The organism is Thermococcus sp. 4557, from assembly GCF_000221185.1.
In the GTDB taxonomy this organism is placed as follows: domain Archaea; phylum Methanobacteriota_B; class Thermococci; order Thermococcales; family Thermococcaceae; genus Thermococcus.
Map to the genome: position 1 here is coordinate 446,133 of NC_015865.1, position 54,743 is coordinate 500,875.

Consider the following 54,743-nt stretch of genomic DNA (forward strand, 5'->3'; position numbering starts at 1 on the left):
GAGCTTTTCGGCGTATTTCCTGTACTCGGCCATTAAGACGTCGTTTGCTACCAGAACATAACGTTTGTTGGTGAGAAAATGGAGCAAAAGCTCAGTCGTGTCAGTCCAGCCCCGCTTAACGGCCGCTATGAAGACGTTTGTGTCGAGCAGGAATTTAGAGCCCGTAGAGTTCCTTCGCAACCCGGTTCCCCTCTTCTTCGGTTTCGGCTTCAAGTTTTTCGAGGTTGATTCCCCTTGAGTTCTTGACGAGCTTTTCGAGCATCTTCTTGACGTTGAACCGCCTTAGAACTATAGTATCGCCGTCTATCTCAGTGACGAGGAACTCCTCACCGGGTTTGATGTTTAGCTTTCTCCGAACATCCTTTGGAATTACGACCCTGCCCTTGGAGTCCATCTTCGTTATTCCCACTTTTCCCACCATTCCCACGTTGAGCCCTGAGTATTTAAAGGTTTACCACTCGAAAGCAATCGCCTCTATGAGCTTTACCAGTGCCTCGAAGTCTTCCTTCGTGCCGCCCAACGGAAGGCCTATCCCCTCACCATCGGCCCTGTGGAAGGGGATCCTGTTCTTCTCCGCTATCTCCAGCACTCTCATGGGAACTGCTCCGATTGTCGCCCCGGTTCCGGGCTCGACCTCGAAGAGACCCAGTTTTATCACGGTGCCCTCAAACTCCGGCTCGAAACCGAAGGCAAAGACGTTTCTGCCCGGAAGGTCGTGGTCGGTTAGGTCCGCTATCGCGGCCACAGACGCCTCCATGAGTATCCCCTGGCTCTCGGGGTCAGGAACGACGAATGCCAGCCTGTCCTCCGTTCCACTCTCCTCATCAACCATCTCAAAGAGCAGTCCCCTCTCATCCTCAACCACTGGGCCGTATGGGGCCAGTCTGTCCTTCAGGTATTCATTCCAATCCATTCCAACCACCTCAGAGCATTTTTACCTCCCCGGGCGGGCGAACCTTCAGCACCCCCCTGTTGACGAGCGTTTCAGGAACCTCACCGCGCAGAACGGTGAGGAGGTTTTTAACGGCCTGGAAGCCCATGTCCTCCATCGCTTCCTTTGAGAGGCCCGCGTAGTGGGGCGTTAAGACGGTCTCCCACTCGTGCTTGAACAGTTCGTGCTCCTGGACGGGCTCCTTCTCGAAGACATCACTCGCATAGCCCTTTAGTTTGCCCTCTTCAATGGCCCTGACAATAGCTTTCTCGTCAACCAGTGTCCCACGCCCTATGTTCACCAGGTACTTCCCCTCGAGGAGCTTTACCATCTCTTCGTTAATTATGTGGTAGGTTTCCGGCGTTGCTGGGAGTGCGAGTATAACTATATCGCTCTCCCTCAGGACGTCTTCGAGCGGCAGGTACCTGGCCCCGACTTCTTTTTCAATATCATGCTTCCGTGAGCGGGACCAGTAGAGTATCTCAGTGCCCATCGCCTTCATTCTCCTCGCTATGGCCTTTCCAATGGCGCCCATCCCGAGGATTCCAACTTTCTTCCCATAGACCGTCTCTATACCCTTGAAGCCGCCCCATATCGTTCTGTGGGAGTCCCACTTGCCGGCGCGGATGAACCTGTCGGTGTAGGCTATCTTCCTGAGGAGTGCGATGGTCAGCCCAACGGCGAACTCCGCAACGGCCTCGCTCAGGACACCGGAAACCTTGGTGACGTAAATCCCCCTCTCCGTCGCGGCCTTAACGTCAACGTGGTCGTAGCCGGCGGAATGACAGCTGATGACCTTCAGCCTCTCGGCCCTCTCAATGACTTCGCGCGGAAACCTGTTCAGCGGGGAGAGTATGACGCCGTCAAACTCCCCTATCCTCTCTTTGAGTTCATCTACGCTTGGATACAGGATGAATTCGACGTCCGCGTATTTCCTGAGCTCCTCAACAGGCTTACTTTTCATTTTAAAGAGAACGGCCACCCTCGGCCTCATAGTATCACCTTAAGATGCTTATCGAAACGACCCTAATAAGGCTTTTGCACAGTCGGCGGAGGTGCCGCCCCGTCCGGGAAAGCTTAAAAACTTTCTTCGGTTCTCCCTTTAGGTGGTGCAGATGAGTAAGGTTGAGCGAAAGAAATGGAGCGAGAATTTCAGCGAGTGGTACAACGAGCTTATCGAGACCGCTGGAATTCAGGACAAGCGTTATCCTGTCAAGGGAATGAACATCTGGCTGCCCTACGGCCTCAAGATAATGAGAAACATCGAGCGCTTCGTCCATTCCGAGATGGAGAGAACCGGCCATGATGAGGTTCTCTTCCCGGCGCTCATCCCTGAAACCGAGTTCCAGAAGGAGGCCGAGCACATAGCAGGCTTCGAGGGTGAGGTGTTCTGGGTCACCCACGCCGGCCACGACCCGCTCGACATAAGGCTCATTCTCAGACCCACGAGCGAGACGGCCATGTACTCGATGTTCTCGCTCTGGATACGCTCTCATGCCGACCTGCCCTTCAAGGTTTACCAGATAGTCAACACGTACCGCTACGAGACCAAGCACACGAGGCCCCTCATCCGCGTCCGCGAGATAAGCAGGTTCTTCGAGGCCCACACCGCCCACGACAGCTACGAGGACGCCGAGAGGCAGATAAAGGAGGACCTTGAGATATTCGACAACCTCGCGAGGTTCCTCGCGATACCGTACATAATCTCCAAGAGGCCGGACTGGGACAAGTTCCCCGGCGCCTACTACTCCCTCGGCGCGGAGGTCATGATGCCCGACGGCAGGACGCTGCAGATAGGCACCATGCACAACTACCGCCAGAACTTCGCGAAGGCCTACAACATCCAGTACGAGACCGAGAGCGGGGACCACGAGTACGCCCACCAGACCACCTTCGGAATGAGCGAGCGCCTTCTCGCGGCTGTCATAGCCATACACGGCGACGACAGGGGAATGGTTCTGCCCCCAACGGTGGCCCCGATACAGGTCGTGGTCGTGCCGATCCCCAAGAAGGACGCCGAGGCCGACGTCTTCGCCTACGCCCGCAAGATAGCGGAGGAGCTGAGGACGGCCGGAATAAGGGTTTACATTGACGAGCGCGACATAAGACCTGGCAGGAAGTTCTACGACTGGGAGCTCAAGGGAGTTCCCCTCCGCATAGAGGTTGGCCCAAGGGACGTTGCCGGCAGGAAGGCCGTTCTTGCGAGGCGCGATACCCTTGAGAAGCTCGTGGTGGAGCGCGAGGGAATCGTTGAGGAGGTCAGAAAGACCCTGGACGCGATCCATGAGAACCTCCACAAACGCGCCGAGGAGTTCCTCGAGAGCCACATAAAGCGCGTCGAGACCATAGAGGAGGCCAAGGCCGTCTTCGAGGACAGACGCGGAATCGTCGAGATTCCCTGGTGCGGCGAGGAGAGCTGCGGTCTCGAGATGGAGGAAGCCCTCGACGCTAAGATGCTTGGAACGCCCTATCCAGAGGAGAAGGCCAAGGCCCCAGAGGGCAAGAAGTGTCCTGTCTGCGGCAGGGAGGCCAAGTTCATAGCGAGGTTCGCGAGAACCTACTGAGCCTCCAGCCCCAGATTTTTCTTCTGATTTTATCATAAAAGATCAAGGAGTAAAAAGAAGGATCATGCGTTCTGGGATTCGAGCTCCTTGAGAGCCTGCTCGAGGACGTCAACGGCCTGGCTGGCGTAGATGTACGCCTTCCTTATGTGGACGCTGAAGACAACCCAGCTGAGGGTCCTGGTGTCCCTGGGGAGGCCGTAGGTAAGCGCCTGGTTGTACTGGGCGGTGGCGTTGTTGTAGAGCTCAAGAGCGAGGGTGAGGGTCTCGTTGCTAACGTTCATCTGGACGCTGAGGTTGTAAAGCTCGTTGAAGCTCCTCTCCTTGTCCTGGTAGAGGTAGTACCAAGCCACGGACTGCTTGATAAAGTTCTTGTAGCTCCAGGTGGTAGCGCCCGCGGCCCCGGCAAATGGAACCAGAGCCACCATCAAAACTGCAAGGAGTGCAGCAACTCTCTTCATGGTTCCACCTCCTTCAAATGTATTCATCGAGCGGCATTTTTAAATTCTTCCCTCCCCCAACGTTTAAAAAACGAGCATCGAACGAACCACCATGATACTCGGAATCCACGACGGTCACGACGCCGGTGCGGTGCTGATAGACGGCGGAAGGATATTCGCGGTAAACGAGGAGAGGCTGAACCGGATCAAGAAGTACCGCGGCTTCCCAGGGATGAGCGTGGCGAAAGTCCTCGAAATGGCGGGGGCATCGCCGGAGGACGTTGAGGCAATAGCCGTTGCTGGCATATTCAGGAAGCAGAAACGCCTGCTTGAGCTGGAGGAGAACCTCAGGGAGATATTCGGACCTGACTTCAAGAGGAAAGTCCTCTTCGTCGAGCATCACCTGGCCCACTCCGCGGGCGCATACTACACCGCGGGCTGGCGTGAGGCGATAGCGCTGAGCATAGACGCCGCGGGGGACGGACTGAGCTCCTCAATTTACATTGCGAGAGACGGGGAGATGGTCAGGATAGCCCAGAGCACCTACATCGACTCCCTGGGGGACTTCTACGCCTCCGTTACCGAGCTTTTAGGGTTCAAACCGATGCGCCACGAGGGTAAAGTCATGAGCCTCGCGGCATATGGGAAACCAACCTACGACCTGAGCTCAATAATAGAACTCAACGGGCTGAGCTTCGACAACCATCTCGGAGTAATCGGGGTCGAAGCGACGAGGAAGCTCGCAGAGCTCTTTGATTACCCCCTCAGACACGCCAGGGATATCGCCCTCCAGATGAAGCGCGGAAAGCTTGAGGGTAAGCTCCAGATGAAGGCCATAGAGATAGCGGCAAGCGCTCAGGCACATCTGGAGAAGCTGATTGAGGAGCTCGGTCTCGGGCTCAATGGGCGGGGACTTCCCGTTGCCTACGCCGGTGGAGTCGCCCAGAACGTCAAGGCCAACGCCGTGCTGAGGCACATCCTCGGGGACGATAACCTGTGGGTCTTTCCGACGATGGACGACGGCGGTCTGGCCTTCGGCGCCGCGGTTTTTGTGAAAGCCCAGTTCGAGAGGCTCGACGGAAAGTGGAGGCCCCCCAGACTGGAACACGTTTACCTTGGTCCATCCTACGGAAGGGAAGAAGTTGAAGAGTTCCTGAAGATGGAGAGGGTTGAGTACGAGGAGGTGGACGACGTCCCGGGCCTCGTCGCGGACGCCCTCGCTGAGGGTAGGCTGGTCGGATTCTTCCAGGGGGCGATGGAGTTCGGGCCGAGGGCTTTGGGAAACCGCTCCATCTTAGCAGATCCGCGCGATGAGAGCGTGAAGGAGAAGCTCAACGTTGCCCTGAAGCGCGATGTCTTCCAGCCCTTCGCACCGTCAATGCTCTGGGAGAAGGCCGAGAAATACCTCGAAGACCTCAATGGAAGGCCAAACGAGTTTATGACGATGAGCTACACGGCGAGTGAGGAGTTCAGAGAAGCCGCTCCCGCCGTCGTTCACGTGGATGGGACAACCAGACCTCAGGCCGTAAGAAAGGAAGCCAATCCGGCTTATTACGGCGTAATCAAAGCCTTCGAGCGGGAGACAGGCCTGGGCGCAGTGCTGAACACGAGCTTCAACATGCACGGCGAGCCAATAGTCTGCTCGCCCGAAGACGCCATGAGAACGTTCCGGAACGCGGAACTCGATGTGCTGGTCATCGAGGGCTTCGCCGTCCACGGGCGCTGAGTTAGAGCAGTGCCCTAAGGAAGGCCAGGGACAGCCTCACCATCTGCAGCTTGCCCCTCACCTCAATGTTTTTCAGGCCGAAGATTGCCGGATTGGCCTTGAACCCCATCACTATGACTTCCTGTCCCTGGTACATGAGGAACACCGTTTTCCCTCCCTCGTCCAGCCTGTTCGCCACCTCCTCAAGGCCCTTCAGCTGCTTCAGAACCTCCAGCTTCCCGGTGATGCCCCCTTCCCCCCTCTTCATCTTCATGAGTGGGGAGGCCACTTTGAGCAACTTCCCGGCGTCGATTATGTCGACCACCACGTCGTCTCTGGTGATCCAAATGAGAACCCCCTCTGCCGAAACCTCGAGCGAACCGCTGACTATAAGGTTCTGGAGCTTCAGGGCGCTCTCAAGCAGGCTCCCAGCGTCCACTGGCACCACCGGCACGGGATAAAAGGGAATGCCTCACTCCTTCCTGAGAGGCACTATCTTCAGGGTTATCTCGCCGTCCAGGGTCAGCTTGGTGAACTTCAGGTGAATTTCCGTCTCGGTTCCCTGAACTGCATCGAAGACCTTTCCCATGTCGACCTTTGGGAGGAGTGCCTGCTTCACCTCCACGAGGGCGGCTATAATCTCGTCTATCTGGGCCGCGGATATCCCTGGCACCTGCTCCTTCAGTTCCTTGAGCTCGTCAACGGCCTTTCCCAGCTTCTCAATCGACTCCTCATCGACGGGAGGTTCCCTCCTTTCCTCGGGCATGCGATCACCCCCTGCAGGACTGGTTGATGTTGGTTCTCATGGTATTTATCCTTTTTCGGTTTACCATTACGTGCACCACTTCAGACATCAGCGCTTCTTTAAATACTTCGATGTACATCTTTTCGTTGAGGTAAAGTTATAAACATCGGCCCGAAGACCCTTCGGTGATGCTCATGGCGCTGAGCGACAGGTTAGAACTCGTCAACCCTTCTGAGATAAGGAAGCTCTTCGACCTCGCCCAGGGTGTTGAGGGCCTGATATCACTTGGAATAGGTGAGCCGGACTTTGACACTCCGGAGCATATAAAAGAGTACGCCAAGGAGGCTCTCGACAAGGGAATGACCCACTATAGCCCGAACGCGGGAATCATGATGCTCCGCGAGGCAGTGTCGGAGAAGCTCAGGAAGCAGAACGGCATCGAGGCTGACCCGAGGAGCGAGATAATGATCCTCGTGGGTGCCAACCAGGCTTTCATTCTGGGCCTCGCCGCGTTCCTCAAGGAGGGCGAGGAGGTTCTCATTCCAAGCCCGATGTTCGTCAGCTACGCCCCGGCCGTCGTCCTGGCGGGCGGAAAGCCCGTTGAGGTGCCGACCTACGAGGAGAACGAGTTCAGGCTGAGCGTGGACGACCTCAAGAAGCATGTGAGCGAGAAGACCCGCGCTCTCATCATCAACAGCCCCAACAACCCAACCGGTGCGGTTCTCACCAGGAAGGACCTCGAGGAGATAGCCGACTTCGCCGTTGAGCACGACCTCATAGTCTTCAGCGACGAGGTTTACGAGCACTTCGTCTACGACGGCGTCAAGAACCACAGCATAGCCTCGCTCGACGGCATGTTCGAGCGCACGATAACCATAAACGGATTCTCCAAGACCTTCGCCATGACCGGCTGGCGCCTCGGCTTTGTCGCGGCCCCCTCCTGGATAATCGAGAAGATGGCGCGCTTCCAGATGTACAACGCCACCTGTCCCGTCACCTTCGCCCAGTACGCCGCCGCCAAGGCCATCCATGACCCGCGCAGCTGGGAAGCCGTCGAAGAGATGAGGCGGGAGTACGACCGCAGGAGGAACCTCGTCTGGAAGCGCCTGAACGAGATGGGACTTCCGACGGTCAAGCCCAAGGGTGCCTTCTACATCTTCCCGCGCATCAGGGACACCGGTCTGAGCAGCAAGGAGTTCAGCGAGCTGATGCTCAAGGAGGCAAGGGTCGCGGTTGTCCCGGGAAGCGCCTTCGGAAACGCCGGCGAGGGCTACATCAGGATAAGCTACGCGACGGCCTACGGGCAGCTTGAAGAGGCCATGGACAGGATGGAAAAAGTTCTGAAGGAGAAGGGGCTGGTCTGAGGCTTAAAGCCGCTCCAGCTCCACACCATCCACCCTCTTCTTTTCCGCATCATAGTCCACAACGGCGTAGTATCCCCTGAAGAGGGGACCCGGGTTCACGATCACTGTTCCGCCGATTCTATCGACGCTCCTCGCCTCGTGGATGTGGCCGGTGAGAACGAGCGGGGGTTCTTTCATCTCTATAAACCCCCTCAGCGCGGGACTTCCCACGTGGAGGCCCGAATGAACGCGGTCTGCATTCGTATCTTTTGGGGGCACGTGCGAGAGTATCACGTCCCCGTCGCGGTAGTTCCTCTCCAGAATCTCCTCAATTTCATCCTCCGTGAGCTCCCAGAACGTGCGGAACGGTGTCACGTTTGAGCCTCCGATGCCAACGATTCCAACGCCCCCGATTTCAACGCGCCTGTCGTGGGCCCATACCCCTATCCCCTCCAGAAACGAGGGAACGTCCTGCCCATCGCAGTTGCCGTGAACCGCAACCACCGGCCTCTTCAGCTCCAGCAGGGGAGTCAGGACCTCGCGGGCCCTCTCAGCACCTCCAAAGTGGGTCAGGTCTCCCGCCACCGCCAGGATGTCAAAGTCCATCCCGCGGAGGGCCTCGGCGAGCTTTCCAACCTTGCTCCGGTTTCCGTGGATGTCAGTGATGGCCACGATCCTCACGTTACCACCTCCTCACGAGTACGCCCCTGTCTCTTCCGCCAGCTTCATAAGCCTCTCGACGCGCTTTTCCGTCCAGGGGTGGGTGGAGACCAGGTCCGCAAACTCCCCGCGGTACGGGTTCACGATGAAGAGGGGGGCGGCGGCTAGATTTCCGCACTTCATCGGCCTGAATGAGATTGCGCGTTCCATTTTTAACATGGCGCTGGCGAGGGAAAGGGGCCTGCCGCTTATCTCCGCCGCCATGGCGTCCGCGCGGTACTCAAGCTCCCGATCCAGTACAAAATGCAGTATCCCCGCGGCGATGGGTGCGGTGAGCATGAGACTACCCCTGTAATCGCCGGCCCCCCTCCCAACGCTGTCCGCGGGATGAAGGAGAGCGTCCAGCCAGTAAGAAAATCCCACCACCGAGCCCGCCATCACGACGGTGAGGGTCTGAATAGGGGTTTCACCGGAGAGTATGTGGGCGATCTCATGGGACATGACCGCCTCAAGCTCGTCCGGCTCGAGGGTGTGGATGATGCCGTGGGTGAGAACGATAACGCTCCGCTTCTGGTTGCCCCCAGTGGAGAACACGTCGGGGGTGCCCGTTGGAATCAGGGCAAGGTCCGGGGTCGGGATCCCTGCACGGGAGGCGAGGCGCTCGGCGATTTCGTAGATGGACGCGTAATCCCGTCTGGGAAGAATCCGGGCCCTGTACCACCTGAGCACAAGTTCATCTCCATACAGGTACATCCAGGAGTGAACCGCGATGGAGAGAACCTGGGCCCCTATCAGGCCGGGAATCCCGAAGATAAAGTAGCCTGCAGCGGAGAAGAGCCACGTAACAAACGCAATCACGAGAATAACCTTGAGCCATAGGAGAGCGCTCACATCCGACCACTCCCCAGCCGCAGGTATGGCAGCACCTCGTCATACACGCCGCTCCAGTCAACGATTCCGAACCGCCGTTTAATTCCCCTTTCAAGGAGTTCGGATATCTCCTCCACGATCTCATCAGGGGTCTTTCCCGTCGTGTCGATCTCCAGAACGTTCTCGTTTTCCTCGAGGGCCTCGACCAGGATGACGTCCACCAGCTCCGCCTCGACGTTCTCGGCGAGCTTCTCCCTCGAGTAGCCCCGTTCCATCAGTCTCTCAGCAACGAGCTTGGGATTGGCACGGAGGACTATTACGACGTCCGCCGGTACAAAGTGGCTGAGGTGGCCGTCTATTACAACATCCCTCCCGTGAAACTCCTGCGACATGGCTTCGGCCAGCTCATCGACATCTATCTCCAGCTCCTCGCCCACCATCTCGCCGATGCCCTTTTCTCTGGCGAATTCTTTAACGCCCACGTATTCGTAGCCAAGCTTCTCGCTGAGGAGCCTTGATACGGTGGTCTTTCCGACCCCTGGCGTTCCGGTTACCGCTATTATCATCCCCACCTCACCGGGTGCGAGATACGCGTTGGGGCTTATATCCTTGTCTTTCGTCGATTGCCGAATGTACATGTAGCATTTATCGAAAACCTTATAAGGACCGGGAGCGTCTAAGAGTTTAGGTGATATCTATGGAGAGGTTGAAATCCACCCTACTTCAGAAGAGGCTTGAGGTTGTTAAGAAGAGGAAGGAGCTCCTCGCCCTTGAGGAGGCCCGCCTCGTGAGGATGGCCCGCCAGAAGAAGGCCGCCGCTTCTGAGCTTGCGAAGGTTAAGAAGGAGAAGGTCGCCATAGCCCTCGAAGAGGCGAAGCTCATAAGGGTCCTCAAGCAGAGCGGCTACCCTGCCGTCTGAGGTTTCTTCCAAAACTTTTAAACTCCCAACATTCTTGGCTTAGAAAAACCTGGAAAGAGAAAGGGAATCAGAAGACGTTGAGCTGGTCGTCGAGGATCATCTTCTGTATCTTCGTTATGTCGGCGAGCCAGGCGTCGGCTATCTCGTAGGCCGGCTTCTGGATGGTCTCGAGGTGGTAGCCCTTCTTCGGGATTATCTGGACGCTCGCGACGAGCGGCTCGTCGATGGGCTTGCCTATCTGGCTGAGTATCCTGACGTAGACCTCCTCGACACCCTCGACCTGCTCGGCGATGTCGTTGGCGATGAGCATCGAGAGGAGGTTGTAAATCTTTCCAACGTGGCTGACCGGGTTCTTTCCGGCAGCGGCCTCCATGCTCATGTGCCTGTTCGGGGTGATGAGACCGTTAACGCGGTTGCCCCTACCAACGCTACCGTCGTCACCGGCCTCGGCGCTGGTTCCGGTGACGGTGATGTAGTAGATGCCCTTCTCCGGGTCGTCGGCGGTGTTGACGTAGATGTTGACCTTCCTCTCGGTGTGGGCCTCGGCGACGCCCTTGGCGGCCTCGTAGATGGCCTCCTTAACGGCCATGTACTCGTCCGGGCCGGCAACCTCGCTGTCCACCATGGCGGCCGCGATGGTGATGTCTATCTCATCGCCCTTCCTGAGGCCCATAACCTTGATGTCCTCACCGACCGCCGGGTACTTCCTCTTAAACTCGTCGCTGTTGAGGAGCCTCTCGGTCTCGTAAACTATCCTCTCGGTCTCGCTGAGCGGGGCGTAGCCGACTCCAAAGCTGGTGTCGTTGGCGAGCGGGATCGGAGTTTCCTTGGCCTTGTTGAAGACACCGACGAGGTCCACACTGCCCTGACCGATGCGGGAGTCGATGACGACGTGGTTCTCAAGGTCGAGGTGCCTGACGGCCTTCCTGAGGTACTCGCGGGCGGCTTTAATGGCAACCTCGTGAACCGGGAAGAGCTCGCGGTCAACTATCTCAACGGCCCTTCCGGAGAGGAGGATGTATATCGGCTTGATGACCTCACCGCCGCCGAAGCGCGGGTAGGCCTTTCCACCAACGACCTCCACCTGGTCGGTGTTGTGGTGGAGGATGATGCCGTACCTCTTCACGTACTCCCTGCTGAGCGCCCTGCTGACGGCCTCGGCTATGCCGTCGGCAATGCTGTCCGGGTGTCCTATACCCTTCCTCTCAACTAGCTCGACCCTCTGCATCTCAACGGGGGTCCTCATGAGCTCCTCAACAACTATGTTCCTGACCTTCTCAGCCATGAGCGTCACCTCTGGGGGTTTGTATGGTCGGGTCTGTGCATCCGTTTATATACTTTTCGGCATGAATTCGAGAGCCGAATATTCCTGCCAGTTATTTATCCCGAAACCCTTAAAATTTTCCCCGAAAATAATTCGTACGAGCATCCGACGACGCCCGGTGGCCCGGTCCCGGGAGCCGGTGCGGTGCCAGCGATGAGCGGGTGTGACGATGCCGGGCGGACAGGGCTCGCCCTCCGGACCACCGGAGGACGCCGTCCGGCCGCCGATGAGGGATGGAGATGGGCCGAGCCCACATTTTTAACCCCTTTGTCGAACTTCTTCCGGTGAGATCATGGAGCTGAAGGAAATAATAGCCGAGATTAGAGAGGTTCTCGATGAGAAGGATTCGCTCAGGGAGGAGGCGCTGAGGCTGACGAGGGAGATAGTCAGGATGAGCGGGGATACGATAAAGGCCCTGCACAGGGGAGAGGTTGAGGAGGCTGAGAAACGGCTGAAAATCGTCCGCGAGAAGGTCGAGGGGCTGCGGAGGAAGCTGAAGGATCACCCAGACCTTTACCACACCGGCTACGTCCAGAGCGCCCATCAGGAGTTCGTTGAGGCCAGCCTGTTCTTCGCGTACATGACAGGGGCGGGTTATCCCTCACCTGGAGAGCTGGGCGTGCCCCACGCAGACTACGCACTCGGCATCGGGGACTTCATTGGTGAGCTCAGAAGACACTTCCTGCTGCTCCTCCTCGATGGAAACCTCGAAGAGGCGGAGAGAACCTACCGCACCATGGAGAAGACCTACGAGGAGCTGATGACGCTGGAGTATCCCAAAGGACTCGTGAACGTAAGGGGAAAGCAGGACCAGGCAAGGAACATCCTCGAAAGGACCCTCGAGGACCTCATGAGGGCAAAGCTGAGCAGGAGTCTGGAGATAAAGCTCGACCTCGCGGCAGGGGCGCTGGAAAAACGGGAAGACGGGGCAACCGATGAAACAATTACATAAAAACATAATTCGGTGATTATGTGGTTACCGAATTGCAGAAAAAACTTGAGAGGATCGCCGCGGCCCAGGTGAAACTCGCCGGAAGGGTCGTGGAGAGACCAGTTGATCCTGGCAGTGTGCGGGTTGTCGCCGCAGTGGACGTATCGTACAGGGAGAACCGGGCAAGGGCGGCCCTAGTTCTCTGCACCTTCCCCGACTGCCATGTTCTGGGCTCAAAAACGGCCGTGGTTGATGTCACGTTCCCGTACATTCCCACATACTTTTTCCTGAGAGAAACCCGGCCGGTTCTCCTGGTGCTCCGCGGTGAGGAGTTCGATGTTCTCCTCGTCGAAGGACACGGAAGGGCGCACCCGCGCGGCTACGGACTGGCCTCCCACATCGGTCTGCTGGTCGGACGGCCAACCATAGGCGTTGCCAAAGGGCCCCTGAGGGGTGCGCCGGAGGGCTCGTTCAGGCGGATGGGAAAAGCTTATGTAAGCGTCGGCCATTTAATCGACTTGGAATCCGCGGCGAGAATCATCGAGCCCCTGCTTGAGGGGGGCTACCCAAAACCGCTCAGGCTCGCTGACAGACTGTCGAAGAGGGAAACGCTATGAAGAGGATAAAACTGCTCATCCTGCTGGCCAGAAGGGGGGCCGTTGGAGAGAAGGTCAAGGTGACGCTGAGGGACCTGGGCGATGAGCTCGGGATTTCCCCGCAGTCCGTCCTGAGACTCCTCGAGGACATGGAGGGGGAGGGATTCATAGAGAAGTCCGTCGAAGGGAAGAAAACCTACGTCGAGATAAGCCCCAACGGTCTGGCCTTTCTGGAGGAACTCTGCGATGCCATATCGGGCGTCCTTTACAACGGCGTTATAATCGGCGAGGTCATCTCGGGAATAGGTGAAGGGGCGTATTACGTGAGGCAGTACTCCCAGTTAATCGAGGAGTACCTGGGGTTCAAACCGTACCCAGGAACGCTGAATATCCGCGTTGTCTTCCCGAGGACGGTGTTTGATGCCCTCTGCGGCGTCAGGCCGGTCATCCTTCCGGGATTCGTGAAGGATGGAAGGACGTTCGGGGACGTCAAAGCATACCGGGTCAGGATAGGGGACGTCGAGGGTGCAATAGTCATACCCTCCCGGACGGTCCATCCCCCGAAGATAGCGGAAATAGTGGCCCCCATCTACCTCAGGGAGAAGCTGAACCTTCAGGACGGCTCAAAGATAACGATAAAGGTCGTGAAATCATGAACCCGCGGGATGTAAACTGGAGGTCGCTCCTTGCCTGGGCAGGGGTGGGCTCGTTTATAGGCTTTGCGGTAGCGGTGGCCATGTACTCGCCCAGGGCCGGAAACGAGGGGTTCGTGTATCTGATATACGTCGGCCTGCTCGCGGGAATCCTGCTGGGCCTCAGATACCCCTTTAACGTCAGGGCCTCCGCCTACGCGTTCCCCATGGGATTCCTTGCCACTTCCCTGCTGGCGGGTCTGTGGGCGGTAAGGGACGTGGGCCCCCCGGGGGCGTACGCGTTCATAGCCGTCGTCATGGCGGCCATGATTATCGTGGGCCCCTCCAGCTACCTGGACATGTTTCTCGTCCCGCTCAGCTACTTCGGCGGCTTCGCCGTGGCAATGCTGACCTTCAAAGGGTACGAACCCCTCCAGGGCACCGAGGGAGCCGTTGCGAGTCTGTTCGTCGTCGGGGTCATGGGGGCGGTGCTGGCGTTCTTCGCGGTATTTGCGAGATGGGCCTTTGAGGTGGCTAGGAGCATTCCCAGGAGGTAACGTTTAAATACGTTCACCAACAACCTATTCCGGTGATTAAAATGGTGATGCGCCTCTCAAAGCTCTACGGGAAGCAGATATACAACACCAAGGGCTACTACGTCGGCTACGTCGATGAGATTCTGATCGAAGTTGACAGGGGCCAGGGAAAGGTGCTAGCCCTTGGACTGCCGGGCGAGAAGGTCGGCGTGCCCTACAACAGGGTTACCGCGATAGGTGATATAATACTGGTAAAGGCAAAAGAAGAGTGATCAGCCTTCTTTAACTTTTAGTGCCTCGAGGAACTTCTCCGTTATGGCTTCCTCCGCCAGCCTGAGGAGCGAGCCCTTGTCCTTGGCGAGCTTGAAGATTCCGAGCGGAATTCTCGCCCCGCCAGACTGGGAGTGGCCGCCGCCGCTGCCGATGTCGCCGAAGGCCTCCCTGAGGACGGCTCCTATGTTCACCCTGACGTCGCGGGTTCTGGCGGAAATCTCTATTCTGTCGTCCACTATGCCGAAGACGAGGACGGTGGTTATGCCCTCCAGGCGGAGGAGGAAATCCGCCGACTCCGCTATGGCGTCGCGGTTGGTGATGAAGCCCACGTTGCTGACGACAACGTTCTTGTAGATGCGCCTGTTCATTATTGCCTTCGCCAGTATCTCCGCCGTCTCGGTGCTTATGTCCGGGTGCTCTATCTTGTCGAGGAGCTCGTAGTCCACCTTACCGGCCAGGAACTCGATGGCCTTGAGGTCGATGTGGCTCAGCTTGGAGAACTTCTTGGTGTCGATGTAAATGCCGTAGAAGAGGGCGGTGGCCATGAGGGGGGACAGGGAGATGTTGAGCATCCTGAGGTACTCGGCGAGGATCGCGGCGGAGGAGTGGACATCGGGCCGTATGTCGAGGAAAGCGTCCTCGGGGATGAGTTCCTGAAGGTGCTGGAGTATCTGGTGGTGGTCGATGAGTATCTTTATCTTATTGTAATCCGACTGGTCAAGCGTCGTGAGGTTGCCGTTGGGCTGGCAGTCCACGAGGGCTATGAACGGGTAGCGTTTAAGCTCATAGGAACCCCTGGAAACCTTCCTGAGGTCGATGCCGAGGAGGTTCACGAAAGCCCTGTTCTCGTGGTGGGCTATCTCGCCGCCGTAGACTATCTGGGTCTTGAAGCCTAGGGTCTGGGCTATGACGCTCAGGGCGGTCGCGCTGGCTATTGCGTCCGGGTCGGGGTTGTCGTGCATGACTATCAGGAGGGAATCTGCCTGGTTCCTGAGCTCCTTGAGCTTCCTGACCAGGAGGTTGGCGTTTTTCCGCTCGCCGATTCTCTCGACCGTTCTGACCAGGGCCTCCTTAAGGGCGTTTCTGGGTGAGACGGCGTAGTCGACCTTAACCTCCGCCTCGTACTCCTCGTTTATCTGGGAGACGAGGTCATCCAGGCCAACATCGTCGGGAAGAACCGTAACGATCGGCACGTCTTTGTTGTTGGTCCTTATCACGTAGACGGTTTTTCTGATTACATCCACGTTCATTGTGGTTATTATGACGAGTTCGGCTTTGTCAACCCCCGCCTTCAGGAGGGTGGCGGTGTATGAGAAGTCCCCGTTGATGACCTGGAATCCGCTCTCCTCGAGGGCCTTGGCACGGATTTCATCCTTCTCTATCACGGTTACATCAAACTCTCCCCTCAGGGATTCGGCTATCGCACGGCCGATTGCCCCGCCTCCGAGTACCAGCACCCGCATGTTCCCCACCTTTTTGCACAATAATGTTTAAATACAAGCGCCGATATACTAGGACGGTGAATTCCTCTCTGGGATTTTTTGGCTGAGGGATATATATAGCTAATGGTGATGGATATGCAGTTGCCAGACAAGGGGCCATTCATGGAGAACGTGGTAGCAACCTCCGCAGGGGATCTGGGAGCGCTCGTTCAAAAGGCGCTTTCCCAGGGCAACGGGGCTTTTCTAAAGATATTTGCTAGGAGCGCAGGAGGTAAGTACTACATAACCGTCCTCCTCGACAGGTCAAAGGTGCTCGCGGCGGAGTGCCTCGTGGTTGACACGAAGCAGAACCTCTCGGGGGAGGAAGCAATCAGGGTGCTGAAGTCATCCATTGGCAAACCAATGGTCGTTGACGTTTATACCCTCGATGAACTCGAGCTCAAGCTGTCCGTGGCGGATAATATCGACGCATACACTCAGACCCCAAAAGTCCCGCTGGACGAACTCTTCAAAGTCCCCAGCGAGGGGCCTCCTGCGGAGCCCGCAAAGAGGGAGGAACCCGCTGAGAAGAAGGCAGCGATAGCGGCGACGGCGGGAGCCGCGGTGACCTCCCAGACCACGACCGAGCCGCAGCCCCTGGCGGTGGAGGCAGAGAAGCCCAAGCCCGCCCCAACCCCTGCGGGGAAGCCCGAGGTTGTGGTCAACCTGACCGGTGGAAGCATACCCGAGAAGGCCTTCCAGGTCTACGCGGAGGACCTCCTCAAGGAGGCCAAGAGGATAAAGGGCCTCACGATAAACAGAATAGAGTTCGATGCCAGCGTGGGCGAGGGCGTTGTCTACCTCAACGTTCACATCTACGGAAACTCCACCGGCGATTCAAGGGACATAGAGGTGGCGGAGAAGAGGATGCTCCACGCTGTCAGCAAGTACGCCCCCGTTCTCCTCAGGGAGGCCGAGATAAAGCCGATAATCAGGGATGTGGGCATAATCATCGACGGCCAGGAGCTCAAGCCCCAGGAGATAGTGGACAGGGACAAGAAGAAGACCGGAAACGTCACAAAGGACGGAAGGATTTCCTTGTCCGTTCTCGAGGACGTGTGGCCGTACTTCAGCGCCTACGCCAGGACCGTTGTGACGGAGATAGAGAGCGCGGGGATAAAGATCGACAAGGCCCACTTCGACGTCAGGGGAAGGAAGGAGTTCGAGATAAACCTCTCCCTCGTGGTTGAGACCAGTATGGCCAAGGACTCCGTCCAGAGAATAGCCAAGGACATTCTGAGCAGGCACGCAAGGGAGCTCGGAAGAAGTCTGAAGCGCTACATAACCGTCCACAACATAGAGGTTGAAACGGTGTCAAAGGCAGGCGTCTCAGGTTCTGCGGCCGCTCCCGTGGCCGTCGAGACCAGCGGCAAGGCCGCGGAGATACTGGCGAAGAAGGCGCTCCTCGAGAAGGAGGTCGAGCAGCTCCTTAAACAGGCCGGAATAGATGAGCTTTCCGTCCTCACGGAGGAAAAGAAGAAGGAAAGCGAGGAAACCATGCTGAAGAGCCGCATAGAGCCCGCAGTGGAGACCCTCAAGAACAGGATTCACGCGGAGCTCAAGCTCGTCCCGCGCGTCACATTCAAATGGCTCAAGCTCAACCATGAAATCCAGGGTCCAACCGTTTACGTCGATATCGAGGCCAGTTTCCTCAAGGAAAACGTTGGAGGCCTCTTCGGTTCGTTCTCCGGCGTCTCCGATGAGAAGATAAAGCAGGACATAGCGGCGACTGTCCAGAGAGTCATAAAGGACGTGTCGAGGGAGTACGGAATCGCGATCAACATGCGGAGATTGAACGTAATCATCCGCTGATTCCTTCTTTTCTATTGCATTTGCAGATCAGCACTCAAGATCGTCATCATCCTGACGTCAGATATGCCGAGGTCATCATCCGTTCCAATTCCGCGGGAGGTTTAATAACTTTGACGGCATTTCGTCGAACATCTAAACGCTAAGTTTTTAAACTAAGTGCTTGCCCTCACCAATATGGACGGCTTAATCCTTGGAGTTCTGGCGGCGCTGGCATCGGCTTTCTCGTGGGCGGCATCGACGATACTGATAAAGGCGGGAATGCGTGACAAGAGCCCTGTGGCGGCCAACATATTCCGCCTCTACGCCGTCTCGGCGATGTTCGCGGTCATCTTCCTGATAAACGGCACCTTCTCGAAGATCGCCGGGCTGTCTCCAGAGCTGCTCGCGATGGCCTTCGTCTCAGGGGCCTTCGGCTTCGTCATAGGCGACTACTTCTACCTCAACGCCCTCAAGATGATGGGCGTCTCAAGAACCGTCCCGATAACCTCCACCTACCCGCTGTGGGCCATACTGTGGGCCTTCCTCTTCCTGGGGAGAGATGTAAGCGCCCAGATAGTTGTGGGCGCCGCGCTGGTGGTTTCCGCGATAGTGGTTGTGAAGAAGGCGGAGGAGGAAGAGGAGATAAACCCAAAGGGCTTCCTCTTCGCGATCCTGGCCCCAATCTCCTGGAGCTTCGCGATACTCACGATGGACTGGCTCACCGGTTACGTGGACGTGCTCACGCTCGCCGGGATAAGAATGATGTTCGCGGCCCTGGCCGTGTCGCTCTTCCTGCCGGGGTACGCGGGCGAGCTGAGGAGGATAACCCTCCGGGAAGCGCTTCTCCTGACCGGCGCCGCGGCCACGGGCCTGCTCCTCGGCCAGTACCTCTTCGTCTACTCGATAAACCTCGTGGGTTCCCAGATATCGGCCCCCGTTTCGGCTATAAACCCCATCATAGCCTCGACCCTTGCGATACTAATCCTCAAGGAGCCGCCCAACAGGAAGATACTCGAGGGACTGATCTTGGCAGTTCTCGGGGTAATACTCATCTCCACCGGCTGAGGCTCAGGTTTTTAAGGTGGTCGGCCATAGAATCAATCGCCGACAGTGAGGGGACAATCGTCTCCTCATGGGCTCGGTTTACCCGCCTCCGCGAGGTATCGGGTTCTGTGAGCGGAGCGTGCTCACGCCGAGCCCACAGGGCCGGGAGCATCCACCCGCGCGAGCGAATGAACGCGGGCCTCTGTACCCGGCCCACAATTCGATGCACTTCTGAGGAAGGCTTATAACCTGGAGGGCGGGAGTTAGTTTCTGAGAAGCCGACATAATCGGTGGTTATTTATGGTGATAATTCCCCGGCCGATAGAACCACAGGAGATAAGGCGAATTCGTAAGGAGCTCGGAATAACCCAGGAGGAGCTTGCGGAGAAGGCAGGGGTCACGCAGGCCTACATCGCCAAGCTGGAGACTGGCAAGGTGGACCCGCGACTCTCGACATTCAACCGAATCCTCCAGGCCCTGCTCGAGTGCAAAAAGGCCCAGCTCACCGCCAGGGACGTCATGTCATCCCCGGTTCTCTCAGTCAAACCCTACGACAGCGTTGAGAACGTCATAAAGCTCATGAACGAACACAACATATCCCAAATTCCGGTCATAGCGGGCAACAAGGTCGTCGGCTCCATCACCGAGAAGACCCTGGTGCGGCAGAGCCTCGAGTACGAGGACATCTACGACCACAAGGTCATGGAGGTCATGGAGGAGCCGTTCCCGATAGTAAACGAGGACGAGGACCTGGAGGTCGTCAAGTACCTCCTGGAGGAGCACCCCGCTGTTCTTGTCCAGAACAGGGAGGGCAGGATAACCGGCATCATCACGAGGGTGGATATATTCAGGATAGGGAAAGGCCGCGGCTGAGTTTCCCACGCCGGCAGCCCTGCATTCCCCCTTCTTCTAACATCCACTCTGGCAAAAATATCCAACAAGTTTATATACTCCCGGCCCAACCATCAGTGGACAAATAATCCAGGTGGTTGGAATGAAAAAGACCGCGGTTTTGCTCATGGCCCTGCTCATCGGAGCGGTCGTGGCGTCCGGATGCCTGGGCGGTGGAACAGCTGAAACGGGCACCACGACGGTTCCCGAAACATCGAGCTCACCGGGTACTTCGGAGACCACCACGAGCTCACCAGCTCAAACTGGAACGACCACGCCTACGCCCATTGAGACCGAAAAGCCGCACTACCCAATAACCGTAACGGACTTCGCCAACAGAACCCTAACGATTGAGAAAGCCCCCGAGCGCGTCGTGACGCTGGCCCCGAGCATCACTGAGGACCTCTACTACCTCGACCTCTTTGACAGAGTCGTTGGGGTTACGGACTTCGATGATTTTCCAGCGGGAGTTGTCAACGTCACCCGCGTGGGAGGCTACGGTCAGTACGCCAACCTTGAAGTGATAGCATCGCTCAACCCAGACCTGATACTGGTGGACAGTTACTCCATGACGATCCTCGAAGACCTCCAGAGGATAGCCCCGGTTCTCGTTGTTGATCCACACAGCATCGACGACATCCCAAGGGCCCTTGACCTCCTGGGAGCGGTGTTCAACGCGGAAGAGGGTGCCAGGAAGGCGACGGCGGAGTTCGAAGCAAAGATAAACACGATAAACTCCGCCGTTAAGGATGAACCCCGTGTGAGCGTTTTCTACGTGGTCTGGAACAACCCGCTCATGACCGCCGGCGGCGGAACCTTCATCAGCGACGTCATAGAACTGGCCGGTGGGGAGAACATTTTCAACGATACGACCGGCTGGCCGACCGTGAGTCCGGAGCAGGTCATAGAGAGGAACCCCGACGTGGTGCTCCTCACACCACACTGCGGCATGAGCGTTCAGGACGTTTACAGCGGCCCCCTCGCGGGCATAAAGGCGGCTCAGGATGGAAAAATCTACGTCATCGAGAACGAGAACGACCTCATCCACCCGAGTCCCCGCGTTGTCCTTGGACTCGAGGCGGTTGCGAGGCTCCTTCACCCGGACGCCTTTAAAGTGAACTACCCGCTCACGGTCACGGACTTCGCGGGAAGGACCGTCACAGTCGACAAGGAGCCGGAGAGGATAGTCACCCTCGCGCCCAGCATAACGGAGAGCCTGTTCTATATAGGTGCAGGAGGCAAGGTCGTCGGAGTGACCGACTACGATGACTTCCCGCCGGTAGTGGAGAACATAACCCGTGTGGGCGGCTACGGAAAGTACGCCAACCTTGAGGCCATAGCCGCACTGGAGCCGGACCTCATCGTGGTGGACGGGTTCTCCATGGATATACTGGATGGCCTGGAGAGGATAGCCCCCGTCGTTGTGATTGACCCCAAGAACATCACCGCGATCTACAGCGCCCTTGAGCTCCTTGGAAAGATAACCAACCGCGAGGAAGGGGCCAGGGCAGCGGTGGCGGACATGCAGGCGACGGTCGGCTACGTCACCTCAACCGTGGCGGGAGGGTCGAGGCCCAGGACGTTCTTCATCCTCAGCTACTACAACGGCTACTGGACGGCCGGAGCGGGAACCTTCGTCAACGACCTCATAACCCTTGCCGGCGGTGAAAACATCTTCAACGACGTCAGCGGCTGGGGAGCCGCGAGCGAGGAGCAGATAATCGCCAGGAACCCGGAGGTCATAATAATCTCGCCGAATGCGGGAATAAGTCCGAAGGACCTCTGCTCCGGGCCGCTCTCCGAGGTGGACGCGGTCAAGAACGGGCGTGTTTACGTCCTCAGCGACGAGAACCTCGTCGTCAGACCGGGCCCCAGGATAATGCACGGGCTTGAGGAGATAGCGGAGTACCTCCACCCGGAGGCCTTCAGTTTCCAGCCGCAGCCGCTCGTCTGCAACGCGACTGCCTCGGCCTCCGGCTGAGTTTTCATTTTTCTTTTCTGGGCAACCGTTAAAAGGTTCCCTCCCCCATTTTCTCCGGGTGGGAGCATGGAGCGAAAGACGTTCTACAGGATTTTGCTGGTCATCGTTCTCGTCCTGACCGTCGTCTATACCCTGGGGATAATGGGCGTCATACCGTTCCGGTGGAGCTACTACATCACCATCTTTATGATAATCCTGTTCTTTTACCTGAAGCTGGATAAGATGTCGAGGGGAGAGCCCTAGTACATGCTCAAACCGGCGATTTTTCTCTTTCGCAAACCTCACCCTTCAGGACGGGGAGGAGGTCAGAGACTCTCAAAAGAGAAAGTAACATTAAGAACGGAGCGTTAGAACATGCACATCATGTTCCTCTGAGCTCGGGCGAGCTTCTCTCTGGCTCCATTGATCACTTCCCCAATAAACGAGGAACCATCCCTAACTTCGATATAGCCGCGTTTTTTGGCATTTTTTATAAGCTCATCCGCCTTTTTATTCCTGGCGAGGAGTATCGTCCAACCCGGTTTCGTCTCAATGACCCCTGCGGAGATATCACTCCAGCTGCCTGTATAATCCGTACATACCAAACAGCCGACTTGAAGATACCGGTAGATTTCCCCAATCGGGAGCTTCAGAACTCCCCCGGGATGATAAACCTCTATAATATTCCCTTTAATGGACACGTCCCTCACGTCTCGTCCCTTTATGCCGTGATTCAGGTACAGATAGTTTATGAAGGTCTCAAAGGCAAAGGTGCCCATGCAGAACAGGCTTATGATGTATTCAATTCTCTCACCGAAGTCCGTCTCCAGCATTGGAAAGTCCCTCATCTGGCCAAAGAACTGTGCCTGGCAGGGCAAACAGACCACGGCAACTTGGTTGAGGTTATTCTCCTCTATTTTTGTCTTTATCCTGGATGCAAAGGGCACAATGCTCCATTTATTGCCCACCGTTGCCAGGAGTTCTTTCCTGCTCCTTGCAACCACGGCTTTACCCTCAAGTCCGTTGGTTCTCTTTGCAGTGACAACACCGTCTATAATGCCCTCGTCAAGGGCATAGTTCAGAATGGCGGTCACGGCACCGCCGCTTGCCACTTTTGTGTTGAGGACTTCCCTATCAGTCGCCCTGGCGAGGTAAATGTTGAGTACGTGCCCCACGAAGGAGTCAGTAACGTTGATCATCAGAACCACCTCCAAGTGTTAAAATCTGAGTGGCTCGGGGACATCGAATATAGCACGTCCCGCAACGTATGCACCTCTCCTGGACGAGATTTGGCCGTTTATCTACCAGCTTGAGGGCATGGGTGGGACAGGATAGTTCGCATGCCCCGCAGCCGATGCAGAGGCCGGTAAGTACCACATCATCCAAAAGGTCAAAACCGCTTAGTTTCTTTATACTCCCGCAAATTCTGAAAAGCTCCAGTCTTCGTTCGTCCTCGTTGAGATAAAATCTGAAAAATGACTGGAGCATCAGCGGCGCTGGAGGACAGCCCGGAATGGAGTAATCAACCTTTATAATGCTGTTTATTGGCTGAAAGCTCCTGTGGTCTGGCCGGGGGTCTTGACCACCGCGACAGAAGCGCAGGATTCCACCGAATGCGGCACACGAGCCGTAGGCAACGACAACATCGGAGATTTCTCTGATATATTTGAGTTTATCCAGTATTTCCCTTTCGTTCACGCACACTCCTCCGGTGATGACAGCAACGTCGTAGCCGTCCGATTGGGGGTACCTGTCCACCATATACGGAGTGTCCAGTTCAACGATATCCCTGATTTCAGGGTATGCGCGCACGATGCTCACGCTGCATCCGGCACATCCACCAAAATCCCTGTGGAGAACATTAATCTTTTCCATGGTCTCACCGCCTCAGCCTGGCAACGTGTGTTGTACACGGAATGCAGGGGTCATAAAGCCTCACAACGGTCTCAGCAGCTTCAACACTTAACCCCTTTACGGATTCTTCCATAACGGGGATATTGAACATCGTGGGGACAACTATCCTCGAATAGAGTGTCCTTCCCTCCTCTCCCAGTTCAACAATATGCACCAAAGTTCCCCTCGGGGCCTCGTAGACACCGACACCCTTACCCGGTCCAAAAACAATGTTCTGGTTCCTGAACGGCTCCTTCATATCAAGGGAATCCAGGATACTGCTCAATCTATGGAGTGCAATGCTGACGTCATCAACCCTCGCAGTGTGGAGGCCGTAGAGCGTTGAATAGCTCTTTTCCCTGTAGGTACTCAACCTGGCCCTGGGGCCAACTTCAACGGGTTTTCCCTTGTACATCGCTATCATGGTAGTCGATTCCTTGGAGCCGGGGTTATCTTTCCGGAATTCGTAGTATGGAATCAGCTTTATCTTACGAACATCGATGTTGAATCTATCACCGTAGAAGAGTCCGCTGGATAGATATCGGTTATCGAGTTTCCTTTCCCTCAACTCCATCGCGACATCGGTTTGAATGTCCTCGTCAACCAGCAGGTGTGCCAGCTCATCCCACGAGCGAAGCATCTTGGGTAGTCTGGCCTTAAGGTTATTGAACACGCTCCACTTGGGGACGGGATTTATGCCCCCAACCGTGAGATTGGGTGGATGGGTCATGGCCCCCCCGAGTTTTAGCAGAAAGTCGCCGATTTTTGCGTGGAAATCAATCAGTCTGAGGATTAAATTCTCCCGCTCTTCAGGCACTACCAAGTCAGGAACCACCATGAGGAATTCGAGTAGATGACTCTGAATCCTGTTGATGAGCCCAAGTGCCTCCCTCAGGAGCACTCCATTTTTAGGGGGCTTCACACCAATTGCATCTTCTATGGCCTCCGCCGCGGCTATGCCATGGGAGGCGTGGCACAGACCACATATTCTCATGACGGCCCCCACAACGAAGAACGGGCTCTTCCCGACGACCATTTTTTCAAATCCCCTGACTGGGGCGGTGGATATGAAAAGGGCATCCTGGACTTCTCCCCCCTCCTCGTACATTATAAGTTTTGCATCCCCGGATACTCGACAGACTTTGCCGAGTTCAATTTCCCCCAAAATGATCTCCCCCGATTTCCTTCTCAATTCGACCTGCAAACAAGCCAATAAAAAGATTTTTTGAACCAAAGGTTAAAAATGAAATACTTATGATGCATATAGAACCTAAAAATGATTAAATCAAAAGGGGTAAAAGAAAGCGTCTCCTCAGCTTCTGCCGATAGGGTAAAGCGAATCACGGTAGATGGCCGCTATTCTCTCCTTGGTAGCCTCCACCGGGGCCATGGAGAGGAGCAGGTCAAGGCTCGGGGTCGTCATGGCCAGCTGGGTTAGCTTGTCAACATCTCCCTCGGTGAACCCAACATCCGCGAGCTTTTCAGTGATGCCGATGCTGAAGAGCCACTCCTCCACTCTCCTGGCGACGAGTTCCACCTCTCCCGGGACACCTTTGGCCTCGGGGACGAGCGGCCTGTACACCTCGGCGAGTATCTTCGCGGTGGCGGGGTAGATGTGCCTGATTACCGCCGGAAGAAGCATTGCAAGACCAAGGCCGTGGGGCAGATCCGGCTTGACTGCGCTCAGTGGGTGCTCAAGGGCGTGCGTAAAGTGAAGCAGACCATTGTCGAAGCTTATTCCAGCTATGGCGGAGGCGTAGAGCAGTGCGTACCTGGCCTGAAGGTTGTCCGGATGATTGAGGGCCTCGGGGAGATAGGTAAATATCAGCCTCGCAGCCTCCTTGGCGAGAAGTATTGAATATGGAGTAGCTACCTTGGTTGTGGCGGCTTCGGTGATGTGATTGAGTGCATCGATGGTCACGTACAGGGTCTGTTCCGGAGGAAGCTTTGTCGTTAGTGCGGGGTCATCGATTGCGTAAAGGGGGTAGATGCAGTCGTAAGCTATGGCCGGCTTGTACTCCTTCTCAGGAATCGAAGCCACCGCGAACCTGTCAACCTCGGTTCCGGTCCCATGGGTTGTGTTTATTGCTATTATCGGCTTGGCCTTTACCGGGGTAAACCTGAACTCGTAGAGGTCTCTGGCGGTCTTGTCCGGGTACTCCAGCAGAATCGCAACACTCTTGGCGCTATCGATAGGGCTGCCGCCGCCTATGCCTATGACGGCCTGAGCCCCAAACTCCCTTCCCATCTCAGCCGCCTCATCGATCATGTCAACCGTTGGGTTGGCTCCCACCTTGTCGTAATGAACGTACTCAACGCCATTTTCTTCGAGGGCAGGCCTGACAACGTCCCATGCGCCGCACTTCTTGTAGGAACTCTTTCCGGTGACGAGGATAACCTTGTCCACGCCCTTTCCCTTAAGCTCCCGGACAATATCGTTAAACTTGTGTATGGCGCACAGACCGAAGTAGTTGGTTGTTTTGCACCTCATCTCGAAGATCTGATTTACCGGGACGTGGGATTCCCACACCATCGTGGACCCTCCAAATGTGCTCATTCGTATGTAGTAGACGCCCAATAAAAGGTTTTTTTGGACCAAATGTATACAACCCTAAGTTTGTAACTTAAGGTGTGATATTTGGACATATAATCGCAATATTCGAACGTTTAATCGGAATAAACGCTTATAAATGTTACGACAATGTTGTCAGAAAGATATTTTGTTTTCCCAACCGGTTACCGGTAAATTGCATTGTTTAATCAAACAAATTAAAAACAGACCGCTAGAGCATTCTCCCCACCCCCTCCAGATTCATGGAGGATATCCTTTCTCTCGCTATCTTCTCCGCGGTTCTTCTCATTATCCTGTCCTCAATCTCCTCAGATTCGCCGAAGAATATTGCCTCGGCGGGGCACATTTCCCCGCACGCTGGCTCCATGCCCTCGGCCCTCCTCGCGGCGCACATGTCGCACTTGGTCACCACACGGATTCTGACGTTGAAGCTCGGAACTCCAAACGGGCAGACTGCAAGGCACATCAGACAGCCTATGCACTTCCCGGGGTCTATTATCACCGCCCCCTCGTGGTCCTTATATATCGCTCCAACGGGACATATCTCAAGGCAGGGGGCCCTCTCACAGTGGCGGCAGTTTATGGGCACAGGAAGGCCCGAAACAGTGTAGTATATCCTTATGTTGGGCTTTCCATCGTGGATAAAATCACACACACCCTGGCAGGTTTCACAGCCAATGCAGAGGCTGTAATCAACGTGGAGTATCTTCTTTGCCACCTCACTCACCTCCCATCATCCACATGTGCATGCTTCTCGCGGCGTAGAGACCATCTTTAACGGCCTGTCCTACTTTCGACGGGCCAGTAACGACGTCTCCCGCGGCAAATATGCCCTCAACACTCGTCATGTGTCTCCCATCCACGACCACTCTGCCCTTTTTGTCCCTGGCTATCTCCACGCCCTCGCCTGCAGGCGGTGTGGGGGTCTGTCCCACGGCAAATATGACGTAGTCAACCTCCAGCTTGAACTCCGAGCCTTCAACAGGCACCGGCCTCCTTCTTCCGCTCGCATCGGGCTCACCAAGCTCCATCCTGACCATCTCGACGGCCCTTACTTCTCCATCTCCTATGATTCTGACGGGCATGGTTTTTTCGAGCCACTTAACCCCCCTCTGGATGAGCTGATTTATCTCATACGGGCCGGCAGGGGCTTCCTTTATGCTTCTCCGATAGCTGAGGTACACCTCATCAGCCCCAAGGAGAACGCTCTCAAGGGCCGCGTCCACCGCCGTGTGTCCCGCACCAACAACGAGGATTTTCTTGCTCTCGGGATGTATTATGTCCGTCCACTCCATGTGTCCGAGCTTAGCGCTCTTTATTCTGAACAGGTATTCCAGCGCTGGATACACTCCCTGAAGTTCGGCGCCCTCAAGTTCGGGCGTCCATGGCTCCCAGGCCCCCGTGGCTATCAGCACCGCGTCGTAATTCTCCTTAAGCTCCGCTATGTGCACAGTCCTCTCAACGAACTCGTCTCCTGCCTCCTGTCCCCACTCCCCACAGACCACCTTGGTCCTGGGGAAAAACTTGACCTCGAAGAGATCCTTGAGCTCACCGCAGCCCTCCCTAACGCGGTATATCGGAATCCTGAACTCGGGGATTCCAAAGAGCATCAAACCCCCAGGCTCGGGGAGCTTGTCGTAGACGTGCACCTCGTGTCCCTGACAGACGAGGTAACCTGCAGCGCTCAAGCCGGCAGGACCGGCCCCCACTATGGCCACCTTCTTTCCGGTGGGCTCCGGCCGGGACTTGCACAGAAATGCAAACCGCATTCCGCTCATCTTTCCACCTCCGTAACGTCAATAAGCCTCAGGTTCCATACCGTCGGGTAGGCGCCTTTCATCTCCAGAGCCATCCCCATGACCTCTGAAACAACTCCCGTGGGGTCATGAACAACCTTGACCTCTCCGAAGAGCTCGGGATGGAGGTTGTGGAGGGAATTTGCCGGCACCACAATCACGTCCAGTCCCCCCCACTTTTCTGCGGCATCGGCGAGTAGCTCCGCCTTGTCCCCCTCTTTCAAAACCACAAGCCATGTCTCGCCCAGGAGTGCAACCCCGAGCAGGTTTTCACCGTAGTGCCTTCTGAACTCTCCAATCATCTACTTCACCCCCGCAGTGAGTGCGGCCCGTATGTACCCCTCCACGTCATTCAGCTGAACCACGGCAGGGTTCACAAGTCTATCCACCAGAATTGGAGAGAGTACCCCGAGAACCAGGCACGCAAGGGCGAGCATCAGGAGTACCGCCACCATCGAACGTGATTCACGGGCCTCACTCTCTCCATCCGGCTTTTTAATCCACAGCCAGTAGAGCATCCTCATATAGCTCACAAGAGCAAATAGACTCGATATCAGCAGTACTGCAACGAGAGCTGGGCTTTTCTCCACGTATGCCCTGTAAAGCAGGAGTTTGCTGAAGAAAACGTTTGTAGGGGGCAGTCCCACAAGGCTCATCGTGGCTATCGCCAGGCTCACCGTAGTGAAGGGCATACTTTTTCCAAGCCCCTTTAGCTCGTTCAGCTTCCTGCTTCCCGCAGCATGGATGAAGACCCCCACCGCGAGGAAGAGGAGGGCTTTCGCTATCGCGTGGTTTACCATGTGAAACACCGCGCCGGCGGTTCCGGCCCCGCTGTTCACCCCCACGGCCATCGCCAGGTAGCCCATGTTGAGTATTGTTGAGTAGGCCACTATTCTCTTGACATCGTCCTGAACGGTCATTGCGATGGATGATAAAATGGCAGAGACCGCCCCGAGAATGAGGAGTAGCGTGCACATGATGTCGCCAATGTGAGAGACTTCCGGGACATAAGTCAGGCTGAGGAACCTCATGAATCCGTAAATTCCAGCGTTAACCACCAGTCCAGACAGTACGGCTGAGACCGGACTTGGAGCCGCGGAATGGGCCCCCGGAAGCCAGAAATGGTTCGGCATTATCGCGGCCTTTATCGTGAAAGCCCACGTTATCAGCGCCATTGAAATGGCGAGGATGGGAACAGTGTCGCTCAGGGGTGTTGATATTGGGAATCCAATTCCGTGCAACTTCGCGGAGATGTCTGCAAAGTTCACCGTGCCGAGCCCCCGGTAGATCAGCACCAGGGCAAGGAAGTAGAGAGTCGTTCCTATGGAGCTTATTATCGCGTACCTGAGGCCAGAGTAAGCGGGATAGCCGTCTTCCGTGTAGAACATCACGAGGCCGTATGATGCTATCGCCGTCACTTCGAGCATCACGAACAGATTGAACGCGTCCCCCGTCATGAATATGCCGAGGAGACCCGCCTCAAGGCCAAGGTAAAGGGTGTAGAACCACTCCACACCGTCCTCACGACCCAGGTAGCGGACCGAGTAGACCGCCGTGAGGAACATCAGTGAGGCCGTTACGAGCACCATAACCGCCCCGAACCTGTCCACCTCATAGATTATGCCGACCGGCGCCTTCCAGCCGCCGAAGGAATAGGTTAACGGGAGCTCGGAGGAATAGACATCCCTGAAGAGCTCAGCCCCCATCACGAGCGTTGTTCCGGTAACGAGCAGGGCGTAGCCAAAGATAAAGCGCCTGCTCTTAATTATGGTGGAGAGTATGGGGAGTACGAAAGCGAAGGCCATTGGAATCGCGGGCAGTATCAATGGATTCATGCTCCTCCCCCCTCAAAGATTTTCTTCGCGTTTTCCTCAAACTCTCCGAGGATTTCCTCCCTGCGTTTTTCAGGGTCCGAAGTGGAGACGCTTATCCAGTTCACGTACACACAGCCATCGTCCATGTGGACTGTCACGGTTCCGGGGGTATTGGTTATTGAAGCGGCAACGAGGAAACGGGCGTATTCGTCTCCCAGGTTCAGGGGCACTTTAACGATGCCCGGCCTGACATCCCCACTGAGTATCCTCCTGATGACGTCGGCGTGGGCCTTCGCCTCGATTACCGTGATGTACCTGAGAAAGTAGAGCGCAAAGCGCACCCATCTCGCCGGATTCAGGGCCTTGCCTGGGTTGCTAACGAGATGCTTCCCGAAGAGCAGTCCTGCTGCAAAGGCAGTTATCGCACCGGTAATTATATCGTAAGCCGTTATCGAGCCCGTTATGATGATGTAAGTTACGAACGCCGCAATCATCACAGGGACAGACCTCATTCATCCCACCCCGCGAGCTTCCGGACATCCACCGTCCCGTATTTTCTCTGGATGTGTATCACACCGTAGGCCATGAGAACGGTGACGGCGAGGCCGATAACTATGGCAGTTATCGTCAGCGCCTGAGGGAACGGATCAACGCCTCTCTCCACGAGCTTCGTCACGCCTTCACCTGAGTACTCAGTTAAAACCGGAGGAAGAGGGTTTTTGACGTCCCTGTAACCCAGGAATATGACAAGGACGTTCACCATATCCGAAAACAGGGACAGGCAGAGCACCTTCTTAACGAGGTTTGGCCTAACCGCCACTCCGTAGAGCGCCACCAGCATGGTGGCTACCGTTGCCGTTATCACCAGAGACGCTGCGAGGCTCATTGCCATCCCTCCTCCGGATTCGCAAGGAGAAGGAAGATTATCGTAAACCCCGCCCCAACGGCCAGGAACTCGGCCAGATTATAGAGAAGCAGGCTCCCGCTCACGAGGAGTCCCCCCACTTTGATTGGATAAACTGGCAGGTTCTGCATAAAATGGAGTCCCCTCAGCAGGGGATACGCCGCGACGCAGGCTATGGTCACGAGTCCCGCGGTTCTTATCGCGAGCGCCCTCACCTTCGTTATCCCGTTCCTCTCAAGGGCCTTCTTGGAGAAGCCGACTATGATGAGCAGGGAACCGGCGGCGAGCATTGAACCCCCCTGGAAGCCGCCGCCCGGGGTGAGGTGCCCGTGGAACGCCACCGAGGCAGACGCCACGAACGTGATGAAGGCCACGAGCTTGACCCCAGTTTTGACTACCTCTGTGAACCCTTCTCCCCGGAATTTCGGCCCGTCAAAGCCCCGGAACACCGAAACCGCACTTATTATGGCAAGAAAGAGCACTGCCGTCTCGAAGTACGTGTCAACGCCGCGGTAGTCCCACAGGATTGACGTGACAACTTCAGGCGAGCCGGCCGAACGTTCGCCGAGGTAGCTGTTCCCCAGGTAGAACTCACCAAGCGCCCCGACACCGGCGATGCCTTCGACGTGGGGCTGTAGCAGGTATGCGGCGGAGAGTGTAATCAGCATGATTACCAGCATTCCAGCGATTCTCAATCACACCACCTCTTTCCGAGTTGTTTTGCTAACGAGAAACACCATCAGGCCCGTGGATAGAGCGACGGAAATGGCAACGTAGGCGAGCACTATGTCAGGTGCCATGAGGGTGTACGTTGCGAGGATTACGAGACCACCGAAGAGCCCGGTGTAGAGGATGGCCCTCAGCAGATCCCTCTCCGTGACCACAAGGTATGCGAGCCCAAGGCAGCCGAGCAGGGCAAGGGCCGCAAGCTCAATCATCCCAATCCCCCCCAAGCTCGTTGTGCTTAATCTTCACCACCCCTGCCCTCTCAGCGGCGTAGGCAAGCGCATGGCTCCCAACGGATGCCGTTATCAACAGGGTGAATGCACTCAGGAAAGCCACCCCTGTCACGGGAAGCAGTCCCCTGTCGAGGGCAATGAGGCCCGCCCCAATGAAGGGATAGAACTTCCCCCCCACAGTACCAACGGTTGCAGCATGGAGCCTCAGGTAGAAGTTTCCAAAGCGATGCATCCCGATGGCCCCAAATATGTCACAGACTGCCCCTACGATGAGCAGTACAACCCCGATGAACGAGAGTATCATACCCCCACCTCCCCCTTAACGAGGTACTTTGACGCGAACACGTCGAGCACGAACGCCCAGAGAACAAGGAAGAAGGCTCCCCCCGCGAGCAGGTTGTTTTCGTAGTACACCGCTACGAGGAGTGCAATCAAGGCGACGTCAAGGCTTACACAATCCCCCGCGAGTATTGAATCGAGAACCGTGGGGCCCAGTAGCACCCTTATGAAATAGACTACCCCCGCAACCCCGTAGAGCGCAATCAGGACGGGAATTGTGTGCTCAAACATTGGGAATCCACCCCACCGTGATTTCTCCTTTCCTGAGGGCCTCCAGATGTTTTTCTATAGTCTCCCTGTCCTCCCTGGGGAACTCTTCGATGTCAAGGACACCTTTCTCCAGCAGACTCGCGGTTTCGGGGCTTATCTCGCAGATTACCTCCTCAACCAGTGCACTGGACTCGAAGTGGTCGAGTACCCTCGCCACCTCATTTCGGAAGCCCAACGAGCGCCCTCTTCGCAGCAAGTATGCCCTCATAGGTTCTCACCACCTCAAGATAGTAGGAATAAAGCTTCTCAAGGCCATATCTGAGCCTAGAATCGCCCTCATCATTTATGGCCTTCTCAACGAGTTTTTCCAGCTCTTCTTTGCTTTCTGAGCTTTCAACGAGTTCCATAAAACGCTTGAGCAGAGAATAACCATCGAAATAGCCCAGCTCCTTCCTTATCCTTGCGCGGAGAAGGACCTCCACCCACGCGTTGAAGCTCTCCCTCGGGAGAACGAAGGTGCCCTCACGGAACAGTTCTCCCCTAACTTTTTTCTCCACGATGTTCTTGAGGAGCGCAACGCCGTAGAGGATTTCCTCCGGTCTCGGAGGGCATCCCGGGATGTAGAGGTGCACGGGCAGGAACTCTGAGGTTCCACCCTTCAGAGGGTATTCAAGGGACTCCCTGTACTCGCGCCTCAGGGCGTAGCTGTCGTGAAATATTCCCCCGGAACACGCACAGGTTCCTACGGCTATGACAATCCTCGGCTTCGGCGGCATGGCTTCGTAGGCCATCTTGGCCGCATGGTATGCCTGTCTCGTCAAGGGTCCTGTGACCAGGAGGGCGTGGGCGTGCCTCGGTGTTGGGACGAGCTTTACTCCGAGCCTCTCTATGTCATAGTACGGGGTGAGCACGTCCAGTATCTCTATGTCGCAGCCGTTGCAGGCCCCGGTATTCACGTGGAAGACCCAAAGGGATTTCACAGTCCATCCACCTCCCCGAATTTGGTGGCGTTGAGTACCGTCAGCTTCAGCTTGCACTCGGAACAGAGGGGGAGTTTTTCTCTCACCCTGTCAAAGTCGAGGATTCCCCTCGGAATCAGGGACAGTACCTTCTCCACCTGCCGTTCGGTGTAGTGGGTATACTTCCCGCAGCCCCTGCACCTGGCGAGCCTTAGCTCAACGACCTCCACGTGATCATCCCTGTCATCTGTGGCAGCCTCAAACTCAGTGGTGAGCCTGACCGCACCCGTTGGGCAGACTTCCTCGCAGCGGGCGCACCTTATGCACCTGCCCACGTCGAGCACTATCCTTCTTGTCCCATTTTGGGGGTCGTCTATCCTCAGTACCGCGTTCGGCGGGCAAGCGTTGGCACAGGCACCGCAGCCTATGCAGAGCACGGGGTCGATCCGGGGGATGCCCCTGTATTCCGGAGGGGCCTCTTCGGGCTCGAACGGGTACGCCTTGGTTACCGGCAAATTCCCACCCCCAACCGCACTACCCTCGACTTCCCACTCTCGATATCAACCACCTGAACCCGCTCGGTGCAGGAGTAACACGGGTCGATGCTGGCTATAATCAAAGGTGCGTCCGCTATCGTGTAACCGACGAGCATGTCCGGCACAGTTTGCAGGTTGTTGTACGTGGCGGCCTTCACACGCCAGCGGTAGATGGCATTTCTGTCGCCCGCCAGGATGTAGTGCACGTTCTCACCTCTGGGGGCCTCCACGGCTGAGATGCCTTCCGCTCCCTCTGGGATATCCCCAAAGTCCGCTAAGATGCCCCCGCCGGGCATCGCGTCGAGAACCTGCTCAATTAGTGAGATGCTCTGCCGTACCTCCTCTATCCTAACAGTGGCCCTCGCCAGAACATCCCCCGCCTTCTCGACCGGAACTTCAAAGCTCAAATCCCCGTATTCAGCGTAGGGAAAGTCCCTCCTGACGTCGTAGTCCACACCAGACGCCCTTGCAACCGGCCCACACGCGTCCCAGGCCCGCGCCTTTTCTTTTGACAGCACTCCAACCCCTTCACATCTTTTGATGAACCCGCTGGAGGACAGGAGGAACTCCACAACATCATTGAATTCCCTCTTCATCGCATTGAGTTCCCTCTCCACAAGCTCCCTCCGGTAATCAAGGAGGTCTCTCCTCACGCCGCCAACGACGACGAGCCCGTAGGTCTTTCTGTTCCCGGTTAGCCTCTCAGCCAGCCACATGACCCTCTCCCTTATACGCCAGACCTCCATGAACGCGGTGTCAAAGCCCACAAGATGTGCCGCAACACCAATCCACAGGAGATGGGAGTGGAGCCGTTCAAGTTCGAGAAGCAGTGTTCTGATGTACTCTGCCCTCTCAGGAACTTCTACTCCGGCGGCCTCCTCTATTGCCTGGGCGTAGGCCGTTGAGTGACAGAAACCACATATCCCGCAGATTCTCTCGGCTATGAAGCACACCTGATTGTAGTTCAGCCTGCCCCTCGCGAGCTTTTCAATTCCCCTGTGGGAGTAGAAGCCCCTGTAATCGACGCCTACGATTTCCTCCCCCCTGACAAAGAGTCTGAAGTGTGCCGGCTCGTCGAGGGCGATGTGGTACGGCCCTATCGCGTGAACACTCGTGCCTTCAGGGGGTCGGACGTAGGGATACCTCTTCTCGCCCAGCGGGCTTTCCGAGTACTTGAAGTCCTCCCTGAGGGGATAAACACCCTCCGGCCAGTCGTCGGGCAGTATCAGCCTCCTCCGATCAGGCAGACCATCCGCCTCAACGCCGAGGAGGTCCTGAACTTCCCTCTCGAACCATAGGGCGCCCCTATGGAACTGGGCCACGCTCGGAAACACCGGCCTGTCCTCGGGAACGTATAGCCTCACGCCCAGGATTTCTCCCCTGGAGGTATCCGCGAACCAGTACGTTATGCTGAACGCATCTTCGACCGCCCTTTCGTCAGTCCCAACCATTGTAAAGAGCCTTACATTCTGGCCAGCGAGAAGGAACCTAACCATATCCTGAAAGTCCTCTGGCCTCGCCATTATCGTGTACAGCACTTTCTTCTCGCCGAGGATTCTCTTTTCAAGGATCGGTCCAAACCTGGCCTCAAACTCCGCTATCATATTACCACCCCATCCATCCAACGAGCAGGAAGAAAATTCCGAGGGTCAATGCAAGGGCCCCATTTCTAACGGCCTGATCGATGCGGTAGCGGGCGCTCATCGCCTCATACACGACCATCCCAAGGAAAAGGAGTGCAAACGCACCGCACTGGAAGAGTAACACAGCACCCCCGCTCACGAATGGAAGTACGAGCATTGACGCCAGCAGCCATATCATGGCAAACCGCTTTATCTGGAACGCCCACAACATAATTGCAAACAGTCTTCCGCTGTACTCGGCAAGGGGACCACCGAGGAGCTCCGTTTCCGCTTCGGCTATGTCATACGGCACGAAACCGGCCTCAACGTACGTCAGATAAATCAGCAGAAGGTATGCGCCGAGTACTGATATTGAGGGTTTTAATGCTGGCGCTATGCCCTCTATGGTTAAAGCACCTGTTTTCATCGCAAATATACCAATAACAACCGCGAAAAGCGGCTTGAAGGCTATGGACATCGTGACCTCCCTGCCGGCACCGGCGGACGTGTAGGAGCTGGGAACGCTCAGGGCTCCCATCACAACAGCGGCTGAGAACATCGTGAAGACGTAGATAAAGGCTATGACATCCCCCTCGAACCCAAAGGGCGCCTTTTCTCCAAAGGGCAGGAACAGGAGCATCCCTATGGCGCTCGCAAAGGCGATGTAGGGGGCCAGTCTGAATGTCAGGGAATCCACGGGGGAGTTACACTCCACCCTCAAAAAGCTCAGCAGGTCGTACCAGCTCTGGGCAATCGATGGGCCGACACGCTTCTGAATCACTGCTCGGACCTTTCTTGCAACCCCATCAATGAAAGGTACCATCAGAGGCACGATGATTGGAGCGGCGTCCTGAGCGTTCATCCTATCACCCCCACGAAGGCCAGGAACGCGATTACCATCGCCACGAGCACGAGGAAAGTTGTCGCGAGCATCCCGTTCAGCTCCTTCGACAGCTCCTTGAAGCATGCACCGAACCCGCAGGAGAGCCTGATCAGCGGCATGAACAGTGCCTCGTCAATGTAGCCCCCTCCAGTCGAACGGTAGAACCTGCTCCCGGATAGTGCTAGGGACTGGATTCCCTCCCCTGCCGCCGAGATCCTCTGCACTGCCCCCGAAACGCCGGTGTACATGTGCTCCGGCTTTATCTCAAACTCCTCCACGGGTTCCCCGTTGGTCCAGACTCCGCTCTCCCCAGCCCGGGGGGGCAGCGCCACGAGCAGGGACGCAATGAGCACAGCTATTACCAGGGTGAAGAGCGGGAGGTCAAGCGTTGCCGGGTATGGAAGGCCCACCGGACGCAGGAGCACACCGGGAACAACACCGCCCACAACGCAGAGGAACGCAAGAATTCCCTCGCCAAGGAGCATTGGCAAGGGAGCCTCCTCGGCCTCGACGTTTGGCTCACCGGTAAACACACGGTAAAGCTTGAGGTAGGCCGCCAGGGTGAGCGCGCTCCCGAGGAGTGCAACTGCACCGCCCGCAACCAGGAGAGGGTTCTGCGATAGGAATGTCGCCCTGTAAATCAGCCACTTGCTCGCAAAGCCATTCAGAGGGGGTACACCCGACACCGCGAGGATTCCAACGATTGACAGCCCGAAAGTGATTGGCATCTCTCTTGAGAGCCCCCTGATGCCCGTGTCCTTCCTTCCCGTTGCGTGGAGGATGTTGCCGGAGAGCATGAAAAGGAGGTTCTTGAACAGCATGTGGTTGAAGGAGTGCAGCAGGACGGCTGTTATGGCCACTTCCCTGAGCTCCCCCGAAAGGAGCAGGTACGCCCCAATTCCAAGGAATATGTATCCCATGTTGTCGATACTGGAGTAGGCCATCATCCTCTTGATGTCCTTCTGGTTGAGTGCCAGCAACGAACCGAGGGTGATTGTAACGATTGAGAGCACCACAAGCGGGACTGCTATTGAGCCCGCCCCACCGAACGTTTCCAGGGTCCTTAACATCCCATAGACCGCCATTTTGAGCATAACCCCGCTGAGGAGCGCCGAAACGTTACTAGGTGCAACGGGATGGGCCTCGGGGAGCCAGAAATGCAGGGGGAAAACGCCCGCCTTTGCTAGGAACCCCACGGTCAATGCCCAGATCACCCATGAGGGAACTACAGCACCGCTTAGCGCCGAATAGTCGAGGGTTCCCGCATGACTGTAGATGTAGCCCAGCCCCATAATCAGGGGTGCAGTGTTCAGGGCGTGCATTGCAACAAGGTACACGACGCGTGCCCTCAGGGTTTCCCTCCTCTCGTGGTTATACACGATGAGGACGTAGGAGGCGGCCGTCATCAGCTCCCAGGAAATCAGGAGAGTGAGGAAGTCCCTGGCGAGGACTATCAAGGCCATGGAAAGCACAAATAGGGGGTACGCCGCGGTCACGAGGTGCCTCCTTCCCATATAGGAAAGCGAGTACACGGAGACGGCAAAGCCCGCCACCCCCACGAGTATGGCGAAGAACCTGGACAGGTCATCGGTGGCAAAGGCAACGGTGATTCCTGAGATGGCGGTGTGGAAGACGATTCCTCCAGTAGCCTCAACCACCAAGGAAATGGACGCGAGCGCCGAGAGAACGCTCACCACCTTTGAGTTTCTGAACACCAGTCCTACGATGATGGCCAGGAGGAACATCAGCGCAAATATCATTGTACCACCCCCAGAAGGGCGTAGCCAATAAAGGCGGACGTGAGGGAGAGGAGGATAAGCGAACACAGTGCCCCACTTACGATTCCGTCCACCCTTTTCGGCTCCCCTTCACTGAATATCATGGAGTTGATATTCCTCAGTGCTGAGTACAGAAGGACCACCGAATCCGCGAGAACCACGAGGAGAAGCAGGATTCCGAGCGGGACATCGTACATCTTCCCGGCGTTGAGGTATATGTAGAGCTTGCTAAAGAACACCCCAAACGGGGGCAGGCCCGCGAGTCCAAGTAGGGAAAAGCTCCATGAGTACGCCAGGAGGGGGGTTTCCTTCAGGCCCTTTATCCTCCCCATGTCCAGCGTCCCGTAGTAGTAGGTAAATGATCCAGCCGTCAGGAAGGCCAGTCCCTTGAGGTAAGCGTGGTTCATCAGCTGAAAGAGCGCGGCTTTAATTCCGAGGGGGTTTCCGAGGACGGCAATGGCAACACCGGTGTACATTATGGCACACTCCGCTATCGTGGAATACGCCAGCAGTTTCTTGGCATCTCTCTGCCTCGGATACTGGAGCATTGCAATGGTGAGGGTTGCCACGAGAATCAACGCCATGGGATAGAATACGGTGACCGGGGGCTCCATGAACTGGACGACCCTTATCAGAAGGTAGACCCCCATCTCCACCATGGCTGCGCCGTGGAGGAAGGCACTTGCCGGGGTCGGGGCCTCCATCGCGTCCGGGATCCACGAGTAGAGCGGAAACTGGGCGCTCTTGGTAAACGCTGCCACCATAAAGCACAGGAACAGTATCATCTTCTCCCTCTCGGGGAGTGCCCCCAGGAAGTCAAGCCCGAGGTTCCCGTATTTGATTCCATACGCCACCGCTGTGTAGAAGCCGATTATGGCCCCGAAGTTGGGAATCAGCAGGGCCTTGAGCGCCGCCCGTTCCGCCCTTTTACTGCCATAGAACCCCACAACGCCCCAGCACGCGAGGCTCATAAGCTCAAAGAATATCAGCATCTGGAGCACCGTGGAGGAGTATATGAAAGCCAGCGTTGAACCAAGGAACAGCATCATCCAGCCGTAGAACCGACCCTTCTGCCCCCTGTGTGGATGGCCGACGTTCTTTTCATCCATATAGTGGACGGCATAGGTCAGAAACACCGCCCCCGCAGTGGAAACGACGAACGCCGTGAAAACGCTCGTGCCGTCTACCCTAAGGCCGTAAACCTCCCCAAATCCATTCATGTCAAGGAACACAGCGTGAATCGGGTCTGGGGAGCGGTAAAACACCGCCGCAACAAGAACCTGAATCAGGGAAGACAGCCAGAGCAGGGGAAGCATTACCGTGTCTGCCCTCCTGTCATCGAGCACGAAGCATACAACCCCTAGATAGGCGAGCGCTATTGAAGAGAGTACGAGCGCAATCATGGCCCACACCCCATCATGTCTTCAATTTTCCTGATGAACTCCTCCCTCCTGACGGCGGCCTCCTTCAGCTTCATCCCCACTATCTCCTCCTCGGTGGCCAGAATCAGCGCATCCATCGGGCAGGTCTCGACGCAGGCTGGAAGCTTGCCCTCAGCTCTCCTGTGGGCGCAGAGGTCGCACTTCACCATGACCTTGAGGCGTTCGTCAAAACGCGGTGTTCCAAAGGGACAGGCAATAGAACACAGCATGCAGCCAATGCATTCATGGTATTTAACACGAACGGCCCCGTCCTCATCTCTGTAAAGTGCCCTCGCCGGACAGATGAGCATGCAGGGGGCGTTCTCACAGTGACGGCAGTTGAAGGACATCATCATTAGCTCGGACGTCTGCACGATGGATATGTTTGGCTTCCCGCCATGCTCCCTCGCGCAGGCCGCCTCGCAGGAGCCGCACCCTATGCACCTCCTGAAGTCAATGAACACCTTTTTCACGGTTCATCCCTCCGAATCCTGCAGGGGCAGGCCTTGGATACCAAAAAGTTCCTCCGGGGCTCTAACGGTAATGCTGCCCTCACAAGGTCCCAGTGCACCACAACGACTCCCTTGAGCGTGCGGTTTGAGATTTTAGCCCTCGCAACTATCCTGCCGTCCCCGACTTCAATCGCAATCCTGTCGCCGCTTGAAACGCCGAGGCGCGATGCATCCTCGGGACTTATGAGGGCGGCATCAGCCTCCCCCATTCTCCTGGCCAGCAGACCAGGCATAAATCGACCAGAATGTCCCCGAATGAGAAGCATCTCCCCTTGAGGTGGCCTAGATGGGGTTATGGGAGCAAACCTTCGCTTTGCCCTTGAGGGTCTTTCGAGTAAAACACCTTCTGGAATCCCTACCAGCTTCCTCGGCCCCGGGTACCCCGGAACAAGGAGGCTTATCTCCCTAAGCACCTCTTCGGGGAAGGTATACCCGAAGCTCGGGAGGTCCATAGCCTTTCCAATCTCCCCAAGAATCGAAACCGCACCCCGCGCTTCACCGGGAGGCCTTTTGGCTTTTCCACACCACAGAACTCTCCGTTCGAAGTTCGTCGTCGATCCGCCTTCCTCGTAGATAAGGGCACTTGGGAGGATTATATCGGCGAACTTGGCAGTCTCGGTCATAAACGAATCCTGCAGGACAACGAATTCCGCGTTCCTCAGGGCATCGATGGCACCAGGGATACTGCTGGTTAAATCCGCCCCGAGGATGTAGAACACACCAGTACCACCATCCAGCATTTCAGCAAGCGATTTCCCGGGGTGGGGGTTCAGGCCCTCAACGAGCCATGCCTTCTGAAAGTCTCCGCTTTCACAGAGGGCGGTATAACCCGGGAGCAGATTGGGGATGAGCCCCATGTCGAGGACACCCTGGGAGTTTCCGTACCTTGAGAGGGGAAGAAACTTCATCCCTGAAATGAAGGTGAGCGTGATCAGAGTCCTCACGCAGGAGGCACCGTTTTCATTCATTGTAACTCCTGAACCCCAGAGAATGATTCCATGGGAGGATCTGAGGATTTCCCCTGCAACGGCGTCTATAACCCTCTCCTGGACTCCCGTCAGCTCCTCCCCATACGACGGGGGGAACCTCGATACGAGTCCTAGGACGTCCTCCGGAAGGACTGCCCCGAAGCGTTCGTCGGTTTTTATCAGGCGGTTCATAATGGAGAGCGCGAGGAAGACGTCCGTACCCGGCAGGGGCCGAAGGTGGAAATCGGCAAATTTCGATGTTCTCCCGGTTACAGGATCCACGAGGATTACCCTTGCCCCACGCTCTCTTGCCCTGGCAATCCTTCCGAGCAGTACCGGATAATTTCCCGCTAGGTCTGCGCCCCAAACTATTATCAGGTCTGCCCCGTCGATATCCGTAAAGGCTGCCCAGTGGCCCCACGCGTCCATTTCAAGAACAGCCTCAGTGGAAATCCCCTGGGAAAGGGAGGCGGTTGTATCGACGTTGTTGGTGCCGAGCAACCGGGCAAGCTTCTGAAACAGATACGCCGACTCGTTTGATACCATCTCCCCGCCTATGAAACCAAGCATCTCGGGATCATCGCGGGCGTATTCGGATAGCTGAAAACCAACTTCACGAAGGGCGTCCGCCCAGCTAATCTCAACAAACTTTCCTTCCTCCAAAGCCCTCATAGGGCGTTTTATTCGGTTACTCCCAGCGCTCGGTTCGAACATCAGATTTCCCCGCGAGCAGAGCTTGCCGGAGCCATTCGGAGCGCCCAAATCTCGAAGATAATGTATCTCATGAGGGCGCGAATGTTTTTTCTTCACTCCCATCCGGCAACCGATACCACAGTGAAAGCACGTGACGATAGTACGCATCCAACTCCCCCCGATGGTGAACACAGGAGTGCATGTTGCCATCTATGTTCATCCGGAGGTGTGGAGCATCCTCTTAAAGGGCTTTCCAAAACCGTATTTCCAAAACTAAAGGTTCTGGAGCCTTAAAATCAGAAATGCACACTTAAATTCCGGCGTGACCAGAAAAAAGAATAAACTCTTTTGTTTTATATCATGCATCATACGAAAACAAAACCGTTTCAACCTTTGGTTTAGAATTTTCGGGTTTAAAAACGCTTTTTTAACCTCCGGCCAAGCATCAATTGAGGGAATAAACATGAGCACGTGTCTGGTTATGTTCATTGGAGGTGGTTGGTTTGAGATACGTTAAACTCCCAAAGGAGAACACCCACATTTTCCTTGAAAGGTTGAAGGAGTGGGGCAAACTCTACGCCCCGGTTAAGATATCCGAGAAGTTCTACGACTTTAGGGAAATAGACGACGTCAGGAAGGTCGAGTTCAACTACAACAGGACCATAATGCCGCCGAAGAAATTCTTCTTCCTGCCCAGGGAGAAGCTCTTCGAGTTCAACCTGGCGAAGGCGGAGTATAAGGAAGTCATAGAGGACGTCGAGCCCTTCGTGCTCTTCGGTCTCCACGCCTGCGACATCTTCGGCCTCAAGGTGCTCGACACCGTTTACCTCGACGAGCTCCCTGACAAGTACTACAAGGTCCGCAGAGAGAAGGGCATAATCATAGGCATCAGCTGCATGCCCGACGAGTACTGCTTCTGCAACCTGCGCGAGACCGACTTCGCTGACGACGGCTTCGACCTGTTCCTCCACGAGCTCCCCGACGGATGGCTCGTCCGCGTCGGAACTCCCACCGGGCACAGGATAGTGGACAAGAACATCAAGCTCTTCGAGGAGGTCACCACCGAGGACATCTGCAACTTCAGGGAGTTTGAGAACAGGCGCTCCAATGCGTTCAAGTACCACGAGGACTGGAGCAACCTCCGCTACCTGCTCGAGCTCGAGATGGAGCATCCGATGTGGGACGAGCAGGCCGACATCTGCCTCGCCTGCGGCAACTGCAACACCACCTGCCCGACGTGCCGCTGCTACGAGGTGCAGGACATAGTCAACCTCGATGGCGAAACCGGCTATCGCGAGAGGCGCTGGGACTCCTGCCAGCTCAGGAGCCACGGTCTCGTCGCCGGAAACCACAACTTCAGGCCGACCAAGAAGGACCGCTTCCGCAACAGGTACCTCTGTAAGAACTCCTACAACGAGAAACTCAGCATAAGCTACTGCGTCGGCTGCGGAAGGTGCACATACTTCTGCCCGGCGGGCATAAACTTCGTGAAGAACCTGCGCACGATCATGGGACTTGAGGAGAAGACGTGCCCAGGGGAGATAAGTGAGGAGATCCCGAAGAGGGGATTCGCCTACGCTTCAGAGATAAGGGGTGAGGACATATGAGCGAGGTAGTTCCCAAGGAGATTATGATGCCGGACGAGAACCCCTACGCCCTCCACAGGGCCAAGGTTCTCAAGGTTTATCCGCTGACCGAGACCGAGAAGCTGTTCCTGTTCCGCTTCGAGGATCCTGAACTGGCCGAGAAGTGGACCTTCAAGCCGGGACAGTTCGTCCAGCTCACAATCCCCGGTGTCGGTGAGGTTCCGATAAGCATCTGCTCCTCCGCGATGAGGAAGGGATTCTTCGAGCTGTGCATCAGGAAGGCCGGAAGGGTCACCACGGTCATCCACAAGCTCCAGCCCGGTGACACCGTCCTCGTTCGCGGTCCCTACGGAAACGGCTTCCCCGTTGACGACTGGGAGGGAATGGACCTGCTCCTTATAGCTGCAGGCCTCGGTACAGCCCCGCTCAGGAGCGTCTTCCTCTATGCCATGGACAACCGCTGGAAGTACGGCAACATAACCTTCATCAACACCGCCCGCTACGGAAAGGACCTCCTCTTCTACAAGGAGCTCGAGGCCATGAAGGACCTCGCCGAGGCCGAGAACGTCAAGATAATCCAGAGCGTTACGCGTGACCCCGAGTGGCCGGGACTCCACGGAAGGCCACAGAACTTCATAGTTGAAGCAAACACCAACCCGAAGAAGACCGCCATAGCCATCTGCGGTCCGCCGAGGATGTACAAGTCGGTCTTTGAGTCCCTCATCAACTACGGCTACCGCCCGGAGAACATATTCGTCACGCTGGAGAGGAAGATGAAGTGCGGAATAGGAAAGTGCGGCCACTGCAACGTCGGAACGAGCACGAGCTGGAAGTACATCTGCAAGGACGGCCCGGTCTTCACGTACTTCGACATAGTATCAACGCCCGGCCTGCTGGACTGAGGTGGTGGGGATGGAAGGAAAGGTCAGAATTGGGTTTTACGCTCTCACCTCATGCTACGGCTGTCAGCTCCAGCTGGCCATGATGGACGAGCTCCTTCAGCTGTTACCAAAGGCGGAAATCGTCTGCTGGTTCATGGTCGAGAGGGACAGCTACGAGGACGAGCCGGTGGACATAGCCTTCATCGAGGGGAGCGTTTCCACCGAGGAGGAGGTCGAGCTCGTCAAGAAGATACGCGAGAACGCGAAGATAGTGGTTGCCGTTGGCTCCTGTGCAGTCCACGGAGGCGTGCAGAGCTGGGAGAAGGACAAGAGCCTCGAAGAGCTCTGGAAGACCGTCTACGGCGACGGGAAGGTCAAGTTCGAGCCGAAGATGGCCGAGCCGGTGGAGAACTACATCAAGGTTGATTACCGCATCTACGGCTGCCCGCCGGAGAAGAAGGACTTCCTCTACGCCCTCGGCACCTTCCTCGTCGGCTCGTGGCCGGAGGACATAGACTACCCTGTCTGCGTCGAGTGCAGGCTGAAGGGACACCCGTGCGTACTCATAGAGAAGGGCGAGCCGTGCCTTGGACCAATAACGAGGGCCGGCTGTGACGCAAGGTGCCCAGGATTCGGAGTGGCATGCATCGGCTGCAGGGGAGCGATAGGCTACGATGTAGCGTGGTTCGACTCACTCGCCAGGACGTTCAAGGAGAAGGGAATCAGCAAGGAGGAAATACTCCAGCGCATGAAGATTTTCAACGCCCACAACCCGAAGCTCGAGGAGATGGTTGAGAAGATATTCCAGGAGGTGGAAGAATGAAGAACCTCTACCTTCCCATCACCGTTGATCACATAGCGCGCGTTGAGGGCAAGGGCGGCGTCGAGATAGTCGTCGGAGACGATGGCGTCAAGGAGGTCAGGCTCAACATCATAGAGGGCCCGAGGTTCTTCGAGGCCATAACCCTCGGTAAGAAGCTCGATGAGGCCCTGGCAGTCTACCCGAGGATATGCTCATTCTGTTCGGCTGCCCACAAGCTTACCGCGGTTGAAGCCGCTGAGAAGGCGATAGGCTTCACCCCGCGCGAGGAAATCCAGGCCCTCAGAGAGGTCCTCTACATCGGCGACATGATAGAGAGCCACGCCCTCCACCTCTACCTCCTTGTCCTCCCGGACTACCTCGGCTACTCCAACCCGCTCAAGATGGTGAACGAGTACAAGAAGGAGATAGGCATCGCCCTCGACCTAAAGAACCTCGGAAGCTGGATGATGGACGAACTCGGAGCGAGGGCGATACACCAGGAGAACGTCGTCCTCGGAGGCTTCGGCAAGCTGCCCGACAAGGCCACCCTCGAAACCATGAAGAAGCGCCTCAGCGAAGCACTTCCGAAGGCGGAGTACACCTTCGAGCTGTTCTCCAAGCTTGAGCAGTACGAGGAGGTCGAGGGGCCGATAATCCACGTGGCGGTAAAGCCGAGGGGAGATGTCTACGGCATCTACGGCGACTACATCAAGGTGAGCGACGGCTTCGAGTTCCCGGTCGAGGACTACAAGAAGCACATCGTCGAGAAGGTCGTCGAGCACAGCTTCGCCAAGCACAGCTTCTACAAGGGCGAGAAGCCCTTCATGGTCGGTGCGCTTCCAAGGCTGGTCAACAACGCGGAGACACTCTACGGAAGGGCCAGAGAGCTCTACGAGAGCCACAAGGACCTGCTCAGGCCGACCAACCCCTTCGCGAACAACCTCGCCCAGGCGCTTGAGCTGGTCTACTTTATCGAGCGCGGCATAGACCTCATAGACGAGGCCCTCGCCAAGTGGCCGATAGCGCCGAAGGACAGGGTTGAGGTGAAAGACGGCTTCGGCGTCAGCACCACCGAGGCCCCGCGCGGAATCGTCACCTACGCCCTCGAGGTCAAGGACGGAAGGGTTGCCTACGCGGACATCATAACTCCAACGGCCTACAACTTCGCCATGATGGAAGTCCACGTCAGGATGATGGCGGAGAAGCACTACAACGACGATCCGGAGAGGCTCAAGTACCTCACCGAGATGGTCGTTCGCGCCTACGACCCGTGCATCTCCTGTTCAGTGCACGTGGCGAGGCTCTGATTTCTCAACTTTTTTAAAGTGCAGGAACGAGGTAGTTATGGTGAGGGTATGGGTAAGGTAACGATTCAGGTTGAGGTTCCAGATGAATACATGGATTCGTTTAAGAAACACGTTGAGGAAATGGCCAGGTTTCTCCGCAACAAGGAGCGACTGAAGGAGAACATGGAGAAAGTGAAAGGAATCCTCAAGACGGACAAATCCTGGAAGGAACTTAAGGAGGAGTACTATGAGGCACACGTTGGTAGACACCTCCGTCATAGTTGAGTACCTTAAAGGCAACCCGAAAGCCATTAGCTCCATCTCAAAGCTTCTCAATGAGAATAATGTGCTCTTCATTAATCCCGCAGTTTTCAGTGAAGTTATCTACGTGATGATGGGGCATTACTCAGGGAAGGCCCCCAGAACGATTAAGGGGAATCCCAAAAGGTTACCAAGAGAACTCGATATAGTTTTTCAGATTCTCTCGGACTATGCCTTTGTGGAAATCACCCGGGAAACAACTGAAATCGCTAAAGAACTCATCCAAAAGTACGCCATGCTCCCCAACGATGCACTGATTCTCGCGACCTGCATAGAGCACGGTTTTGCACTGGCGACCCTCGATGACGACTTTTTCGGCCCCGCGAAGGTGGAAGGTGTTGAAATTGTAACGGGGTGAGAGCTTGAGAACTCTAATCCTTGCACTCGGCAACGAGCTGATGAAGGACGATGGAATCGGGCTGAAGGCCGGCAGAATACTCGCGGAGAAGGGGTACAACGTCCTCGACGTTGGCACGGACATATTCATGCTCTCCGCCCATTACAAAGGGGAGGAGCGGTTGATAATCATGGATGCCATACTGAGCGAGAAGTTCCGGCCGGGCGAGATAATTCACCTGAGCGGCGAGGAGGTCTTCAAAAAGCTGAAGGCCGAGATAAGGAGCGCACACTTTATGGGGGCGATAGACGGGCTCAAACTCCTGATGGCGATGGACGAACGCCTCGCCAAGGCAGATATACACTTCATCGGCGTCGTGGCCAAGGAGATAGACCTCGGGATGGAGCTCACCGAGGAAGTTGAAAGGGCCCTGCCGAGGGTCGTCGAGCTGGTTGAGGAACTATGCGAAGAATGAATTAAATAATTGAAGAATTAAAGAACCACAGGGGCTCACATGCCCCCACTCACTGCCAGCTCGATTATCTTCCTTATCTCGACGAGGAACTCCATCGGTATGTCCTTGAGCATCGGTTCGAGGAAGCCCTTGACGATTAGCTGGGTCGCCTTCTCCTCGCTCAGACCGCGCGACATCAGGTAGAACAGCTCCTCCTCGCGTATCTTTCCTATGGCGGCCTCATGGCTGAGCTCGGCATCGTCGACCTTGCTGACGAGTCCGGGGTAGGTCTCCATCGTGGCACTGTCGCTCATCAGCAGTGCATCGCAGCTTATGTGTCCCTTCGTCTTCGGCGCCTCCGCCCGTATGATACCGCGGGTTATGACGGTGCTCTCGTCCATTATGACTGATTTGCTGGCGTTTATTCCAGCGGCGCCCCTGCCCCGAAGGTACATCTCGCCGCCGAGGTCAACGTACCAGTCTTTCTGGCCAAGGATTATGCCGTTCAGCTCGACGTAGCCGTTCTCGTCCACCCAGTACTTGGGGTTGGCCACGTTGCTCTTACCCGTTCCCAGACCAACGGTGGTGTTGATGAAGCGGGCCCCCTTTCCGATTCTCGCCCGGGTCATCGGCCTTGTGTGAACGTACTCCGGCCAGTTCTGGAGGACGGTGAGCTGGGCCCTAGCGCCGTCGTGGATGTAGGCCTCGGTCATGTCGAGGTGGAGGGAGTGTTTGAGCAAAACCGGCGCGGTGCAACCCTCGATGAGGTGGAACTCCGTGTTCTTCTCGGCGATTATGATTATGTGCGGCGCCTGGGCCAGCGCGCTCTCCTGGATGAGGAAGAACAGGTGCAGCGGGAACGGAACTTTGAGACCCTCCTTGACGTAGAGGAAGATTCCACCGTTCCACACCGCGGTGTGGTAGGCGGTCATTTTGCTCTCGTCCGCCCGGAACATCTGGAGGAAGTGCTTCTTAACGACGTCCGGGTACCTCTTGACCGCCTCTTCCATGGGCAGGACTATGAGGCCCTTCTTCTCCCATTCCTTGAGGAACTCGTTGTAGATGACCCCGGTGTCTGTCTGAACCGCCAGGCCGGCTATGTACTTCTGCTCGACCTCGCTTATGCCGAGCCTGTCGAGGAGCGCCTTCATCTCCGGGGGCAGGTCGTCGAGGCTCTCGATGTTCTCGGGAACGCCTGCTATCTCGGGCTTGGCGATGAACTTAAGCAGCTCCTCCTCGCTTATGACCGGGTCGTTGTGGGGTGCCCTCTCAAAGGCCTCCAGGGCCTTGTACCTTATCCTCGTCATCCACTCTGGTTCCCTGTTCCTCTCCGCCAGGTTCTCTATCTCCTGGGCGATTATCTCCTTGGCCTCCTGAACGGTTATCGTCATTCTCCCACCTCCTCGAATATCCTGCCGAAGCCCTCGCTCTCTATCCTGTCAACGAGCTCTCCAGAACCGGTCTTCACAATCCTGCCGTCCTTCATCACGTGAACCCTGAGCTTCTCCCTATCTAGGTGTCCGAGTATCCTGCCGTAGTGGGTGATGAGAAGTATGGCCGTTCCCTTCTGGTGGAGCTCCTCTATCTTCCGGCTTATGACGCTCAGGGAGTCAACGTCGACGCCGCTGTCGGGCTCGTCGAGGATGAGAAGCTTCGGCTCTATGAGGAGCGCCTGGAGGAGCTCAAGCCGCTTTCTCTCGCCGCCTGAGAAGCCAACGTTAACGTAGCGGTGGAGATCCTCCTCCCTGAACCACAGCTCCTCCGCCTTTTTGACTATCCTGTCGTAGGCCTCCACGGGATCAACGCCCTTCGTCTCAACCAGAACCTGCTGAAGGAACTCGATGATCCTAACGCCCTCGACCTCGTGGGGGTGCTGGAAGGCCAGCATTATTCCCCTCTTGGCCCTCTCGTCGGGCCCAAGGCTGGTTATATCCTCCCCGTCGAAGAGTATCCTTCCGCCCTCCACGGAGTACCTTGGATGACCCGCTATTGTGAGGGCCAGCGTTGATTTCCCTGAGCCGTTCGGTCCCATGACGACGTGAAACTCACCTGGATTCACCTCAAGGGTGAGGCCTTTGAGTATGGCCCTGCCCTCTACCGAGACGTGAAGGTTCTCAACTTTGAGCATTAGCTCACCTCCGTGGGTAACGTGGATGGGACGTTTTTTAAGCATTTCTGGACATGAATGGGAACCACGAACCGAAATGTGGCGACCAGGAGAAGCCGCAAACGACGGAAGAAAAGGGAAGGAAAGTTCAAAGGGAAAGCGGAAGGGCTTCCCTTATGCGCCTGAGAAGCTCATCCTTCCTCTCGTTGTCCACGAGGGCGATCTCGAGGACCTGGTCGATGGTCTCGACCGGGAATATCTGTATCTTATCCGCCTTGTCCTTGCTGAGGAAGACGTCCTTCTCGTTGGCCTTGGGGATTATGACGGTCTTTATGCCGGCCTCGATTGCGGCCTCTATCTTCGGCGTGGCACCCCCTATCGGGAGCACCTCACCGAGGACGCTGAGCGAGCCCGTCATGGCAACGTCCTGCCTTATCGGTATCTCCTCCAGCGCGGATATAACCGCGGTGGCCACGCTTATGCTCGCCGAGTCGCCCTCGACACCCTCGTAGGTCTGGAGGAACTGGACGTGTATATCGTAGCGGCTTATGTCCTCACCCTTGTAGCGCTTGATTATCGCCGAGACGTTCTGCACGGCTTCCTTTGCTATCTCACCCAGCTTTCCTGTGACGATAATCTTGCCCTCCTCCTTGCTGGCGGCGGGGGGGACGACCGCCTCTATCGGCAGGACTATACCGCTCTGCTCGCCTATGACGGCGAGACCGTTCACGCGGCCGATTCCCTTGCCCTCCGCCTTGATGACCTGGTACTCCTTCTTCCTCTCGATGTACCAGTCTGCGAGCTGCTTCTCGAGCGGCTTTGCCATCCTGACGGCCTCTATCACGTCCTCCCTCTCGACGTGCTTTTTGCCTTTCTTTATGGCTATGTCGCCCGCGGCCCTAACGATACCGCCGAGGTCGCGGAGGCGGAGGGTGAGGTGTCCCTTTCTGCCGGCCCGCTTCTGGGCCTCCCTGACTATCTCCTCAACGGCCTCCCTGGTGAAGTGGGGTATCTTTCCGTCGCGGATTACCTCCTGTGCGACGAACTGGACGAGCTTCTTCCTGTTCTCCAGGGTGTCCGGCATCGTCGTGCGCATGTAAACCTCGTAGCCGTAGCCCCTTATACGGGAGCGCAATGCCGGGTGCATCTTGTCAACGGTGTCGAGGTTTCCGGCCGCAACGAGGACGAAGTCGCACGGGACCGGCTCGGTCCTGACCATCGCACCGCTCGACATCTCGCTTTGGCCGGTTATCGGGAACCTCTTCTCCTGCATCGCGGTGAGGAGGCTCTGCTGCATCTTGAGGCTCAGGGTCGCCACCTCGTCTATGAACAGGACTCCCTTATGGGCACGGTGTATCATTCCCGGCTCCACCCTCTCGTGGGCGGGCGTTCCGAGGCCGCCGGACTGGAACGGGTCGTGCCTGACGTCGCCGAGGAGCGCGCCCGCGTGCGCGCCTGTGGCGTCGATGAACGGTGCCTTGTTCCTGCCGCAGTTGTCCACGAGAAGCTTCGGGACGAGAACGGAGCCCTTGAGGCGCATGTTTGAGAGCGCCATTATGGTGAGGATAACGACGAAGAGACCCATCAGGAGCGTCGTCGAGTTGAAGTCTATGAAAAGGGCGAGCATGACGGTGAACATAACGAACAGAAGGATGTACGATTTTATATTCTCCTGGCCCTTGGCCTTCTCCCGGTACTTCTCGACTATCCGTCTTCCCTGGCAGGCGGGAACGGTCTTTATCTTGGGCATGTTCTCGTCTTCCGGGTTCGGGAAGACCAGTATGTCTTCGAGGTTCTCCGTCGGGAGAAGCTCCGCCATGGCCTGACCGAGCATGGACTTGCCGGTTCCAGGTTCTCCGATTAAAAGAACGTGCCTCTTCTGGTTTGCCGCGGTTCTGATGACCTCAACGGCATGCTCCTGGCCGATGACCTGGTCTATTAGCTTCTCCGGAACCTTGATCTCCTCTGTGGTGCTGAAATCCACGCCCAGCTCCAGGCTCTCGCCGTACTCCCTGGGGGCCAGGGCCTCTTCAATCTTTTCTTTGTCCCCCATTTTTCTTCCCTCTTTCGTTCTCTCAACTCTGAATGCTCGGGGCGATTTATAACTTTTTTGAGGCACCTGAGAAAAAGCTAAAATAGTGCATAGAATCCATAATGAATGGTGAAAGCGATGAGGGTAGAGGATCAGATAGTGTTTACGGCGCATCACGGGAACTGGAAGGTGGCGGACAGGCTCCTCGATATGAACGATGAGAAGGTGGCTCACTTCATAGCGAGCATCGCCAACACGGTCAACGCGAAGATACCGGAGTACCTCACGGAGGTCATGAACGTCGCGGGAATAGCGAGCCTCGCCGAGGAGCTGGCACAGAAGAACCTGAGCGATGCCGTTGTGGCGCTCAAGTCGCCCGGAACCGCGAGGAAGCTGGGTCAGCTCGTCTTCGAGGACGACAAGAAGCTCAGGAAGCACCTCGTTGACGTCGCCAAGGCACTCCTCGTCAGGGAGGTTCTCTCCAAGAAAGTCCCCGTGGACTACCCCGAAGAGCAGCTGAGCGAGGTCAGGATAGTCTTCCCGTACAACGAGGACCACGTCAACTTCACGGCGTTCCACCTCAGCGCGGAGCACGGCAAGTGGAGAGCTGTTAGGAGGCTCATAATCGATGACAAGACGCCGATGGCAGACGTCGCAAGGCTCCTCGCAAGCATAAACGAGAGCATAACCCTGAAGCTCCCCGTCTACGCCGGCATCGACGTGGACGGGATAGACGCATGGTTCGGGGAGTTCAAGAAGGTTAAAAAGGCCGAGATTCCGGCGGTCGTTGAGAAGTACATGCACTTCCCGGCCGAGAACTACGCCCCCAGGCCGTTCGTTGAGCATGCCCGTGTTTACGCCCTGAGGAAGGCCCTGGAGAAGATAGGCCTGCCGCTCGACGTTCCGGCCAAGAGCCTTGAGAAGTACCTGGAGAAGAAGTGAACCCGAGGAGAGTGATGAAGCCGAGGACACCCGAGCGGTGCCCCAGCCGCGATGAGGAGTCTTCGCTTCGCTGATTCATTTTGGGGTGTGGGAGAATGGAAAAGGAAACCGTCTTTACCGAGAGGGCCCCCAGGCCGATAGGCCCCTACAGCCAGGGGATCATCGCGGAAGGAAGGCTCCTCTTCGTCTCAGGACAGATACCGATAAACCCCGAAACCGGGGAACTTGTGGAGGGAGACATAGAGGAGCAGGCCAGGGTGGCCATTGAGAACCTCCTGGCGGTGGTCGAGGCCGCCGGGGGAAGCGCCGAGAACGTGGTGAAGGTCACGGTTTACATCAGGAACATGGGCGACTACGCCAGGTTCAACGAGGTTTACAACCGCTACTTCTCCAGCTCCAAGCCCGCCAGGGCGGTTGTTGAGGTCTCAAACCTGCCCAAGGGCGTGGCGGTCGAGATAGAGGCCGTCGCCGTCCTCTGAGTTTTTCCTATTTTCATGGACAAGAAGGTGAAAGCATGGACGTCGTGAGAATACGGAGGGAACTGCTCGAATACCTGCTGGAGCTGGCGCGAGAGTTCTACCCAAACGAGTTCGCCGGTTTCCTGAGGGAGAAAGCTGGGGTCTTCGAGGAGGTTCTAATAGCCCCCAACCCGCACTTCGGCACGAGTTCGGCTTTCTTCGACACCTGGATGCTGCCCTACGACGAGAGCATAAAGGGAACCGTCCACTCACACCCCGGCCCGAGCGCCTGGCCCTCACAGGCGGACCTCCACTTCTTCTCGAAGTTCGGGGGCGTTCACCTGATAATAGCGTATCCCTTCACGGAAGACGCCGTTAGGGCATACTCAAGCAGCGGCGAGCGCATCAGGATGGAGATAGTGGACTAAAGCCACCGCTCAAGAAACCGACGCCTGTTCATATGAAAATTCTTAAAAAGGTGGGCCGCACTAAGAGTTTTGGTGTTGGACATGAAGGTGCGTGACGTCCTAGACAAGCTGGACGAGAAGCAGAAGAGGACAGTAATGCAGTGTTCTGAGACATGCAGCATGCCAGACCTCGACAGGGAAGTGGACATCCACATCGATGACGAGATGATAAGGTTCCTCAAGGCGATATCCAACCCCCTGAGGTTCAGGATACTCAAGCTCCTGAGGGACAACTGGATGTGCGTGTGCCTGATCTCCAAGATACTCGAGCAGGACCAGACCCTGATAAGCCACCACCTCCGCACCCTAAAGACCCTGAACCTGATAGACGAGCGCAAGGAGGGCAAGATGCACTTCTACAGAATCAACAGAGATGTGCTCGAGGAATACCTTGCAAAGGTCCGCGAGGGGCTGGTGTGACGTGAACGAGCACCAGGAAAAAGTTGACATACTCGTCAGGGAGTTCGGCGGCTACTGGGGCCCCTTTGAGATGCTCGCGGCGCTGGTGGAGGAGGTCGGGGAGCTGGCTGACGAGCTTCTGAAGGTCGAGGGCGTCAAAGGCACGGGGGAGAAGGAAGGTCTGGAGGAGGAAATCGGCGACGTGGTCTTTGCACTCGCCTGCATCGCGAACCACTACGGCATCGACCTCCTCAACGCGCTGGAGAAAAGCGTGAACAAGTACCGGGTCAGGGACAAGAATCGATGGGGAGAACCCGATGAGGACATTGAGGGATAAAGATCTTCCACTGTAACAACTGGTTCCACCGTATAACCGGGTTTTAGGGCGATTGGGTGCCCATAGAGTGACCGGAGGGTTAGAAATAATCCAACTTATAGAAACATTTTTATAATCGAATGACCAACCAGGACTAAAAACACTGGGGGGTGAAGAGATGGCCGATAAAATAAACGGAATCGACATCCGCATTTTAAAGCTCCTCTCAAAGAACGCCCGCCTTACCTATAAGGAGCTCGCTGAGATTCTCGGCACCACCAGGCAGAGGATATCAAGGAGAATGGACCGCCTTGAGAGGAACGGCGTCATAAAGAAGTACACCGTCATACCCGACTACGATGCCCTCGGCTACGTCCACGTGATCCTCAGAATAACCCTCAAGCCGTCGGTCAACATCGACGAGATAATCCCCATCCTGGTCGAGGACGAGAACATCAAGATCATCCAGCGCGCCATTGGCTCCCACAGCCTGGTCGTCCACATAGTTGGGCCGAAGGACATGAAGGAGGAGCTCGAGAGAATCATCGCAGAGGTCTCCAGGAAGATACCCGGAATCGACAAGCTCGACATAACCTTCGTGACCGAGACCGTCAAGTTCGAGGTTCTCTGATTTCCTTTACTTCCTTCGTCAACCGCCGAGAGAAAGAATAATAAACGCCCCGCAGCACTTCTTCACCAAGGTGGCAACGATGCTCGAAAGAATCGCCGTGGACGTGGCAGTGGTCGCTGGGCTGGGCCTCGGCTCGTACCGGTTCAAGGCCCTCGACGCAAAGGGTGCCGCAGCGGCGGCGGCGCTGGGGCTTGTCGTCATAGAGCTCGGCGGGATTTATCCGTTCCTGGCC

General features: G+C 56.4%; 66 protein-coding genes (2 of these 66 cut by a window edge). 28 read left to right on the forward strand and 38 right to left on the reverse strand.

What is annotated here, in order from left to right; translation table 11 throughout:
• The 4 genes in view from GQS_RS02165 to GQS_RS02180 are tightly spaced (at most 30 nt apart) and all read right to left on the reverse strand, a layout consistent with a single transcriptional unit that may run on beyond the window.
• Positions 1-213: the 5' portion of a type II toxin-antitoxin system VapC family toxin gene (locus GQS_RS02165; protein WP_369782827.1), read on the reverse strand. Its footprint begins 252 nt before the window's first position; only the first 213 of its 465 coding nucleotides appear in the window; it begins with the start codon at positions 211-213; its stop codon lies off the left edge, out of view.
• Positions 155-421 carry an AbrB/MazE/SpoVT family DNA-binding domain-containing protein gene (locus GQS_RS02170; RefSeq protein WP_238515800.1) on the reverse strand — a complete coding sequence of 89 codons (267 nt, stop codon included), beginning with the start codon at positions 419-421 and terminating at the stop codon, positions 155-157. The genes GQS_RS02165 and GQS_RS02170 overlap by 59 nt, the downstream gene beginning before the upstream one ends.
• A gap of 30 nt (positions 422-451) precedes the next feature.
• Complete coding sequence (locus GQS_RS02175) at positions 452-913, reverse strand: hypothetical protein (protein ID WP_014012031.1); 462 nt, start codon at positions 911-913, stop codon at positions 452-454.
• A gap of 10 nt (positions 914-923) precedes the next feature.
• Positions 924-1,925 carry a 2-hydroxyacid dehydrogenase gene (locus GQS_RS02180; protein WP_014012032.1) on the reverse strand — a complete coding sequence of 334 codons (1,002 nt, stop codon included), beginning with the start codon at positions 1,923-1,925 and terminating at the stop codon, positions 924-926.
• 121 nt (positions 1,926-2,046) lie between these two features.
• Between GQS_RS02180 and proS the strand changes: the two genes are divergently transcribed.
• The gene (gene proS / locus GQS_RS02185; RefSeq protein ID WP_014012033.1) at positions 2,047-3,495 is read left to right on the forward strand and encodes a proline--tRNA ligase; all 1,449 of its coding nucleotides are present in this window, start codon (positions 2,047-2,049) and stop codon (positions 3,493-3,495) included.
• Between the two features lie 62 nt (positions 3,496-3,557).
• On the opposite strand, the gene GQS_RS02190 is transcribed toward proS, so the two are convergent.
• Positions 3,558-3,953, reverse strand: a complete 396-nt coding sequence (locus GQS_RS02190) for a hypothetical protein (RefSeq protein WP_014012034.1) — start codon at positions 3,951-3,953, stop codon at positions 3,558-3,560.
• A gap of 91 nt (positions 3,954-4,044) precedes the next feature.
• Between GQS_RS02190 and GQS_RS02195 the strand changes: the two genes are divergently transcribed.
• Positions 4,045-5,658: a carbamoyltransferase gene (locus GQS_RS02195; RefSeq protein WP_014012035.1), complete on the forward strand. Its 1,614-nt coding sequence runs from the start codon at positions 4,045-4,047 to the stop codon at positions 5,656-5,658.
• A gap of 1 nt (position 5,659) precedes the next feature.
• On the opposite strand, the gene GQS_RS02200 is transcribed toward GQS_RS02195, so the two are convergent.
• The gene (locus GQS_RS02200) at positions 5,660-6,082 is read right to left on the reverse strand and encodes a hypothetical protein (protein ID WP_148236355.1); all 423 of its coding nucleotides are present in this window, start codon (positions 6,080-6,082) and stop codon (positions 5,660-5,662) included.
• A 27-nt stretch (positions 6,083-6,109) separates the two neighbouring features.
• The gene (locus GQS_RS02205) at positions 6,110-6,403 is read right to left on the reverse strand and encodes a hypothetical protein (protein WP_014012037.1); all 294 of its coding nucleotides are present in this window, start codon (positions 6,401-6,403) and stop codon (positions 6,110-6,112) included.
• A 173-nt stretch (positions 6,404-6,576) separates the two neighbouring features.
• On the opposite strand from GQS_RS02205, the gene GQS_RS02210 reads away from it, so the two are divergent.
• On the forward strand, positions 6,577-7,746 hold the full coding sequence (locus tag GQS_RS02210; RefSeq protein WP_014012038.1) for a pyridoxal phosphate-dependent aminotransferase: 1,170 nt from the start codon (positions 6,577-6,579) through the stop codon (positions 7,744-7,746).
• 3 nt (positions 7,747-7,749) lie between these two features.
• Here the strand turns inward: GQS_RS02210 and GQS_RS02215 are convergent, their stop codons facing one another.
• From GQS_RS02215 to GQS_RS02225, 3 genes are read right to left on the reverse strand one after another with little or no spacing between them, the layout of a single operon-like run.
• Entirely contained in the window at positions 7,750-8,406 is a 657-nt protein-coding gene (locus tag GQS_RS02215; protein WP_014012039.1) for a metallophosphoesterase, read from the reverse strand.
• Positions 8,407-8,418: 12 nt separating this feature from the next.
• Positions 8,419-9,276 carry a M48 family metalloprotease gene (locus tag GQS_RS02220; protein WP_014012040.1) on the reverse strand — a complete coding sequence of 286 codons (858 nt, stop codon included), beginning with the start codon at positions 9,274-9,276 and terminating at the stop codon, positions 8,419-8,421.
• Positions 9,273-9,821 carry an adenylate kinase family protein gene (locus tag GQS_RS02225; RefSeq protein WP_014012041.1) on the reverse strand — a complete coding sequence of 183 codons (549 nt, stop codon included), beginning with the start codon at positions 9,819-9,821 and terminating at the stop codon, positions 9,273-9,275. Before GQS_RS02225 ends, GQS_RS02220 begins: the two co-directional genes overlap by 4 nt.
• Positions 9,822-9,952: 131 nt before the next feature.
• Between GQS_RS02225 and GQS_RS02230 the strand changes: the two genes are divergently transcribed.
• Positions 9,953-10,174: a hypothetical protein gene (locus GQS_RS02230; protein WP_014012042.1), complete on the forward strand. Its 222-nt coding sequence runs from the start codon at positions 9,953-9,955 to the stop codon at positions 10,172-10,174.
• A gap of 67 nt (positions 10,175-10,241) precedes the next feature.
• Here the strand turns inward: GQS_RS02230 and GQS_RS02235 are convergent, their stop codons facing one another.
• Positions 10,242-11,459 carry a methionine adenosyltransferase gene (locus tag GQS_RS02235; protein WP_014012043.1) on the reverse strand — a complete coding sequence of 406 codons (1,218 nt, stop codon included), beginning with the start codon at positions 11,457-11,459 and terminating at the stop codon, positions 10,242-10,244.
• A gap of 331 nt (positions 11,460-11,790) precedes the next feature.
• On the opposite strand from GQS_RS02235, the gene GQS_RS02240 reads away from it, so the two are divergent.
• The 5 genes from GQS_RS02240 to GQS_RS02260 are packed head-to-tail and all read left to right on the forward strand — an operon-like array spanning position 11,791 to position 14,465.
• Positions 11,791-12,450, forward strand: a complete 660-nt coding sequence (locus GQS_RS02240; protein ID WP_014012044.1) for a haloacid dehalogenase — start codon at positions 11,791-11,793, stop codon at positions 12,448-12,450.
• Between the two features lie 20 nt (positions 12,451-12,470).
• Positions 12,471-13,046, forward strand: coding sequence for an endonuclease V (locus GQS_RS02245; RefSeq protein ID WP_148236356.1), 576 nt, complete (start codon positions 12,471-12,473; stop codon positions 13,044-13,046).
• Entirely contained in the window at positions 13,043-13,681 is a 639-nt protein-coding gene (locus GQS_RS02250; RefSeq protein WP_014012046.1) for a DUF120 domain-containing protein, read from the forward strand. Before GQS_RS02245 ends, GQS_RS02250 begins: the two co-directional genes overlap by 4 nt.
• On the forward strand, positions 13,678-14,214 hold the full coding sequence (locus GQS_RS02255; protein WP_014012047.1) for a hypothetical protein: 537 nt from the start codon (positions 13,678-13,680) through the stop codon (positions 14,212-14,214). The genes GQS_RS02250 and GQS_RS02255 overlap by 4 nt, the downstream gene beginning before the upstream one ends.
• A gap of 41 nt (positions 14,215-14,255) precedes the next feature.
• The gene (locus tag GQS_RS02260) at positions 14,256-14,465 is read left to right on the forward strand and encodes a PRC-barrel domain-containing protein (RefSeq protein ID WP_014012048.1); all 210 of its coding nucleotides are present in this window, start codon (positions 14,256-14,258) and stop codon (positions 14,463-14,465) included.
• On the opposite strand, the gene GQS_RS02265 is transcribed toward GQS_RS02260, so the two are convergent.
• Positions 14,466-15,929: a DHH family phosphoesterase gene (locus tag GQS_RS02265; RefSeq protein ID WP_014012049.1), complete on the reverse strand. Its 1,464-nt coding sequence runs from the start codon at positions 15,927-15,929 to the stop codon at positions 14,466-14,468. It lies immediately after the preceding gene.
• A 114-nt stretch (positions 15,930-16,043) separates the two neighbouring features.
• Between GQS_RS02265 and GQS_RS02270 the strand changes: the two genes are divergently transcribed.
• From GQS_RS02270 to GQS_RS10995, 5 genes are all read left to right on the forward strand, one after another.
• Positions 16,044-17,759 (forward strand): hypothetical protein, encoded by a 1,716-nt coding sequence (locus GQS_RS02270; RefSeq protein ID WP_014012050.1) that lies wholly within the window; start codon positions 16,044-16,046, stop codon positions 17,757-17,759.
• Positions 17,760-17,933: 174 nt separating this feature from the next.
• Positions 17,934-18,803, forward strand: coding sequence for a DMT family transporter (locus GQS_RS02275; protein ID WP_014012051.1), 870 nt, complete (start codon positions 17,934-17,936; stop codon positions 18,801-18,803).
• 279 nt (positions 18,804-19,082) lie between these two features.
• On the forward strand, positions 19,083-19,655 hold the full coding sequence (locus GQS_RS02280; RefSeq protein ID WP_014012052.1) for a CBS domain-containing protein: 573 nt from the start codon (positions 19,083-19,085) through the stop codon (positions 19,653-19,655).
• A 121-nt stretch (positions 19,656-19,776) separates the two neighbouring features.
• Complete coding sequence (locus GQS_RS02285; RefSeq protein ID WP_014012053.1) at positions 19,777-21,654, forward strand: ABC transporter substrate-binding protein; 1,878 nt, start codon at positions 19,777-19,779, stop codon at positions 21,652-21,654.
• Between the two features lie 66 nt (positions 21,655-21,720).
• Positions 21,721-21,897, forward strand: a complete 177-nt coding sequence (locus GQS_RS10995; RefSeq protein WP_014012054.1) for a hypothetical protein — start codon at positions 21,721-21,723, stop codon at positions 21,895-21,897.
• A 104-nt stretch (positions 21,898-22,001) separates the two neighbouring features.
• On the opposite strand, the gene GQS_RS02295 is transcribed toward GQS_RS10995, so the two are convergent.
• The 23 genes from GQS_RS02295 to GQS_RS02405 form a co-directional block, all read right to left on the reverse strand.
• Positions 22,002-22,832: a Coenzyme F420 hydrogenase/dehydrogenase, beta subunit C-terminal domain gene (locus tag GQS_RS02295; RefSeq protein ID WP_014012055.1), complete on the reverse strand. Its 831-nt coding sequence runs from the start codon at positions 22,830-22,832 to the stop codon at positions 22,002-22,004.
• Positions 22,816-23,508: a 4Fe-4S binding protein gene (locus GQS_RS02300; protein ID WP_014012056.1), complete on the reverse strand. Its 693-nt coding sequence runs from the start codon at positions 23,506-23,508 to the stop codon at positions 22,816-22,818. The genes GQS_RS02295 and GQS_RS02300 overlap by 17 nt, the downstream gene beginning before the upstream one ends.
• A gap of 4 nt (positions 23,509-23,512) precedes the next feature.
• Positions 23,513-24,730 (reverse strand): nickel-dependent hydrogenase large subunit, encoded by a 1,218-nt coding sequence (locus tag GQS_RS02305; protein WP_238515802.1) that lies wholly within the window; start codon positions 24,728-24,730, stop codon positions 23,513-23,515.
• Between the two features lie 108 nt (positions 24,731-24,838).
• Complete coding sequence (locus GQS_RS02310; protein ID WP_238515804.1) at positions 24,839-26,083, reverse strand: iron-containing alcohol dehydrogenase; 1,245 nt, start codon at positions 26,081-26,083, stop codon at positions 24,839-24,841.
• A gap of 226 nt (positions 26,084-26,309) precedes the next feature.
• The gene (locus tag GQS_RS02315) at positions 26,310-26,816 is read right to left on the reverse strand and encodes a 4Fe-4S dicluster domain-containing protein (RefSeq protein WP_048056508.1); all 507 of its coding nucleotides are present in this window, start codon (positions 26,814-26,816) and stop codon (positions 26,310-26,312) included.
• Between the two features lies 1 nt (position 26,817).
• Positions 26,818-27,876, reverse strand: a complete 1,059-nt coding sequence (locus GQS_RS02320) for an FAD-dependent oxidoreductase (protein WP_014012060.1) — start codon at positions 27,874-27,876, stop codon at positions 26,818-26,820.
• Positions 27,873-28,196, reverse strand: a complete 324-nt coding sequence (locus tag GQS_RS02325) for a hypothetical protein (RefSeq protein WP_014012061.1) — start codon at positions 28,194-28,196, stop codon at positions 27,873-27,875. The genes GQS_RS02320 and GQS_RS02325 overlap by 4 nt, the downstream gene beginning before the upstream one ends.
• Complete coding sequence (locus GQS_RS02330; protein ID WP_014012062.1) at positions 28,197-29,729, reverse strand: proton-conducting transporter membrane subunit; 1,533 nt, start codon at positions 29,727-29,729, stop codon at positions 28,197-28,199. It lies immediately after the preceding gene.
• Entirely contained in the window at positions 29,726-30,220 is a 495-nt protein-coding gene (locus GQS_RS02335; RefSeq protein WP_014012063.1) for a Na+/H+ antiporter subunit E, read from the reverse strand. The genes GQS_RS02330 and GQS_RS02335 overlap by 4 nt, the downstream gene beginning before the upstream one ends.
• The gene (locus GQS_RS02340; RefSeq protein ID WP_238515806.1) at positions 30,217-30,600 is read right to left on the reverse strand and encodes a sodium:proton antiporter; all 384 of its coding nucleotides are present in this window, start codon (positions 30,598-30,600) and stop codon (positions 30,217-30,219) included. The genes GQS_RS02335 and GQS_RS02340 overlap by 4 nt, the downstream gene beginning before the upstream one ends.
• Positions 30,591-31,307, reverse strand: coding sequence for an MnhB domain-containing protein (locus GQS_RS02345; protein ID WP_014012065.1), 717 nt, complete (start codon positions 31,305-31,307; stop codon positions 30,591-30,593). The genes GQS_RS02340 and GQS_RS02345 overlap by 10 nt, the downstream gene beginning before the upstream one ends.
• Complete coding sequence (locus tag GQS_RS02350) at positions 31,308-31,550, reverse strand: hydrogenase subunit MbhD domain-containing protein (RefSeq protein WP_014012066.1); 243 nt, start codon at positions 31,548-31,550, stop codon at positions 31,308-31,310.
• Complete coding sequence (gene mnhG / locus GQS_RS02355; protein WP_014012067.1) at positions 31,543-31,875, reverse strand: monovalent cation/H(+) antiporter subunit G; 333 nt, start codon at positions 31,873-31,875, stop codon at positions 31,543-31,545. Before mnhG ends, GQS_RS02350 begins: the two co-directional genes overlap by 8 nt.
• Positions 31,872-32,141, reverse strand: a complete 270-nt coding sequence (locus GQS_RS02360) for a monovalent cation/H+ antiporter complex subunit F (protein WP_014012068.1) — start codon at positions 32,139-32,141, stop codon at positions 31,872-31,874. The genes mnhG and GQS_RS02360 overlap by 4 nt, the downstream gene beginning before the upstream one ends.
• A complete protein-coding gene (locus GQS_RS02365; RefSeq protein ID WP_048056509.1) occupies positions 32,134-32,388 on the reverse strand; it encodes a hypothetical protein in 255 nt (84 codons plus the stop codon). The genes GQS_RS02360 and GQS_RS02365 overlap by 8 nt, the downstream gene beginning before the upstream one ends.
• Positions 32,339-33,100 (reverse strand): NADH-quinone oxidoreductase subunit B family protein, encoded by a 762-nt coding sequence (locus GQS_RS02370; protein WP_014012070.1) that lies wholly within the window; start codon positions 33,098-33,100, stop codon positions 32,339-32,341. The genes GQS_RS02365 and GQS_RS02370 overlap by 50 nt, the downstream gene beginning before the upstream one ends.
• Positions 33,097-33,594, reverse strand: a complete 498-nt coding sequence (locus GQS_RS02375; RefSeq protein WP_014012071.1) for a 4Fe-4S dicluster domain-containing protein — start codon at positions 33,592-33,594, stop codon at positions 33,097-33,099. Before GQS_RS02375 ends, GQS_RS02370 begins: the two co-directional genes overlap by 4 nt.
• Positions 33,585-35,219: an NADH-quinone oxidoreductase subunit C gene (locus tag GQS_RS02380; RefSeq protein WP_014012072.1), complete on the reverse strand. Its 1,635-nt coding sequence runs from the start codon at positions 35,217-35,219 to the stop codon at positions 33,585-33,587. The genes GQS_RS02375 and GQS_RS02380 overlap by 10 nt, the downstream gene beginning before the upstream one ends.
• A 1-nt stretch (position 35,220) precedes the next feature.
• A complete protein-coding gene (locus tag GQS_RS02385; RefSeq protein WP_014012073.1) occupies positions 35,221-36,099 on the reverse strand; it encodes a respiratory chain complex I subunit 1 family protein in 879 nt (292 codons plus the stop codon).
• Positions 36,096-37,880, reverse strand: a complete 1,785-nt coding sequence (locus GQS_RS02390; RefSeq protein WP_014012074.1) for a proton-conducting transporter membrane subunit — start codon at positions 37,878-37,880, stop codon at positions 36,096-36,098. The genes GQS_RS02385 and GQS_RS02390 overlap by 4 nt, the downstream gene beginning before the upstream one ends.
• The gene (locus tag GQS_RS02395; RefSeq protein ID WP_014012075.1) at positions 37,877-39,301 is read right to left on the reverse strand and encodes a hydrogenase 4 subunit D; all 1,425 of its coding nucleotides are present in this window, start codon (positions 39,299-39,301) and stop codon (positions 37,877-37,879) included. The genes GQS_RS02390 and GQS_RS02395 overlap by 4 nt, the downstream gene beginning before the upstream one ends.
• On the reverse strand, positions 39,298-39,792 hold the full coding sequence (locus GQS_RS02400; protein ID WP_014012076.1) for a 4Fe-4S dicluster domain-containing protein: 495 nt from the start codon (positions 39,790-39,792) through the stop codon (positions 39,298-39,300). The genes GQS_RS02395 and GQS_RS02400 overlap by 4 nt, the downstream gene beginning before the upstream one ends.
• The gene (locus tag GQS_RS02405) at positions 39,789-41,513 is read right to left on the reverse strand and encodes a molybdopterin oxidoreductase family protein (RefSeq protein WP_014012077.1); all 1,725 of its coding nucleotides are present in this window, start codon (positions 41,511-41,513) and stop codon (positions 39,789-39,791) included. Before GQS_RS02405 ends, GQS_RS02400 begins: the two co-directional genes overlap by 4 nt.
• Positions 41,514-41,995: 482 nt before the next feature.
• Between GQS_RS02405 and hydB the strand changes: the two genes are divergently transcribed.
• Genes hydB through GQS_RS02445 form a run of 7 tightly spaced genes read left to right on the forward strand, consistent with a single transcriptional unit; the run spans position 41,996 to position 47,180 of the window.
• Positions 41,996-43,099, forward strand: a complete 1,104-nt coding sequence (gene hydB, locus GQS_RS02415) for an NADPH-dependent hydrogenase/sulfhydrogenase 1 subunit beta (protein ID WP_014012078.1) — start codon at positions 41,996-41,998, stop codon at positions 43,097-43,099.
• Positions 43,096-43,980, forward strand: coding sequence for an NADPH-dependent hydrogenase/sulfhydrogenase 1 subunit gamma (gene hydG, locus GQS_RS02420; protein ID WP_014012079.1), 885 nt, complete (start codon positions 43,096-43,098; stop codon positions 43,978-43,980). The genes hydB and hydG overlap by 4 nt, the downstream gene beginning before the upstream one ends.
• A gap of 10 nt (positions 43,981-43,990) precedes the next feature.
• Positions 43,991-44,782, forward strand: a complete 792-nt coding sequence (hydD, locus tag GQS_RS02425) for an NADPH-dependent hydrogenase/sulfhydrogenase 1 subunit delta (RefSeq protein ID WP_014012080.1) — start codon at positions 43,991-43,993, stop codon at positions 44,780-44,782.
• Positions 44,779-46,068 (forward strand): NADPH-dependent hydrogenase/sulfhydrogenase 1 subunit alpha, encoded by a 1,290-nt coding sequence (gene hydA, locus GQS_RS02430; RefSeq protein WP_014012081.1) that lies wholly within the window; start codon positions 44,779-44,781, stop codon positions 46,066-46,068. The genes hydD and hydA overlap by 4 nt, the downstream gene beginning before the upstream one ends.
• Positions 46,069-46,116: 48 nt before the next feature.
• Positions 46,117-46,332, forward strand: coding sequence for a hypothetical protein (locus GQS_RS02435; protein ID WP_014012082.1), 216 nt, complete (start codon positions 46,117-46,119; stop codon positions 46,330-46,332).
• Positions 46,295-46,726, forward strand: a complete 432-nt coding sequence (locus GQS_RS02440; protein ID WP_014012083.1) for a type II toxin-antitoxin system VapC family toxin — start codon at positions 46,295-46,297, stop codon at positions 46,724-46,726. Before GQS_RS02435 ends, GQS_RS02440 begins: the two co-directional genes overlap by 38 nt.
• A 4-nt stretch (positions 46,727-46,730) precedes the next feature.
• Positions 46,731-47,180, forward strand: coding sequence for a hydrogenase maturation protease (locus tag GQS_RS02445; RefSeq protein ID WP_014012084.1), 450 nt, complete (start codon positions 46,731-46,733; stop codon positions 47,178-47,180).
• A gap of 35 nt (positions 47,181-47,215) precedes the next feature.
• On the opposite strand, the gene GQS_RS02450 is transcribed toward GQS_RS02445, so the two are convergent.
• The 3 genes from GQS_RS02450 to lonB all read right to left on the reverse strand — a co-directional run bounded on the left by GQS_RS02450 (position 47,216) and on the right by lonB (position 51,319).
• Entirely contained in the window at positions 47,216-48,550 is a 1,335-nt protein-coding gene (locus GQS_RS02450) for a SufD family Fe-S cluster assembly protein (RefSeq protein ID WP_014012085.1), read from the reverse strand.
• Entirely contained in the window at positions 48,547-49,287 is a 741-nt protein-coding gene (gene sufC / locus GQS_RS02455; RefSeq protein ID WP_014012086.1) for a Fe-S cluster assembly ATPase SufC, read from the reverse strand. Before sufC ends, GQS_RS02450 begins: the two co-directional genes overlap by 4 nt.
• 127 nt (positions 49,288-49,414) lie before the next feature.
• On the reverse strand, positions 49,415-51,319 hold the full coding sequence (gene lonB / locus GQS_RS02460) for an ATP-dependent protease LonB (RefSeq protein WP_014012087.1): 1,905 nt from the start codon (positions 51,317-51,319) through the stop codon (positions 49,415-49,417).
• Positions 51,320-51,436: 117 nt separating this feature from the next.
• Between lonB and GQS_RS02465 the strand changes: the two genes are divergently transcribed.
• From GQS_RS02465 to GQS_RS02495, 7 genes are all read left to right on the forward strand, one after another.
• A complete protein-coding gene (locus tag GQS_RS02465; RefSeq protein WP_014012088.1) occupies positions 51,437-52,240 on the forward strand; it encodes a DUF2666 family protein in 804 nt (267 codons plus the stop codon).
• A gap of 95 nt (positions 52,241-52,335) precedes the next feature.
• Positions 52,336-52,719, forward strand: coding sequence for a RidA family protein (locus tag GQS_RS02470; protein WP_014012089.1), 384 nt, complete (start codon positions 52,336-52,338; stop codon positions 52,717-52,719).
• Positions 52,720-52,754: 35 nt separating this feature from the next.
• Positions 52,755-53,126: a Mov34/MPN/PAD-1 family protein gene (locus tag GQS_RS02475; protein ID WP_014012090.1), complete on the forward strand. Its 372-nt coding sequence runs from the start codon at positions 52,755-52,757 to the stop codon at positions 53,124-53,126.
• 81 nt (positions 53,127-53,207) lie between these two features.
• Positions 53,208-53,585 (forward strand): helix-turn-helix transcriptional regulator, encoded by a 378-nt coding sequence (locus GQS_RS02480; protein ID WP_014012091.1) that lies wholly within the window; start codon positions 53,208-53,210, stop codon positions 53,583-53,585.
• Between the two features lies 1 nt (position 53,586).
• Positions 53,587-53,901 (forward strand): MazG nucleotide pyrophosphohydrolase domain-containing protein, encoded by a 315-nt coding sequence (locus GQS_RS02485; protein WP_014012092.1) that lies wholly within the window; start codon positions 53,587-53,589, stop codon positions 53,899-53,901.
• Between the two features lie 157 nt (positions 53,902-54,058).
• On the forward strand, positions 54,059-54,511 hold the full coding sequence (locus GQS_RS02490; protein WP_014012093.1) for an Lrp/AsnC family transcriptional regulator: 453 nt from the start codon (positions 54,059-54,061) through the stop codon (positions 54,509-54,511).
• 79 nt (positions 54,512-54,590) lie between these two features.
• On the forward strand, positions 54,591-54,743 hold the start of the coding sequence (locus tag GQS_RS02495; RefSeq protein WP_014012094.1) for a DUF92 domain-containing protein. 567 nt of this gene lie beyond the right edge of the window; the window shows 153 of its 720 coding nt (coding positions 1-153); it begins with the start codon at positions 54,591-54,593; its stop codon lies beyond the right edge, outside the window.

Bases quoted from the DNA above. Each gene is read 5' to 3' on its own strand.
- GQS_RS02475 (WP_014012090.1), top strand. From the start codon at position 52,755: ATGGACGTCGTGAGAATACGGAGGGAACTGCTCGAATACCTGCTGGAG.
- hydD (WP_014012080.1), top strand. From the start codon at position 43,991: ATGGAAGGAAAGGTCAGAATTGGGTTTTACGCTCTCACCTCATGCTAC.
- GQS_RS02450 (WP_014012085.1), bottom strand. From the start codon at position 48,550: ATGACGATAACCGTTCAGGAGGCCAAGGAGATAATCGCCCAGGAGATA.
- GQS_RS02180 (WP_014012032.1), bottom strand. From the start codon at position 1,925: ATGAGGCCGAGGGTGGCCGTTCTCTTTAAAATGAAAAGTAAGCCTGTT.
- GQS_RS02340 (WP_238515806.1), bottom strand. From the start codon at position 30,600: ATGGCAATGAGCCTCGCAGCGTCTCTGGTGATAACGGCAACGGTAGCC.
- hydA (WP_014012081.1), top strand. From the start codon at position 44,779: ATGAAGAACCTCTACCTTCCCATCACCGTTGATCACATAGCGCGCGTT.
- GQS_RS02440 (WP_014012083.1), top strand. From the start codon at position 46,295: ATGAGGCACACGTTGGTAGACACCTCCGTCATAGTTGAGTACCTTAAA.
- GQS_RS02465 (WP_014012088.1), top strand. From the start codon at position 51,437: ATGAGGGTAGAGGATCAGATAGTGTTTACGGCGCATCACGGGAACTGG.
- GQS_RS02190 (WP_014012034.1), bottom strand. From the start codon at position 3,953: ATGAAGAGAGTTGCTGCACTCCTTGCAGTTTTGATGGTGGCTCTGGTT.
- proS (WP_014012033.1), top strand. From the start codon at position 2,047: ATGAGTAAGGTTGAGCGAAAGAAATGGAGCGAGAATTTCAGCGAGTGG.
- GQS_RS02260 (WP_014012048.1), top strand. From the start codon at position 14,256: ATGGTGATGCGCCTCTCAAAGCTCTACGGGAAGCAGATATACAACACC.
- GQS_RS02270 (WP_014012050.1), top strand. From the start codon at position 16,044: ATGCAGTTGCCAGACAAGGGGCCATTCATGGAGAACGTGGTAGCAACC.
- GQS_RS02255 (WP_014012047.1), top strand. From the start codon at position 13,678: ATGAACCCGCGGGATGTAAACTGGAGGTCGCTCCTTGCCTGGGCAGGG.
- GQS_RS02335 (WP_014012063.1), bottom strand. From the start codon at position 30,220: ATGAGGTCTGTCCCTGTGATGATTGCGGCGTTCGTAACTTACATCATC.
- GQS_RS02350 (WP_014012066.1), bottom strand. From the start codon at position 31,550: ATGATTGAGCTTGCGGCCCTTGCCCTGCTCGGCTGCCTTGGGCTCGCA.
- GQS_RS02390 (WP_014012074.1), bottom strand. From the start codon at position 37,880: ATGATATTTGCGCTGATGTTCCTCCTGGCCATCATCGTAGGACTGGTG.
- GQS_RS02360 (WP_014012068.1), bottom strand. From the start codon at position 32,141: ATGTTTGAGCACACAATTCCCGTCCTGATTGCGCTCTACGGGGTTGCG.
- GQS_RS02225 (WP_014012041.1), bottom strand. From the start codon at position 9,821: ATGATAATAGCGGTAACCGGAACGCCAGGGGTCGGAAAGACCACCGTA.
- GQS_RS02470 (WP_014012089.1), top strand. From the start codon at position 52,336: ATGGAAAAGGAAACCGTCTTTACCGAGAGGGCCCCCAGGCCGATAGGC.
- GQS_RS02380 (WP_014012072.1), bottom strand. From the start codon at position 35,219: ATGATAGCGGAGTTTGAGGCCAGGTTTGGACCGATCCTTGAAAAGAGA.
- GQS_RS02210 (WP_014012038.1), top strand. From the start codon at position 6,577: ATGGCGCTGAGCGACAGGTTAGAACTCGTCAACCCTTCTGAGATAAGG.
- GQS_RS02295 (WP_014012055.1), bottom strand. From the start codon at position 22,832: ATGATCAACGTTACTGACTCCTTCGTGGGGCACGTACTCAACATTTAC.
- GQS_RS02205 (WP_014012037.1), bottom strand. From the start codon at position 6,403: ATGCCCGAGGAAAGGAGGGAACCTCCCGTCGATGAGGAGTCGATTGAG.
- GQS_RS02385 (WP_014012073.1), bottom strand. From the start codon at position 36,099: ATGAACGCTCAGGACGCCGCTCCAATCATCGTGCCTCTGATGGTACCT.
- GQS_RS02325 (WP_014012061.1), bottom strand. From the start codon at position 28,196: ATGATTGGAGAGTTCAGAAGGCACTACGGTGAAAACCTGCTCGGGGTT.
- GQS_RS02480 (WP_014012091.1), top strand. From the start codon at position 53,208: ATGAAGGTGCGTGACGTCCTAGACAAGCTGGACGAGAAGCAGAAGAGG.
- GQS_RS02330 (WP_014012062.1), bottom strand. From the start codon at position 29,729: ATGAATCCATTGATACTGCCCGCGATTCCAATGGCCTTCGCTTTCGTA.
- GQS_RS02435 (WP_014012082.1), top strand. From the start codon at position 46,117: ATGGGTAAGGTAACGATTCAGGTTGAGGTTCCAGATGAATACATGGAT.
- GQS_RS02275 (WP_014012051.1), top strand. From the start codon at position 17,934: ATGGACGGCTTAATCCTTGGAGTTCTGGCGGCGCTGGCATCGGCTTTC.
- GQS_RS02490 (WP_014012093.1), top strand. From the start codon at position 54,059: ATGGCCGATAAAATAAACGGAATCGACATCCGCATTTTAAAGCTCCTC.
- GQS_RS02230 (WP_014012042.1), top strand. From the start codon at position 9,953: ATGGAGAGGTTGAAATCCACCCTACTTCAGAAGAGGCTTGAGGTTGTT.
- GQS_RS02310 (WP_238515804.1), bottom strand. From the start codon at position 26,083: ATGAGCACATTTGGAGGGTCCACGATGGTGTGGGAATCCCACGTCCCG.
- GQS_RS02395 (WP_014012075.1), bottom strand. From the start codon at position 39,301: ATGATTGCGCTCGTACTCTCTTCAATAGCGCTCGCCTATCTAGGGGTT.
- mnhG (WP_014012067.1), bottom strand. From the start codon at position 31,875: ATGATACTCTCGTTCATCGGGGTTGTACTGCTCATCGTAGGGGCAGTC.
- GQS_RS02320 (WP_014012060.1), bottom strand. From the start codon at position 27,876: ATGAGCGGAATGCGGTTTGCATTTCTGTGCAAGTCCCGGCCGGAGCCC.
- hydG (WP_014012079.1), top strand. From the start codon at position 43,096: ATGAGCGAGGTAGTTCCCAAGGAGATTATGATGCCGGACGAGAACCCC.
- GQS_RS02170 (WP_238515800.1), bottom strand. From the start codon at position 421: ATGGTGGGAAAAGTGGGAATAACGAAGATGGACTCCAAGGGCAGGGTC.
- GQS_RS02250 (WP_014012046.1), top strand. From the start codon at position 13,043: ATGAAGAGGATAAAACTGCTCATCCTGCTGGCCAGAAGGGGGGCCGTT.
- GQS_RS02235 (WP_014012043.1), bottom strand. From the start codon at position 11,459: ATGGCTGAGAAGGTCAGGAACATAGTTGTTGAGGAGCTCATGAGGACC.
- GQS_RS02365 (WP_048056509.1), bottom strand. From the start codon at position 32,388: ATGAGGGCATACTTGCTGCGAAGAGGGCGCTCGTTGGGCTTCCGAAAT.
- GQS_RS10995 (WP_014012054.1), top strand. From the start codon at position 21,721: ATGGAGCGAAAGACGTTCTACAGGATTTTGCTGGTCATCGTTCTCGTC.
- GQS_RS02175 (WP_014012031.1), bottom strand. From the start codon at position 913: ATGGATTGGAATGAATACCTGAAGGACAGACTGGCCCCATACGGCCCA.
- GQS_RS02300 (WP_014012056.1), bottom strand. From the start codon at position 23,508: ATGGAAAAGATTAATGTTCTCCACAGGGATTTTGGTGGATGTGCCGGA.
- GQS_RS02285 (WP_014012053.1), top strand. From the start codon at position 19,777: ATGAAAAAGACCGCGGTTTTGCTCATGGCCCTGCTCATCGGAGCGGTC.
- GQS_RS02195 (WP_014012035.1), top strand. From the start codon at position 4,045: ATGATACTCGGAATCCACGACGGTCACGACGCCGGTGCGGTGCTGATA.
- GQS_RS02265 (WP_014012049.1), bottom strand. From the start codon at position 15,929: ATGCGGGTGCTGGTACTCGGAGGCGGGGCAATCGGCCGTGCGATAGCC.
- sufC (WP_014012086.1), bottom strand. From the start codon at position 49,287: ATGCTCAAAGTTGAGAACCTTCACGTCTCGGTAGAGGGCAGGGCCATA.
- lonB (WP_014012087.1), bottom strand. From the start codon at position 51,319: ATGGGGGACAAAGAAAAGATTGAAGAGGCCCTGGCCCCCAGGGAGTAC.
- GQS_RS02240 (WP_014012044.1), top strand. From the start codon at position 11,791: ATGGAGCTGAAGGAAATAATAGCCGAGATTAGAGAGGTTCTCGATGAG.
- GQS_RS02280 (WP_014012052.1), top strand. From the start codon at position 19,083: ATGGTGATAATTCCCCGGCCGATAGAACCACAGGAGATAAGGCGAATT.
- GQS_RS02405 (WP_014012077.1), bottom strand. From the start codon at position 41,513: ATGTTCGAACCGAGCGCTGGGAGTAACCGAATAAAACGCCCTATGAGG.